This is a genomic window from Actinacidiphila alni (assembly GCF_900112845.1).
In the GTDB taxonomy this organism is placed as follows: Bacteria; Actinomycetota; Actinomycetes; order Streptomycetales; family Streptomycetaceae; genus Actinacidiphila; species Actinacidiphila alni.
Map to the genome: position 1 here is coordinate 168,506 of NZ_FONG01000014.1, position 54,204 is coordinate 222,709.

The following is a 54,204-nucleotide window of genomic DNA, read 5'->3' on the forward strand; positions in this document are numbered from 1 at the left end:
GGCCGTCGGCGACGGTCAGGGCGGCCACCTCCTCCACCAGGCGGGTCTTGCCCAGGCCCGCCTCGCCGGTGACGAGCAGCAACTGCGGATGGCCCGCCGCGGCCCGGTCAAAGGCGTCCATGGCGATGCGTATCTCGACAGACCGGCCGACAAAGGGCGTTGTCGTCTCCATGAGCGCAGTGTGTGCAGCCGACAGCGGTGTGTCGACGGCCCGGCAACTTCCTGCCATCCGGAAACGGAACGATTCCGGCCCACTTCCATCGCGCCTGGTGAGCGCGTCCGGAAAAGGCGATGTGAAGGTTTGGCACCTGATGGCGGACCGTGTCCGCTGAACGGACGCCACCGGATTCCGCGGATTTCCCCGCGCCGCCCGTCTCGTATCGATCGCGTACGAAGAATTCGCCGACAGCGGGTTCGTACACGGACGTACGCAGAAAAGAGGTCGGGCACCGGTCGTGGACGAGTACACGTAGTCAATTCCCCCCGCGCGCGTACGTCATGTTGTCGAGGTGCGCGGACGCTTTCCGCCCGCATAGTTGGCCGGGTTCGACCGCGGCGGCCCGCCGCGGCCGGCGCCGACCGAGGCCACCGGGAGGAGGGAAACCATGAAGAAGATGTCTGTCCGCAAGGCCGGCACCATCCGGCTGACCAGCTCCGCGTACTACTGCTGCTCGGCGCTCTAGCAGCACCGCCGGGGCCCGGTTCCGCGGCTCGTGCGGAACCCGGCCCCGGTGTCCGGCACCGGCGTCCGGACCCCGGACCCCCACAGCCCCACGGGCCTTAAGGACCCTCCGGCCCCACGGACCCTCGCGAGAGAGGCGCTTCCCGCATGACCGTGACCTCGGCCTCAGCCTCCTCGGCCTCCTCGGCGTCACCCGCGCCCTCCGCGACCTCGTCGTCCGCCGCGGGCCCGATCCGGCTGCACCGGCTCACCATGGTCCCCGAGGACGACGGCGTGATGATCGGCCGCCCGGACACCGCCTCGTACGCCGTCTTCCCCGAGGAGGGCGCGGAAGTCCTGCGGATGCTGGCGGCCGGGGCGACGCTCGCCGAGGCCGCGGCCTGGTACGCGGAGGCCGCCGGCGAGACGCTGGACGTCGACGACTTCCTGGAGATCCTCGCGGACCTCGGCTTCCTGCGCGACGCGGACGACCCCGGCGGCCCGGACGACACCCCGGCCGGGGGCGGACGGGTGCGCTGGCAGCGGCTCGGCGCCTGGACCTTCTCCTGGCCGGCCTGGCTGGTCTACGCCGGGTTGATCGTGGCCGCCGCCGTCGAGATGATCCGCGACTCCGCGCTGCGCCCCTCGTACCACGACGTGTTCTTCACCGACCATCTCGCCCTGATCCCGATCACGCTGACGGTCGTTCAGATTCCGTGCATCCTCGTCCACGAGGGCTATCACGCGCTGTCCGGGCGGCGGCTCGGACTGCCGTCGACGCTGACGATCAGCCGCCGGCTGTACTACCTCGTCGCCGAGACCCGGCTCGACTCCCTGTTCAGCGTCCCGCGCAGGCGGCGCTATCTGCCGTTCCTGGCGGGCATGCTGGCCGACGCCGTGCTGATCTCGGGCCTGACGCTGCTGGCGGTGGCCCTGCGCGGGCACGGTCCCGCCTGGGTGGCCGCCCTGATGCTGGCGATCTCCTTCACCTGCGTGATGCGCCTGCTGTGGCAGTTCATGTTCTACCTGGAGACCGACCTCTATTACGTCGTCACCAACGCCCTGCGCTGCTCCGACCTGCAGAACGCGGCCCGCTTCCAGGTCCGTACGGCCGTCCGCCGCTGGACCCACCGGCCGCCGCCGGAGGCCGACCCGGACGCCGAGTGGTCCGAGCGCGACCGGCGGATGGCGCGGTGGTACGCCCCGCTGCTGGTGGTGGGCTACGGATTCTCGCTCGGCAGCCTGCTGTGGGCGGGGATACCGACCACCGTGCACTTCTGGTCGCAGATCGAGAACCGTTTCAGCGATTCGGGAACGGCGACCGGCGGGATTCTCGACGCGGCCAGTTTCGTCGGCCTCACCGCCCTCCAGATCGGGCTGCTGGTTTACGTGACGGTGCGCGACAAGCGGGCGGCCCGGAAACAGGGCGGGGTGACGGAGGCGGGAACGGGCGAGGGATCGGACGGGGGATCGGGCGATACGTCGAGCGCCGAATCGGGCGTCGTCTCCGAATCGGCTGCCACGCCCGCCGCGGACATCGCATAAGCCTCGGCAACACCAGGAATTCTCCCGGAACTCCACGCGCCCAGGGAACCCACGGCAATCACGGAAGTCACAGAAATCACGGGAATCACGTTACTCAAGGAGCACGCCATGACCTCGTCCCCGCCTCCGCCCCGGCACATCAGGACCGGCACCGGCACCGGCACCGGCACTGGCACCGCGACCGCCGGGCACGGCGACCTGCCGGCCGCGCCACCGGCCGACTACGACGTGCGCTGTCACCGCCGGCTGCGCGGACCGTACACCGGAGGCAGTGCCCTGCTCCGTGCCGTGATTCCCGAACTCGCGGGCGCGCACGACGAGTTGATCGCCGCGCGGGCGACCGAGGTGATCTCGTTGACGCCCGACCAGGCGCCGCTGGTGCCGATCGCGCCGCAGACGCTGACCGCGCTGGCCAGCCGCGCCGAGCGCACCCGTTTCTACTCCGTCGCCCGGACGCTGCGCGTCTCGCACGGCGTCGCCGAACTGCTGATGGACTGGGCGCGCGCCCTGCACCCGGGTGGCGCCGTGATCCGCTTCCGGGAGGTGGACGACGCCGACCCCACCGACCGCGAGCTGGTCGCGGTCCTGCTGCGGCGCTGCGACCCGGCCGTACTGCGGCTGGTCGTGGAGTCCGACAGTCTCGCCGACGACGAGCTGGGCAAGGCGCTGCACACGTACACCGACCGGGCGGCCGACCCCGTTCCGCCCTTTCAGGACCGGCCGCAGGACGCCGACCTCGCGCAGGCGTGGATCGACGCCGACGGCACCTCCACGGATCCCGAACTCCTCGCCGCCTACCAGGCGTTGCCCGCGCCGGAGCGGGCCGCGCGGCACAGCGCCCGCGCCGCGCTGCTGGCCGGGAAGGACGAGCCGGGCAGTGCGCTGGGCGCGCAGCTCTTCCACCTGGAGCACGGCACGGACCCGGCCGCGGCGGCCGGCACCGCCTTCCTCGAAGCCTGCGAATCCTGCTTCGACAGCGGCTTCTACGAGGCGGCGCTCGACATGGCCCAGCGCGGCCGGGCGCTGTTCGGCGACACGCGCCCCAAGCCGTACTGGAACCTCACCAACAAGATCGGCGCGTGCCTGTCGTACCTGCGGCGCGGCGAGAAGGGCTTCTCGTACTTCGCCGAACTGCGGTCCGGCAGCACCGAACCCGAGATCCACATGAACAGCTGCTACATGATGGCGATGCTCTACACCCGCCACCTGCCCAAGGGCATGCACGACGAGATGCGGGCGCTGGAATGGGTCAACACCGCGATCGCCATCGCGGACTGGAATCCGGACCCGCACCGCCGGATCTTCGTCGGCGCGTTCATGCGCAACGCCAAGGCGCTGGTCGAGCTGCACCGTGCCGACCTGGACGCGGCGCTCGCGCTGGTCAACGAGGCCATCGCGATGACCGACGCCGACCTCGGCCCGGACGAACAGCTGCTGCACCGCTCGGTGCTGCGCTACAACCGGGCGCAGATCCTGGCCGCGATGGGCGACCACGACGGCTCGCTGGCCGACTACGACCTGGTGATCAGCCGCGACCCGGACTACGGCGACTACTACTTCGAGCGGGCCGGGGGGCGGCGCGCCAACGGGCAGTTCGAGGCCGCGCTCGCCGACTACGCCGAGGCCATCCGGCTCAGCCCGCCCTTCCACGAGGCGCACTTCAACCGGGCCGATCTGCTGCGGGAGTTGGGCGACGAGGAGGGCGCGCTGCGCGACCTGGACTACGCGGCGATCCTCGACCCGTACCACGTCGACACCCTCGTCAACCGGGCCGATCTGCTGATGGCGCTCGGCGACACCGAGCGGGCCGCGGCCGATGTGGCGGCGGGCCTCGTGCTCGACCCCAAGAACGCCAATCTGCTGTGCGCGCAGGGCACGTTGCTGGCCGACGCCGAGCAGACGGAGGCGGCGCTCTCCAGTTTCACCGCCGCGCTGGAGGCCGATCCGTCGTTCGTGGCGGCCTGGGTGAACCGGGCGGTGCTCGCGTACACCGCGGGGCGGCCCGCCGACGCCGTCGACGACCTCGACCACGCGATCGGGCTGGCGGACGACCCGGTGCTGCGCGGCAACCGGGCGCTGGCGCTGTACGACATCGGCGCGCACGAACGGGCGCTGGCCGATCTCGACGTCGCCGTACCGGAGTTGGCCGAGGAGGACCCGGACCTGCTCTTCCGGCGCGGCGCCGTACGCCTGGCGCTCGGCGACCGCGAGGGCGCGCGGGCCGACTGGCGCGACCACCTGGCCGCGTACGCGGCGGCCGGCGAACCGTCGCCGCACGCCGAGGAGATCGCGGCGGCGGGCGCCGCGGAGAGCGCGGCGTGACCGCCGCCGCCGCGGCACCGCACGTGCCCGCGCCCGTGCCCGCCGCGGGCCCGGACTCCGTCGAGTCAACTCCCGTCGTAACGACGGCCGGTACGGCAGGCGGGACGGCGGCCGGTGCGACGGGCGGGACAGCGGCCGGGACGACAGGCAGCACGGCAGCCGGGACGTCAGCCACGGCGGCGGCCGGTACGGGCACCGGGATCGGCGCCGGGCTCTACCGGTCGGTGATGCGGCAGCACGCCAAGGGCGTCGCCGTCATCACCGCGGGCGAGGACACCGCTCCCCCGCACGGCTTCTGTGCCACCTCACTCACCTCGGTCTCGCTCGACCCGCCGCTGGTGTCCTTCACCGTCGGTCTGCACGCGGCTTCCTGGCCTGCGGTGGAGGCCGCGCGCCATGTCGCGGTCCACCTGCTCACCGACGCCCAGGAGGACACCGCGCGGCGGTTCGCCCACGGCGGCCCGGCCAAATTCGGCCGGGCCACCCGCTGGCACCGCGGCGCGCACGGCCTGCCCGTCCTGGACGACGCTCTCGCCTCACTGATCGTCTCGGTCGTCCAGGTCATGCCGGTCGGGGACCACGCGCTGGTCATCGGCCGCGTCGTCGAGGCCGCCCTCACCCCGGCCCCGGCCCGCCCGCTCATCCATCACGACGGAGCCTTCGCCCACCTGGCGTTCCCGTCCGACGGGCCCTGATCCGACGGCCCCTGATCCGCCGCGTGCCCGGTCAGCCGGGCACGGGGGCCGCGCGCACGCCGAGCCACTGCTCGGCGTCCCACGCGTGGAAACGCTCCACCTCCGTGAAACCGAGCCGCGCCGCGAGGCGCATGGAGGCGGTGTTGGCGGTCTGGGTGGCGAGCACGACCGGCTCGCCCGGGCAGGCGGCGGCGAGCCAGGTCAGGGCCGCGGCGCAGGACTCGGCGGCGTAGCCGTGGCCCCAGGCGCGCGGCAGGAAGAGATATCCGAGGTCGGGTCTGCCTGCGGCGGCCGGGCGGTGCGTCGGCGCCGCCCGGCGCAGCAGGATGTGGCCGATCATCGCGCCGTCGTGTTCGACGACGAAGCTGCCGGGCCACGGTTCGGGCACCTCGGGCAGCTCGCGCTCCACCTCACCGCGGGGGCGCGGGCCGCCGAGGTACGTGTGCACGTCGGCCGAGGCGAGCAGGTCGACGAAGGCCGGTCGGTCGCGGGCCTCGGGTGCCCGCAGGACGAGCCGGGCGGTGGTCAGGGGCGCGGGCGGCCACGGCACATCGAGCGTCTCGGGCATCCGGGAACCCTAACAGCGGGCCGGTTCGGGCTGTCCACCGATCGGTGGACGGGGAAGTGTCCGTACGGTCGTATCCCGGGCGGGCGCGACGCGGGACCGTGGGCGCATGACGCAGAACGCGGCGGTACGGGTGCGGGGGCTTCGCAAGCGGTACGGCGGGGTCGCCGCGGTGGACGGGGTGGATCTGGACATCGCGCGGGGCGAGGTGTTCGGGATCCTGGGGCCCAACGGGGCCGGCAAGAGCACGACGGTGGAGATCCTCCAGGGCTACCGGACGCGGGACGGCGGCGAGGTGGCCGTGCTCGGGGAGGACCCGGCGGCGGGCGGGCGGGAGTGGCAGGCGAAGGTGGGGATCGTCTGGCAGGACGGCGGCGCGGCGCAGGAGTTGACGGTCGCGGAGACCGTACGGCACTTCGCGCGCTACTACCCGCGGCCTCGGGACGCAGAAGAGGTGATCGCGCTGGTGGGCCTGGAGGAGAAGGCGGGCAGCCGGACGAAGGCGCTGTCGGGCGGCCAACGGCGGCGGCTGGACGTGGCGTTGGGGGTGATCGGCGGGCCCGAGCTGCTGCTCCTCGACGAGCCGACGACCGGCTTCGACCCGGTCGCGCGGCGGCAGTTCTGGGAGCTGATCCGCAGCCTCGCGGAGGAGGGCACCACGATCATCCTCACCACGCACTATCTGGAGGAGGCCGAGGCGCTCACCGACCGGCTGGCGGTGATCAGCGCGGGCCGCGTCGTCGCGGAGGGCGCCGCGGACACGCTGGCCGGGCGGGCCCGGGCGCGGGCCACGGTGCGGTGGACGGAGCCGGACGGCACGCGGCGCACGGAGGAGACGGACACCCCGACGCGTACGGTCGCGGAGCTGGCCGCGCGTTTCGGCGGCGGCGAGGTCCCCGAACTCCGGGTCACCCGGCCGACGTTGGAGGACGTGTACCTCCGGCTGATCGGGGAGCGGGACGGTCAGGGGGTGGCGTCATGACCGCCGTCGGGAGCGGGACGCCGTCCCGTACGGTGCCGGTGGCGGGCGAAAGGCTGCCCGGCGCCTGGCGGTTGGGGCTCGCACGCGGCGCGATGGAGCTGAAGCTCTTCTTCCGCCAGCGCGAACAGGTCGTGTTCACCTTCGCCTTCCCCATCGTCTTCCTCTTCCTCTTCGCCTCGATCTTCGGCGACGACATGGAGAACACCGGCTCGACGGCGTCGCAGTACTACGTGGCGTCGATGATCGCGGCGGGCATCATGTCGACCAGCTTCCAGTCGCTGGGCGTCTCGATCGCCATCGAGCGCGACGAGCACGTGCTGCGCCGCCTGCGCGGCACACCGATGCCGCCGGCCGCGTACTTCCTCGGGAAGATCTGGCTGGTGCTGGTGACGGGGGTGCTGGAGACGGCGGCGCTGCTGGTGTTCGGCACGACGCTGTACGACGTCGACCTGCCGTCCGACATCACCGGCTGGCTCACCTTCGGGTGGCTGTTCCTGCTCGGCATCACCTCGTGCGCGCTGCTGGGCATCGCGATCAGCAGTGTGCCCAAGTCGGGGCGGAGCGCGACCTCGGTGGTCGTCCTGCCCTTCCTGGTCCTCCAGTTCATCTCGGGCGTCTACATCCTGATCGACACGGTGCCGAACTGGATGCTGACCATCGGCTCGTTCTTCCCCCTGAAGTGGCTCTGCCAGGGCCTGCGCGGCGTGTTCCTCCCCCAGGCCGCCGCTTCCCTGGAGCCGGCGGGCAGTTGGGAGTACGGGCGGGCGGCCCTGGTGCTGGGGGCGTGGTGCGTCGGAGGATTGGTGCTGTGTCTGCTGACCTTCCGGTGGAAGAACCGGAAGGAGGGCTGAGCGTGGCCTCCGGCCCGGTTGCCCAAGGTGTCGCGGGGGCGCGGTCCCCCGATGTGTGGGAGCGGTCGTTCGCGCCGTGGGACTGCTACTTCGCGGTCGTGTGGGTCGCGACCGTGCTGTTCGCGCTGGCCGCCGAGAGCCCGGGGACGGGCGTGCGGGCGGCGGCCGCAGGGCTCTTCGCGCTGCTGGTGCCGTGGTACGTGGCCGCCGGGCGCCCGTTGCTGTGCGCGCAGGCGTACGGGGAGCGGGCGTCGGTGCGCTATCTGGTGGTGCTGGTGGGGCTGTTCCTGCCGCCCGCGGTGCTGGTGGGCGAGACCCGGCTGGCAACCTTCGCGCTGGTGCCGCAGTGCTTCATGCTGCTGCCGGTACGGCACGCGCTGACGGCCGTCACGGTGATCAACATCGTGCCCGTGGCGGGCTGGGCGGCGCTGTGGCGGCCGGACGCGCACGACGTCTACTACAACAGCGTGTTCGCGGCGGTGACCCTGGTCTTCTCCGCGGTCGTCGGCAGCTGGATCATCCGGATCATCGAACAGAGCGCGGGACGCGCGGAGTTGGTCGCCGAACTGGACGCCAGCCGCGAGGCGGTCTCCCGGCTGTCGGCCGAACGCGGCGCGCTCGCCGAGCGGGAGCGCTTCGCGCGGGAGATCCACGACACCCTCGCGCAGGGCTTCACGAGCCTGCTGATGCTCGCCCAGGTGGTGGAGACCGAGATCGGCACGGACGACGAACGGGCGCGCGGCCACTGCGCGTTGATGGCACGCACCGCCCGGGAGAATCTGGCGGAGGCGCGCGCCCTGGTGGCCGGCGGCGCCCCCGCCGACCTGCACGACAGCTCGCTGCCCGACGCCGTACGGCGGCTCGCGGCCCGGCACGCGGAACAGACCGGCGCGGGCGCGGCCGTCGAGGTGACCGGCACCGTACGGGGGCTGCCGGCCGCCGTCGAGGTGGTGGTGCTGCGGACCTGCCAGGAAGCGCTGGCCAATGCGCGGCGACACGCGGGCCCGGCCGCCGACGTGGCGCTCGGCCTCGACTACGGGACCGGCCTGCTGTGGCTGCGGGTCCGCGACACCGGGCGCGGCTTCGACCCGGAGCGGCCCGCCACCGGGTACGGGCTCGCCGGACTGCGGGCGCGGGCCGCCGAGATGGGCGGCGAGGCGCGCGTGGAGTCCGCGCCGGGCCTGGGCACCACCGTCACCGTACGGCTGCCGCTGGAGGCCGCGCGATGACCGGGGCGGACGCAATGAAGGTGCCGGGCCGGCCGATCCGGGTGCTGCTCGCCGACGACCACCCCGTCGTCCGGGAGGGCCTGGCCGCGATGCTCGGCGCGGAACCCGACCTCGACGTGGTCGGCCAGGCCGACAGCGGGCCGCGCGCGGAGGCGCTCTGCGCCGAACTGCTGCCGGACATCGTGCTGATGGACCTGCGGATGCCGGGCGGCGGCGTGGTCGAGTCGATCGGCCGGATGACGGCGGCCGGGCTGCCCTGCCGGGTCGTCGTGCTGACGACGTACGAGACGGACGGCGACATCCTGCGGGCCGTGGAGGCGGGCGCCGCGGGCTATCTGCTCAAGGACGTGGCACGCGCCGAACTGGCCGGCGCCGTACGGGCGGCGGCGCGCGGCGAGACCGTGCTCGCCCCGTCCGTCGCCGCCCGCCTCGTCGACTCGCTGCGGGCGCGGCCGGAACGCCCCCGGCTGTCCGAGCGCGAGACGGCGGTGCTGCGGCTGGTCGCCGAGGGCTGCACCAATGCCGAGATCGGCCGCCGTCTGTTCATCGGCGAGTCCACCGTGAAGACCCATCTGCTGCGGGCCTTCGCGAAGCTGGACGTCACCGACCGGACGGCGGCCGTCACCAGCGCGATGCGGTACGGGATCCTGTGAATCCCGTACCGCACCCGTGATGTTGACGAAGTGTCAGCTCTTCGTCACCGGCGCCATCTTGTCGGCGACGCCCGGATTCTTGTCCAGCCACTTCTTCACACCGTCGGCCGTTTTGCCCTGGCCCGCGGCCTGGATGTCCGCCTCCAGGGAGCTGAGCTGCTCCTCGGAGAGGTGGAAGTTCTTCATCCAGGCGGTGACCTGCGGGTCGTCGGCCGCGCTCTTCTTGTTGGCGATGTTGTGGATGGAGTCGGCGGCGCCCCACAGGCCGTTGGGGTCGGCGAGCTTGGTCAGGTCGTACGTGCTGTACGCCCAGTGCGGCGACCACAGCACGACGGCGACCGGCTTGTGCGCCGCGTAGTCCCGCTTCAGCTCGGCGAGCATCGCGGAGGTGGAACTGGCGACGACTTTGTACTCCTTGTCGAGGCCGTAGCCGGGCAGCACTTTGGAGTTGAGCAGCTTCATCTCACCGGCGCCCGGCTCGATGCCGATGATCTTGCCGCCGAACTGGCCGCCCTTGCCCTTGAGGTCCGCCATGGTCTTGACGCCCTTGACGTAGGACGGGACGGAGACCTCCAGCGTGGTCTTGTCGTACCACTTGCCGAGGTCGGCGTAGTCCTTGCCGTACTGCTTCAGGTACGAGGCGTGGGTGGTCGGCAGCCAGGCGTCGGTCAGGTAGTCCAGGTCGCCGTTGGCCAGGCCGGTGAAGGCGGCGCCCGGGTCGTACGTGCTGACCTTCGTCTTGAAGCCGCGGCTGTCGAGGACCTGCTTCCACAGGTTCGCCGAGGCGATCGACTCGTCCCAGTTGAAGGCGCCGATGGTGACGGCCTTGCCCTTGCCGACGTTCGAACCGGCCTGCGTCGTACCGCCGTTGTCGTCGTCGGAGCCGAAGACGCCGGTGCCGCAGGCGATCAGCGCCAGGACGACCACGGCGGACAGGCCGACGGCCGGGCGCGGGCGGTAGCGGAGCACACCGAAGCCGTGCAGCGACACCTTCGCGCGGGCCAGCGCGAGCGCGCGGCGGCCCAGCGGCGAGACCTGGTCGCCCAGCGCGCCGGTGATCCGGTCCAGGTAGATGGCCAGGATCACCACCGCGACACCGCCCTCGAAGCCGAGGCCGATGTTCACCTGGCTGATCGCGCCGAAGACGGTGGAGCCCAGGCCCTCCGCGCCGACCATGCCGCCGATGACGACCATGGACAGCGCCAGCATGATCACCTGGTTGACGCCCGCCATGATCGTCGGCAGCGCCAGCGGCAGCTGCACCCGCAGCAGGGTGCGGCCCGGCGACGTACCGAACGCGTCGGCGGCCTCGACCAGTTCGGCGTCGACCTGCCGGATGCCCAGCTCGGTCATGCGGACACCGACCGGCATCGCGAAGACGATCGTGGCGATGACCGCCGGGACCGTACCGAGGCTGAAGAAGATGATCGCCGGGATCAGGTACACGAAGGCGGGCAGCGTCTGCATGACGTCCAGGACCGGCCGGACCACCATGCTCGCGCCGCGGCTGCGCGCCGCCCAGATGCCCAGCGGCACGGCGAGCAGCAGCGCCACCACGCCCGAGACGACCACCAGCGACAGCGACTGCATCGCCTCGTCCCACTGCGCGATCGAGTCGATCAGCGCGAAGCCGAGGAAGGCCAGCACACCGGCGGGCAGGCCGCGCATCCACAGCGCGATCACCGCGAGGATGCCCGCCATGAGCAGCGGCGGCGGGCCGCCGAGCACCCATTCCACGCCGTCGTAGAGGTGGTTGACGACGCTGCTGATCGCGTCGAAGAGCCAGGAGAGGTGGTCGGTCAGCCAATTGACCACGTCCTCGGCCCAGTTGCCGAGATGGATCCTAGGCACTGGCCGCCTCCCTTCCGTGGCCGGCCGGGTCTTCGTCGGCCGCGCCCTCGCCCAGGTGGTGGCCGTCCGTGGGCTGACCGTCCGCGTGGTCGCCGTCCGCGTGGTCGCCGAGCGCGGCGAGCAGCGCGACGCGCGGGATGACGCCCTTGAGGCGGCCGTCGCCGTCCACCACGGCCAGCGGCATCGTGGTGCGCGAGGCCGGGGTGAGCAGCCCGGACAGCGGGGTGTCGGCGCGGGTGGTCACGCAGTCGGTGTCCATGAGGTCGCGCACGGTGTCGCCCTCGTCGGCGGACGGGTTCGGGGTCTTGTGGAGCGCGGCGCCCGGCTGTTCCAGCGACTGCGGGCGCTGCTGCTCGTCCAGGGCGCGTTCGACCCGTTCCTCGGTGACCGTGCCGAGCAGCTTGCGGCCGCCCTCCACGACGAAGGCCGCCGAGGCGTGGTCGGTGCGCAGTACGCGCATCGCGGCGCGCGGGGCGTCGTCCGGGCCGACCAGCGCGCGCGGCTCCTCCATGATCGAGGCCGCGGTGAGCACCCGGGAACGGTCCACGTCCTGCACGAAGCTGGCCACGTAGTCGTCGGCGGGCTCGGTGAGGATGTCCTGCGCGGTGCCGATCTGGACGATCCGGCCGTCGCGCATCACCGCGATCCGGTCGCCGAGCCGCATCGCCTCGTTGAGGTCGTGGGTGATGAACACGATCGTCTTGTGCAGACGGCGCTGGAGGTCGATCAGCTGGTCCTGCATGTCGCGGCGGATCAGCGGGTCGAGCGCCGAGAAGGACTCGTCCATCAGCAGCAGTTCGGCGTCGGTGGCCAGCGCGCGGGCCAGCCCGACGCGCTGCTGCATACCGCCGGACAGCTCGTCGGGCCAGGACTTCTCCCAGCCGCCGAGCCCGACCAGCTCCAGCGCCTCCGCCGCCTTCTTCTCCCGCTCGGCGCGCGGCAGACCCTGCACCTCGAGGCCGTACGCGGCGTTCTCCAGCACACTGCGGTGCGGGAACAGCGCGAAGTGCTGGAAGACCATGCTGATCCTGCGGGAGCGCAGGTCGCGCAGGGCCTTCGCCGGCAGGGCCGTGAGGTCCCGCCCGTCGAACAGCACCCTGCCCGAGGTGGGCTCCAGCAGTCCGTTCAGCATGCGCAGCAGCGTGGACTTGCCCGATCCGGACAGGCCCATGACGACGAAGATCTCGCCCTGCTCCACGGTGAAGGAGGCGTCGACGACCGCGGCGGTCGTCCCTTCCTCCCTCAGTTGCTCACGGTCGGCGCCTTCCTGGAGGCGTCGTACTCCTTCCTTCGGCTTTCTGCCGAAGACCTTGCTCACGTGCTCGACGACAAGCTGTGTCACGGTTGCCTTTCGGGGTAGTCGGGCCAGTGGAGCCGTGCCCTCCGACTCCGCGTCGCCGCCTACCCGGGACCGTGCACACTGCAAACAAATACGGCCTAAACCTTTCCGGTTTCTACCGTTTCGTCCTGGTTCGGTCCGGCGGTCGTTCCGGTGACCGGCGCATTGTGCGACGCCTCGCCCGGGGCGAGGGTGCCCGCGGCCACGCTCGCGATGACGCAGAAGGCGATCGGCAGGACGAAGGCGGCGTTCAGCGGCATGAAGTGGGTCAGCGGGCCGATCACCGCGGGGCCCGCGAGCATGCCGAGGTAGCCGAGGCCCGCCACCCGCGAGACGTTCGCGCCGGCCGCCGACCGGTCCGCGTGCCCCGCGGCGCTGAAGAGCTGCGGGACACAGCCGGACAGGCCGATCCCGAAGACCGTCCAGCCGGCCAGCGCGAGCGGCACCACATGCGTCAGCGAGGCCGTGGCCAGGCCGACGGCGGCGATCGCCGAGCCGTAGCGGAGCACCGCGACCGTGCCGATACGGGCGGCGACCGGGTCGGTCACGAAGCGTCCTACGGTCATCGCCGTCGCGAAGGCGCCGTAGGCGAGGGCGGCGGTGGCGGCCGGGGCGTCCAGCACGTCCTTGAGGTGCAGCACGCTCCAGTCGTTCGCGACGCCCTCGCTGAGCATCAGCATCAGGGCGAGCGCGGCCAGCACCCAGATCCGGCGCGGCGTCCTCGGCCTGCGCTTCGCACCCGGGTCCAGGGCGCCGGCCGGTGCGGCGTCGTCCTCGTGCGGGGGCTCGGTGGGCAGCAGCGCGGGCGTGGCCAGCAGCGACGCGGCGATGGCGACGACCGCCGCCGCGCCCAGCGTGACCACCGGGCTCCAGCCGAGCTTGAGGGTGAGCGCGCCGAGCAGCGAGGCGACGACACCGCCGACGGAGAAGACGGCGTGGAACGCCGACATGATCGGCCGCCCGTAACCGCGCTCGACCTGGACGGCGTGCGTGTTCATGCTGACGTCCAGGCAGCCGTTGCCGAAGCCCAGCACGAGCAGGGCCGCGCCCAGCGCCCACGGGTTGGTCGCCAGGCCCGGCAGCACCACGGCCGCCGAGCACAGCACGGCACTGGCCGGTACGACCTTGCGCGCGCCGATACGGTCCGACAGCGGGCCCGCGAGCTGCATACCGGCGAAACCGCCGCCGCCGAGCAGCAGGAGCAGCCAGCCCAGCACCGCGTGGCTGATGCCGACACGGTGCTCCACGGCCGGGATGTGCACGATCCACATGCCCAGGACGAAGCCGTTCAGGGCGAAGAAGCCGAAGGTGGCCAGCCGGCCGGCGCGCAGGGATCTCTCCATACCGCGAACGTAACGAACAGATTCTCTGTTTGTAAAGTTGCAATACGAACATTGCGGGTGTTCGATGACGGTATGACGAGCACGATGTCCGGGCCCGCGGCCGAGCGGCTGCGGAAGATCGCCGAGGCCGTACGGGAGGCCGGGCGGCTCAGCGTCGCCGAGCTGGCCGAGCTGACCGAGACCTCCGAGATGACGATCCGGCGTGATCTTGAAGTGCTTGCCGAGCAGGGCGTCATCGAGCGGTACCGCGGCGGGGCCCGCAGCCTGCTGCTGCGCGGCGAGGAGCCGCCGTTCGCGCTGCGCGCGCAGGACGGGACCGAGGCGAAGCGGCGGATCGCCGCGGCGGTTTCCGCTCTCCTCGCCGACGGGGAGTCCGTCGTCCTGGACAGCGGGACCACCTGCCTGGAGGTCGCCCGCGCCGTCGAGCACCGGCGGCTCACCGTCATGCCGCTCTCGCTGCACGCCGCGAATTCCCTCGCCGGGGCGGCGGAGGTACGGCTGCTGCTGCCCGGGGGCGAGCCGCGGCCCGGCGAGCTGGCCCTCACCGGGCCGCTCACCGAGGCTTCTCTCGCCTCGCTGCGGTTCGACACGGCTGTCATCGGGTGCTGTGGCCTGACCTCGGCCGACGGTCTCACGGCGTATGACCTGGCCGACGCCGCCGTCAAGCGGGCCGCCGTCCGGGCCGCCCGGCGGGTCGTCGCCGTCGCCGACGCCGCCAAATTCTCGCGCACCGCCCTGGCTTTTGTGGCCGCCGCCGGCTCGCTCGACGTCATCGTCACCGACGGGTCGGCTCCCGCCGAGGAGATCGCCGCTTTTCGCTCCGCGGGAGTGACGGTAACCACCGTCTGACGGTGCCCCTCCTCCCGCGGAGGGCGGTGCCTTCTCGCCTGGCGGCGAGCGAGGTCTTTTTCTGCGCTGGCGGAGGACGGTCACCCTCAGGGGCGCGGGGAACTGCGCGCCCAGCCCGCGCGGGCCTTCGGACAAAAAGCCGCCCCCAGCGGGGCAGACGCTGTTGTTTTGCGACCACCGGCCCGGTGGTGGGTTGCTCGCGCAGTTCCCCGCGCCCCTAAAGGGGCACCCTCCCTCCGTAGGAGGGGGCCGCACTCCGCGGGGGGACCGGACTCCGGAGTCAGGGGCGGCCCAGGGCGCGGTAGTCCCAGCCGGCCGTTCTCCATTGGACGGAGTCCAAGGCGTGGCGGCCGTCGACGATACGGCGGTGGGCGACGACGTCACCCATGACGTGGGGATCGATCTCACGGAACTGAGCCCACTCGGTGAGCAGGACAACGACGTCGGAGCCCGCGGCAGCGGCCAAAGCATCGGTGGCGTAGGTGAGTTCGGGGTACGCGCGGCGCGCGTTGGGCACGGCGGCGGGGTCCACGACAGTGACGACAGCCCCGGCGGCGTGCAGGGTGCGGGCGACATCGAGCGCGGGCGCGTCCCGGATGTCGTCGGAGTTGGGCTTGAAGGCGGCGCCGAGCGCCGTGATCCGGCGCCCGGCGAGCGCGCCGCCGGCGAGCTCGCGGACGAGGTCGACGGTGCGGGCGCGCCGCCGCTGGTTGATGCCGTCGACCTCGCGGAGGAAGGCGACGGCCTGCCCGACGCCGAGTTCCTCGGCGCGGTGGGTGAAGGCACGGATGTCCTTGGGCAGGCAGCCGCCGCCGAAGCCGAGCCCGGGCTTGAGGAAGCGCCCGCCGATCCGGTCGTCGTAGGAGAGGGCGGTGGCGAGCCCGGTGACATCGGCACCGGTCGCCTCGCAGACCTCGGCCATCGCGTTGATGTACGAGATCTTCGTGGCGAGGAAGGAGTTGGCGGCGACCTTGACCAGTTCGGCGGTCGGCAGGTCGGTGACGACGACGGGCGTGCCCTGGGCGATGACGGGCGCGAAGGCGGCGCGCAGCCGCTCCTCGGCCCAGGCCGAGGTGGTGCCGAAGACGAGCCGGTCGGGGCGGAGGGTGTCGTCCACGGCGTAGCCCTCGCGCAGGAACTCGGGGTTCCAGGCGAGTTGGGCGTCGGCGCCGGCGGGCGCGGTCTTGTGGAGGAGTTCGGTGAGCCGGGCCGCGGTGCCCACCGGCACGGTGGACTTGCCGACGACGAGCGCGGGTCCGCGTATGTGCCGGGCGAGTTCGGTGACGGCGGCGTCCACATAGGTGAGGTCGGCGGCGTACGACCCCTTCTGCTGCGGGGTGCCGACGCAGATGAAGTGGACGTCGCCGAACGCGCCGGCCTCGGCGAAGCTCGTGGTGAAGCGCAGTCGGCCGGAGTCCAGGGCCTTGGCGAGGAGTTCGGGCAGTCCCGGCTCGAAGAAGGGCACTTCGCCGGAGGCGAGCCGCTCGATCTTGTCGGGGTCGACGTCCACGCCGAGGACGTCGTAGCCGAGGACGGCCATGCAGATGGCGTGGGTGGCACCGAGATAGCCGGTGCCGATGACGGTGAGCCGGGGCGCGGGACCGGTCTCGTTCCCGGGCCCGTTCTCGGTGGCGGTCGCAGAAATGGTCATGCTGGTCTCCGGAGAAGTCGCACACGTGTGGTGGGAAATGGCCTCGACAGGCGTGACAGGGAACGGGGTTCAGGACGCGCAGGCCACGTTGGCCAGGCCCTTCGCCGCGTCGGACACCTTGTTGTCGCAGGCCACGGTGTTGCCGTCGGAGGTGAGGTGGAAGCCCCAGCCGGGCCCGTCCACCCGGGCGACATTGCCCTTGAAGGTGTTGCCGGTGCCCCAGCCCTTGAGGATCTCGTGGGTCTGGAAGCCGTCCTCCGTGGAGTGGGTGCCGGTGTTGTTCTCGATCAGCCAGCCGTTGCCCTTGACGTCCACCCAGGAGTCGTTGTTGGAGCCGCTGAGCCGGGCGCCGTCGAAGGTGTTGCCGCTGAGGACACCGCCGGTGGTGCCCTCCTTGATGTCCACGGCCTCGGCGGTGGTGGCGCTGATCCGGTTGCCGATCACCGCGTTGCGGTCGCTCGCGTCGGGCTCGCAGTCGCTGTTGGTGCACCAGTTGGACTTGGCGGAGCCGATGTAGACGCCCTCGCCGAATTTGTCCCGACGCCGACCGGTGTCGCTGATGGTGTTGTCGCGTACGACGTTGTCGGAGCTGAAGTCCCGCAGGTGGATGGCCTCGTCACCGATGTGACGGACTGTCAGTCCCTGGATGACGGAGCCGCGCACCTTGTCGGCGACCACGCCCTTCTGCCCGTTGGTCACGGTGAAGCCGACCAGCCGCCAGTAGCTGGCGCCGTCCAGGTGGAAGCCGTAACCGCCCTTGATGCCGCCCGCGTCGAGCACCGCGCCGGGGCCGCCGCACAGGAACACCGGCCGGTCCGCGGTGCCGGGGGTCTTCGCGGTGAAACGGCCGTCGTAGGTGCCGTCGGCCAGCTTGATGCTGGTGCCGGGCGCGGCCCGCGCGAGCGCGGACTTCAGCGAGGCGGCGTCGCCGACCGTCACCGTCGCGGCGGGGCAGTCGACGCGCGCGGAGGAGACCGGCGGCACCGCCGTACCGGTGGGGTCGGCGGATTCCGTCGCGGTGGACGAGGGCGAGGGCGGCCGCGGGACCGAACTCGCCGCGCCCGCCGTCTCCTTGTCCTTGCCGTGGTGGTGCCCGGCCCCCTTGGAGCCGTGGTCGGAACCCCCGCCGCCGCAGCCCGCGAGCGCGCCCGCGAGGAGGACGGCCGCGACGAGCGAGGTGCCCGCGTACGTACTCCGGGATGTCCTCCGGGCCGTCATTCGGTTCGTCATTCGGTCATCACCGGCACCCGGTGCCGCCCGTTGCCCGTCGCCGACGGCGCGGTGACCTCGTGGGCCGCGCCCGCCAGCGGCGCCTTGTCGGCGTAGGGGTGGGTGCCGAGCACCCGGTTGCCGCGGCGGCTGCTGCGCCGGGCGCCGAGCAGCGCGGAGAACAGGATGATCAGCAGAAGCGTCGTCCACAGCAGCGTCATCGGGCTGGCGTAGTGCCGGAATTTGATCCAGAAGGCGCTGGTGTCGTGCCAGGCGAAGGTCTGGTTCTTCTTGATCGTGGTGCGGCCGTGCGCCCGGCTGGTGTCCACCGCGCTCGGGCCGACGCCCGCCACCACGTTGTACGACACCGTGGACTTGGCGATGTCGCCGACGAGCGAGATGCCGTGGTCGGTGACGTCCTGGACGGTGTTGCCGCGCACCTCGGCCTGCGAGTCGCGGACGTAGATGCCGGTGTCGGCGCCCTCCACGACATTGCCGGTCACGGTCGCGTCCGAGACGCCGTCGCGGACCGAAATCCCCTGCCGCTTCTGGCCGGTGAGGTGATTGCCGGTGATCGAGACCTTCGTCGCGTCGGTGCGGGCGACGATGCCCATGTCGCCGCCGTCGACCTGGTTGTTCTGCACGCCGACGTCGGCGCCGCCGTAGATCTCGATGCCGTAGCGGCCGTTGCCCTTGGCGGTGCTGTCGGAGACCGAGTTGGAGCCGTAGCTGCTGATCGGCTCACCGGACGCGGACGGTCCGGAGGCGAGCGGACGGCCGCTGAGCGTGAAGCCGTTGCCGCCGTTGTCCAGGGACGTGGAGCCGGTGACGCGGACCTGTTCCGTGGCGCGGGAGAGCACGAAGCCGTCACCGCCGTTGTCCCGCGAGACCGTACGGTCGAGCACCGCGTTGGTGACGCCGCGGTGCATCACGACGCCGTCCTCGATGCTGTCGTGCACCTGGGTCTTGCTGACGTTGACGCCGTTGGCGCCGGAGACGAACAACCCGTACAGATTCCCGGAGATGGTGGAGTCGCTGATCTCGGCGGACACGTAGGACAGCGTAGGCACCGAGAAGCGGCTGTCGGGCGTGGTGAGCGGGCCCGCGGGTTCGGCGATGACGCCACCGCTGGACGGCGAGGTCGCGTCGGCGCCGGACGGCGAGGTCGCGGCGGCGTCCGGGCCCTCGATGTTGCTGGTGTCGGGCCGGTCGGTGCCGGTGAGGCTGAGGCCGCCGGTCCGCCCGCTCCAGAAACCGAGGTCGGACACCTGCGCGTACGTCATCGAGAACTGCCCGCCGACCGCCCGGATGTACGCGCGGCCGTCGCGTACGTCGGTGTCGGTCCTGTTGGTGCGGGTGTCCAGGCTGCTGATCCGCATCGGCGCCTGCGGGGTGCCGGCCAGCGTCAGCCGGCCGCCGAAGGACACGATCGACACAAATCCCTTGTTGTTGCTGGCCATTCGGAGGGTGAGGCCGCCGGGGCTGGACAGATTGAGCTTGGCGCCGGCGTCCACGTAGATGTTCTCGGTCAGCAGGTACGAGCCGTCGTGCTTGCGGACGAAGGTCTGCGGCGCCAGCTTGATCAGGTCGGCGACGCCGTACGGCTTGCTGCGCTGGGTCAGCACGAGCGTGTAGCCGCTGCCGGTGTCCAGGCGGTACGGCTCGGTCCAGCGCTTGCCCTTGAGGGCGGCGACGGAGGCGACCGCGCGGACCTGGTCGAGCCGGTGGTCCTCGGCGGCGACCAGTGCCGCCTCGTTCTCGGAGTCCTCGGCGGTGATCTGCTGGTCGTCCTTGCCCTTGCCGTCGGCGGGCGCGGCGGTGGCGGTGCCGGCGGTCGCCGCCGTCACGGCGGTCAACGCGAGGGCGAGCAGCGGGAGTACGGCCGCGGCGCGCGTCAGCCGGGCCCGTGCGGGACGGTTGCGTATCGGGCGGTTGTTCACAGTGCCCCCGCCCGGTCGGCGGCGGCAGCGGCGGCGCGGGTGCTGTCGGCGAGCGAGGGGCCGGTGCCGGTGAGCGAGGCCGCGTTCTGGCCCTCGCCGCCGACGCTGTCGCTGGTGCGGGTCAGCCAGCCCTGCTTGTTCATGGTCAGGAAGGCGTAGAGCTTGATCGGCAGCGAGATCATGATCACCACGAGGGCGAGCAGCGGCAGCAGCAGGATCTCCTGCGGGTGCCTGCGCAGGTGCGAGTAGCCGCGGATGCCGCGGCCGACCAGCAGCCAGATCAGCACCAACGCGATGCCCCGGCCGGTGTGTTCGAGCCGGGAGAAGAGCAGATAGCTCAGCGCCATGCCCATCGTCACCGGGGTGACCAGGATCTGCAGCACGGTGATCTTGGTGACCAGCGGCACCCGCCAGATCCAGCCCTTGTAGACCGCCGTCAGATAGCAGCGGTACGAATTGCGGCTCCAGCGCACCCGCTGCTTGACGAAGGCGCGGAAGGAGGACGGGAACATCGACAGCGCGCGGGCCGACGACTGGTGCACCGTCTTGTAGCCGGACGCCAGCACCAGCCAGGTGAGCCGTCCGTCGTCGCCGGCCACGCAGCGGCGGCCGAGGAAGAATTCGTTCTCCAGATTGTCGAGCACCGGCACGATCGCGGCCCTGCGGTAGGCGGCGGTCCGCCCCGACAGGCACGCGACGGCGCCGGCCCGGCCCATGGCGGGCACGTAGTCGTAGTAGCGCAGGTTCACCAGCCAGTCCGCGACGCGTCGCCAGACGCTGGTCCTGCGCTGGTAGACGTTCTGCTGGGTGCCGACGCCGCCGACCTCCGGGTCGATGAACGGCATCTGCACGGCGGCCAGCAGGCCCGGCTCCCAGCGGGTGTCGGAGTCCACCAGGACGACGACCTCGCCGGTCGCGGCGCGGATGCCGACGCCGAGCGCGGACCGCTTGCCGCGGTGCTCGAAGGCCAGCACCCGCACCCGCGGGTCCTCCACGAGCGACAGCCGGCGGATGACCTCGGTGTCCTCGACGTCCGGGACGATCACGATCTCGTCGGGGTCCTGCGCGAGCCAGGTCTCCAGGCAGTCCAGCAGGATGTCCGGGTCCTCGCGGTAGGCGGGCACCACGACGGAGACGGAGGTGCGGAAGTCGTTGACGACGGGTCTCGCGAAGCGGGAGAGGACGGCGCGGTAGGCCCACAGCGCCCACACGAACAGACCCGCGATGCCCAGCGGCATCACCTCACGCCATGAGGTCTCCGCTGTCGCGGTGACTATCCATGACCAGACTTGGTCGAAAAATCCTGACACGTGCCCTGAACCCCCACCCACGTGGTATTGCGCGCTTTGCCCCGATAAGCGCGTGATGCCTCTCTGTATCCGCGAATGTAGTGGCAAAATCCGCGCCTCAGCACACAAGAAATACAAAATTCACTCACCCTTCCCGCACGAATGACAGATGTTCTTCCGGTTGCGGCTGCGGGAGAAGTGACGGGCGTCGCGCGGGAGACGCGTGGAGCGCCCCGCGAGGGGCTTCGGGGGTCTTGCGGTCGCCATTGGTCCAGGCCATCGTGGGCGGAACGGCTGGTGCGGACGCGTCGGAGGAGGAGCGATGGGTGAACGGGACACGCGGGGTCCAGGGCGCCGGGCCGTGCTCGCGGCCGGTGTCGGCGGGGTCGTCGCGGCCGTGACCGCGGGCGTCGCCGCCGCGGCGGCCGGCGGCGGGGACGGCGGCGCCGCCGGGAGCCGTACGCCGGAGGCGGCCGCGCCGCAGCCGTCCACGACCGCGACGCCGAGCCCCGCCGACGGGCCGCGCCCGCTCTATCTGGGCACGTACACCACGAGCGCGGCGCAGGGCATCGGGCTGGCTGCATACGATCCGGCGACCGGCGCGATCACCGGCGGCGGGACGCTGGCCGGGGTGGCGAACCCGTCCTGGCTCGCGGTCTCCGGCAACCGCCTCTACGCGGTGGACGAGCAGTCCGACGGCGCGGTGACCGCGATCGCGCTGCCGGCCGGCGACGGCGCGCCGACCGTCCTGGGGACGCAGCCCACGGGCGGCTCGGGCCCGTGCCATCTGTCGGTGACGCCCGACGGCGGCCATGTGCTGAGCGCCAACTACGACTCCGGCAGCGTCGCGGTGCACCCGGTCGGCGCGGACGGCGGACTGCTGCCGCGCACCGACCTCGTCCAGCACACCGGCTCGGGGCCCGACCCCGACCGGCAGGGCGGCCCGCACGCCCACATGGTGCTGAGCGATCCTGCGGGCCGGTACGTGCTCGCCGTCGACCTCGGCACCGACTCCGTCTACACCTACCGGCTGGACACGGCGACCGGAAAACTCGCCGCCGTCTCCCGGGCCGCGGTCACGCCCGGCTCCGGGCCGCGCCATCTCGCCTTCCACCCGTCGGGCCGATTCGCCTACCTCGCCAACGAGTTGGGCGACTCCGTCATCGTCTGCGGCTACGACCAGGACAGCGGTACGGTCACGCCGGGCGCGCCGCAGCCGACGGTGCCTTCCGGCTCCACGCCGGGTGAGCGCAACTACCCGGCCGAGGTCGTCGTCTCGCCCGACGGCGCTTTCGTGTACGTCTCCAACCGCGGGCACAACAGCGTCGCCCGCTTCGGCGTCTCCGACGACGGGGGCACTCTGACCCTGGTCGACGCGGTGGCCACCGGCGGTGCCTATCCCCGCGACATCGCCTTCGGCGCGGACGGGGCACTGCTCTTCGCCGCCAACCAGAACGGCGGTTCCGTCACGGTCTTCCACCGCGACGCCTCCACCGGCGCCCTCGCCCCTACCGGGGCCCCCTTCTCGGCCCCCACCCCGGTCTGCGTCCTCCCGACCTGACTCCTGCGGAGTGCGGTGCCCCTCCGGGGGGGGCGGCGCGTGATGCCTCCTGCGGAGGACGGTAACCCTCAGGGGCGCGGGGACGCGGCGCTGCGCTGACGGAAGTGGGTGCCCGATAGGGGCGCGGGGAACTGCGCGCCCAGCCGCAGCGCGCCTTCAGACAAAAAAACCGCCCCCAGCGGGGCAGACGCTGTTTGTCTCGCGACCACCGGCCCGGTGGTGGGTTGCTCGCGCAGTTCCCCGCGCCCCTAAAAACATGACTCCCGCACTCCGCAGGAGACATCAGCCACCGCCCCCGAAGGGGAAACCGCACTCCGCGGGAGGGGTCAGGTGCGGGCCGCCAGGAGGGCGATGTCGTCGTCGGGGGACGCCGGGGGGACGGTGGCCAGGACATGGTCGAGGAGATCGTCGAGGGACTCCTCGGACAGGCCCCGGCGGAGCCGGGTGAGCCGGGCCAGCGACGTGTCGATGTCCTCGCCGCGCCGCTCGACGAGCCCGTCGGTGTAGAGCAGCAGCACCTGACCGGGGTCGAGGCGGTGCACGACCGCCCGGTAGTCGCCGAGCCCGGTCCCGAGCGGCGGCCCGGTCGGCACGTCCAGCGGCCGGGCGGGCCCGGCCGGCCCGAGCAGGGCCGGCGGCAGGTGCCCGGCCGCGGCCAGCGTGACCCGGTGCCGTACGGGATCGACGAGCGCGAGCAGGCACGTCGCGGGACGCGTCGCGTCGCTGAGGGCGGTGACACGGTCGAGCTGCCGCAGTATCCGGTGCGGCGGCAGCTCGGTCCCGGCGACGTACCGCAGCATCGAGCGGTACGCGTTCATGTCGACGGCCGCGTCCAGGCCGTGGCCCATCACGTCGCCGATGACGAGCAGCGTCCGCCCGAAGGACAGCCTGATCGCCTCGAACCAGTCGCCGCCGACCATCGCGGACGAGCCCAACGGCAGGTAGCGGGAGGCGAGTTCGAGATTGGCGTGCGGGCTGCCCGGCTCGGCGAGCAGCGCCCGCTGCAATTCCATCGTGAGGTCCCGCGCGAGCGCGTGCCGCCGCGCGTTGTCGATGCCGCGGGACGCCCGGTCCGCGACCGCCTGCACGAGGGCGGTGTCGGCGGCCGTGAAGGGGCCGTGCTCGGCCGAACGGTGCAGGGACAGCGCGCCGATCAGCTGCCCCCGGGCCCGCAGCGGCACCACCAGCCGCGGCGCGCCGCCGCCCTCGCACGGCCAGTCCGCGGCGGCCCGGGTGTCCGTGACGGCCCGGCCGCCGGTGAGGCAGCGGCCGGTCGGGCAGCCCGGCAGGTGCCGTATCCACGCTCCGTCCGGCACATGGCCGTTGTCGTCGTCGGCGCCGTCGTACGGCGCGGGGTCCGCCCGTACGGCCACGCGCCGCGTCCGCGGCGGTCCCGCGCCCAGTGTGAGGCCCGCCGGTACCGCATCGGACGGCAGGATCTCCACCGCCGCCCGGCCGGCGAATCGCGGCACGACGAAGCGGGCCAACTCCCCGCAGGTGGTGGCCGGATCGAGGGTGGTGCCGATGCGTTCTGTCGCCTCGTCGAGGAGCGCGAGCCGGGCATGGTCGGCCCGCAGGCCGGGCGACGCGGGCGCGGCGGCAAGCAGCACTTCGACTTCGCCGGGGCCCGTGCCCGCGCTGTCGGAACCCACCCGTGCCTCCCTGGCCAGTTCCCTGCCCGAATTCCCTGCACGAAAATCCTGTCATCAGGCTACGTGGCCCCGCGCCGCCTTTGGCCGGTTCCCCGCCGAGGGGCGCCCCTTCAGGGGCGCGGAGCCGCGGAAGTGTGGGCAGGGGCCGCAGCCCGGTGTGAAGCCGCCGCCTCCACACCGGACGTGGACGCGCTTCCGGACCCCCGGGGACCGTCCCGTCACACAAGGGAAGAACAAGCCTCGGCGGCGAGGGCGTCCAGGTCGGGGGCGGCGGCACCGGAACCGGTGTCCGCCGCCCAGGCCGCGTAGCCGTCCGGGCGGACGAGTACGGCGCCGAGGCCGGGCAGCCCCGGCACCGGCGCCGCGCGCGTGGCGCCGAGGCCGGCCGGGAGGATGCCCGCGAGGTCGGCCAGTACGGCCCTGCCGGTCGCGAAGAGCGCCGGGTCGAGACCGGCGACCCGCCGCCCGACCAGCGGGTGCGCGCCGGGCGCGGTGCCGGCGCCGGTGTAGGAGTGCGCGAGGCCCGACATCAGGCCCGCCATACGGCGGTTGGCGTCCGGCTGCCGCAGCAGGTCCGTGACGACCTCGCGCAGTTCGAGCACGTCGGGCGTGGGTCTGGGGTCGGCGAGGACGCGCTGCGCCTGTGTGATGTGCAGGACCCACGCCCCGGCCGGGTGCCGCTCGGCGTGATACGTGTCCAGCAGCGCCTCCGGTGCCTTGCCGCGCAGCACGGCGGCGAGTTTCCAGCCGAGGTTGAAGGCGTCCTGCATGCCGAGGTTGAGGCCCTGGCCGCCGAAGGGCGGGTGGATGTGGGCGGCGTCGCCCGCGAGGAAGACCCGGCCGATCCGATACTGCTCGACCTGGCGGGTGGCGTCGCCGAATCGGGAGGCGTGGTCCACGGCGGCCAGGACGGTCTGCTCGCCGTAGACGGCGCGCAGCGGGCCCGCGATCTCCTCGAAGGTGACGGGCGCGTCCTTTTCCTGGAGCGCTTCCGGGTGCGCGACGCCGCCGGTGAAGCGGTAGCGGTCGCCGCCGACCGGCACCAGCATCACCCAGTGGTCGCCGGCCTCGCGGGTGAGGGTGCTGATGTGGCCGATCGCGCGGGGCACCAGGTCCGACACGGACGACAGCCGTACGTCGGCGAGCACCGCCGTGTACGTCCCGGCCCGGCCGGGGAAGGCGGCGCCGAGCAGCTTCCTGACCGTGCTGTGCCCGCCGTCGCAGGCCACGAGGTGGCGGGCGGTGATCCGGCGGCCGTCCGCCGTCGTCACCGTCACGCCGTCCGCGTCCTGCTCGACCGCCGTCACGGCGGCGCCGCGCAGCAGGGTGACGCCGAGCGCGAGCGCCCGCTCCTCCAGCACCGCCTCGATCTCGCCCTGCGCGACCGCCAGCGGACAGGGGTGGGCGGTGTCCCAGGCCGTGCCGTCCAGCGGCACCGGCAGCATCGCGAAGTGCCCGCCGTCCGGGGTGCGGGCCAGTGAGCGGGCCCGCATGGGCGCCAACAGGCCGCGCGCTTCGAGGAGTTCCTGCGTACGCGGCTGGAGTGTGCCGCCCTTGGTCTGCTCGACCCGCTCCGGCAGCCGCTCCACCACCAGGGTGCCGATCCCGGCGAGCGCCAGCTCGCACGCCAGCGTCAGCCCGGTGGGCCCGGCGCCCACGACGATCACCTCGGTCATCGTTCCTCCCCTTCTTCGTCCTCATCACGTCCACAGTTTCTCGACCGAGTGCAAATCTACACCGAGTGCAGAAATATTCCGAGTGCGGTGTTGGTACGGTGACGGCATGGCAGGGCTGCGGGAGCGCAAGAAGGCACGGACGCACGCCGCCATCTCGGACGCGGCCATCGCGCTCTTCCTGGAGCACGGCTTCGACCAGGTGTCGGTGGCGCAGGTCGCGGAGGCCGCCGAGGTGTCCAAGCGGACCGTCTTCGCGTACTTCCCCGCCAAGGAGGACCTGGTCGTCCACCGCTTCGCCGACCACGAGAGCGAACCGGCCCGCGTCGTACGCTCCCGCCCCCCGGGCGTCCGGCCGCTCGCCGCGCTGCGCGACCACTTCCTGGCCGGGCTGCGCGACCGCGACCCGGTCACCGGCCTCAACGACCTGCCGCAGATCCTCGCGCTGACCCGCATGATCATGGAGACGCCCGCGCTGCGCACCCGCGCCGTCACCTTCCAGGACGGCGCCGAGCAGGCCCTCGCGGCGGCGCTCCACGAGACCGCCGACGTCCCCGAGCTGACCGCCAGGCTCGCCGCCGCCCATGTGGTCCGCACCCACTGGCTGCTGGCGATGGACAACTTCGACGCCCTGCTCGGCGGGCGCGCCGCCGCCGACCGCCACCCGGCCGCCGTCGCCGACGCGGAACACGCCTTCGCGCTGCTGGCCGACGGCCTCGGCACGTACGTATAGCCGTCCGCGCGTCCGGGGCTTGAACCTCACGTTGCGTGAGGTGCCACAGTGACGGCATGACGGGGACGAGCACAGGACGAAAGGTGGGCGAGGTCGCCGCGGCGACCGGTCTCACCGTGCGGGCACTGCACCACTACGACGAGATCGGGCTGGTCAGGCCGTCCGGGCGGACCACGGGCGGACACCGGCTGTACACGGAGGCCGACCTCGTACGGCTGTACCAGGTGACGGCCGTGCGCCGGCTCGGACTCTCGCTGGAGCAGACCGCGACGCTGCTCGACGGACACGCCGGGGTCCGCGAGGTGATCGAGGAGCAACTCGCCCAGGTGGACCGGCAGATCAAGGCGGCGGTGCGGCTGCGCCGCCAGTTGCTCACCGCGCGCGAGCGGGCCGCGGACGGCGACGGCTTCCTGGAGATCATCCGGCTGACGCAGGACACGCAGGAGCTGCGGGACCACCTGCCGGCGGCCCGGATCGAGGAGCTGCGGCGGCGGATGACCGACCTCGGCGTCGTCGCCGAGCACGCGGTGGCGGTCGAGATGCCCGCCCTCTACGCGGAGGCGCAGGACGAGATGCGCGGCGGCACGCCCGTCACCGACCCGGCGGTGCGCCGCATCGTGGACCGCCTCGACGAACTCGGCGCCCTGCTGCGCGGCCAGGACGCGGAAGCGGCCGGCGCCGCCCGCTCGATGTGGCTGGCGCGCGGCCGCGAACACGCCCACGAGTGGGACAGCGCCGACTGGCCGGACCTGGTCGCGTACCTGGACCGGGCACGCGCGGCGCGCCGGCCGCACGACACGGGCGACGGGGGCCCGGAATGACACCGGCGGAGGTGGCCCCGGTCACGGCCGGTGCGCCGGGTCCGGCGAACCCGGGCGGCGCTCCGGAGGACGGCGCCGACGACTTGGGCGGCGCGAGCGGACTCAACGGCACCGGCGGCGCGGTCGGCGCGGTCGGCGCCGACGGCTCGGGCAGCGCGGGTGATCCGGGCTGCGCTGACGGCTCGGGCGGCGCTGACGGCGCGGGCGGCACGGGTGACCCTGGCGGTGCCGGCGGGCCGCGGGCGCGGCAGCTCGTCGGGCTGCTCGTGGGGGACCTGGTCGCGCCGGTCGCGGTGTACGGCGCCGCGCACGCCGTCGGGGCCGGCACGATGACCGCCGCGCTGCTGGCCGGTGCGGGCTGCCTGCCCCGGCAGGCGGTACGGCTGGCCGGCCGCCGACGGCTCGACGGGCTCGGCGCGGCGGTGCTCGCCGCCTTCGTCGTCGGCGCGCTGCTGACCCTGATCAGCGGCGACCCGCGCGTGATGGCGCTCAAGGACGTGGTCTGGCCGCTGGCCGCCGGGCTGGTCACGGCCGTCTCCTGCCGCTGGGGCAGGCCCGTCACCTTCTACCTCTTCCGGCCGCTGCTCACCCAGGGCCGCCCCGAGAACCGGCCGCTGTGGGACCGGGTCTGGGCGGCCGGCGGGCCCTTCCGCCGCTGCCTGCGCACCCTGGCCGCGCTGTGGGCGGCGGTGCTGCTCGCCACGGCCGGCGCCGAGCTGGCGCTCTGCCTGTGGCTGCCGGCCGACCGGGCCGCCGCCGTCCCCGGCGTCGTCCCGCTCGTCGCCGTACCCCTGCTGCTGGGCGCGACCGCGCTGTACGGGGCGCGGACCGGTCTCGGCGTACGGGCGTCGCTGGCGCTGCTGGACGAGGTTCCGGGAACGTAGGACTCAGCGGGGCCGCGGGAGGCCGTCAATCATCAGGCCGAGGGTGAAGTCGAACCGGTCGTGCAGGGTGCCCGCGGTCAGCTCGGCGGCGTAGCGCTTGGACTGCGGGAAGGAGTCCGGGAGCGCGGCGAAACGGCGCAGCAACTCCTCGCGGCTGACCACCCAGTCGTCGCCGCCGGTACGGCCGAGGCGGGTGTCGGCGACCGACAGTTCCAGGGTGTAGGCGTTGACGTACAGCGCGAGGGAGTCGATCGCCCAGGCGGCGGCCTGCGGTTCGATGCCGCCCGCGAGCAGGATGGCGAGCATGCCCTCGCCGACCCGCAGCGTGTCCAGGTTGGAGGAGGCGGCGGCGAAGGCGGCCCGGGAGATGCCCGGGTAGCGCAGGTACTGGTCGCGCAGTTGCGCGCAGACGCCGACGATCTGCTCCCGCCAGCGCTCCGGGTCCGGCTCGGGCAGCTCGATCCCGGCGCACAGCCGGCCGATCAGCAGCTCGTCCAGATCCTCCTTGTTGACCACGTGCGCGTAGAGCGAGGACGGCCCGGTCTCCAGGGCCGTCGCGACGCGCCGCATCGTCAGTGCCTCGTAGCCCTCCGCCTCGACGATGCCGAAGGCCGCGGTGATGATCGCGTCGACCGTGATCGGCTTCTTGCGCCCGCCGGACGGGCCGCGGCGGGCCGGGGGCGCGTCGCCCTGGCCGGTGCCGAGCCGGTGCCGGGCTGCGCGCCGCTGCTGCGGGGTCGGTGACATGGGACCAGTCTAGCGACAGCGACGAACGGTGTTCCATGTCACTGCGAACAGCGTTCGTCTTGCGCCGAACAGTGTTCCTGAGTAGAACGGTGTTCGTGACTACAGAACATCTTTCGTCCGCAGATTCCCCCGCTCCCCGGGCGCCCGACCCGACCCCCGTCCCCGGCCAGGCCCCCGAGTCCGTCCCCGTCCCCGTCCCTGAGACCGTCGCCGCCCCCGACGCCAAGCCGACCCGCGCCGCCTGGCTGCTGCTGGTCGTCGTCGTGCTGGCCGACCTCATGGACCTGATCGACTCCAGCATCGCCAACCTGGCGGGCCCCTCCATCCGCGCCGACCTCGGCGGCGGCCAGAGCACCGTGCAGTGGGTGCTCAGCGCCTACACCGCCGCCTTCGCGATCGGCCTGGTCACCTCCGGCCGGCTCGGCGACCTGCTCGGCCGCCGCCGGCTCTTCCTGCTCGGCATGACCGGCTTCACCCTGGCCTCACTGGCCTGCGGCCTGGCCCCGAACGCCGCCTTCCTGATCGTCTCGCGCACCCTTCAGGGCCTGTGCGGGTCGGTGATGATCCCGCAGGGCCTGGCCCTGGTGAAGGTCGTCTTCCCGCCCAAGCACCTGCGCAAGGCGCTGGCCCCGGTCGGCCCGCTGATGGGCCTGACCATGGTCGCCGGGCCGATCCTGGCCGGCTGGCTGCTCCACCTCGACCTGTTCGGCAGCCAGTGGCGCTCGATCTTCCTGATCAATGTGCCGCTCGGCGTCGGCGCCGCCCTGCTCGGCCTGCGCGTCCTGCCGCACCACGGCGGCGAGGACCGTACCGCCCGCCTGGACGTCCTCGGCGTCGCCCTGCTCACCGCGGCGTCCGCGCTGCTCGTCGTCCCGCTCATCCAGGGCCGCGACCTCGGCTGGCCCGCGTGGACGTACGCGATGATGGCCGGCGCCGCCGTCCTGCTCGCCCTCTTCGTCGTCTCGCAGCGGCGCAGCGCCCACCCGGTGATCGCGCCGACGCTCTTCCGCAAGCGCAGCTTCGTCGTCGGCCTGGTGATCGTCGCCGGTTTCTACGCCTCGCTCAGCGCCTTCGTGCTCACCATCAACCTGCTGCTCCAGCAGGGCATGCACTGGTCGCCGCTGCGCACCGGCCTCACCCTCATCCCCTGGGCGCTGGGCACCGCCGTCGCCGTCCTGCTGGCCGGCGCCGTGCTCGCCGACAGACTCGGCCGCGCCACCCTGCACATCGGCCTGTCCCTCGCCGTCGTCGGCCTGCTCGGCCTGTGGTGGACCGTCGACCACTACGACGCCGGCCTGACCGTATGGAAGCTCGCTCCCGCCCTGCTCCTCACCGGCTTCGGCTCCGGCCTGGTCTTCGTCCCGCTGGTCGACTTCATCATCGGCGACGCCACCCCCGAGGAGGTCGGCACCGGCGCCGGACTCCTCAACGCCGTCCAGCAGTTCGCCGGCGCGATCGGTGTCGCGGCCCTCGGCACGGTCTTCTTCGCCCGCGCCGGCCACCACCCGTCCCTCCCCACCTACCTGTCCGCGACCACCCTCGTCATCGCCGTCGCCGCCGCGATCAATCTCCTCACCCTCCTCCTGGTCGGCCTGCTCCCCAAGCACGCCCAGAACGCCCACGGCTGACGATCCGTCAGCACACGCGGCGGCAGCACGGCGGGACGGTCACGGCGGGGCGGTCACGGCGCGGCCGTCACGGCGGGGCGTCGCCGTCGCGCCGGTCCCGCTCGGCCAGCAGCTCACCGAGGTCCTTCAGCCGGTCCAGGCCCTGGACGGCGCGCGCCGTACGGTGGTTGGCGGCCAGCCGGTCGCGGTGCCGGTGGAGGAAGGCCCAGTAGCCGGCGGTGTAGGGGCAGGCGCGCTCGCCGGTGCGGTCGGTCGGCCGGTACGCGCACGGCCCGCAGAGGTCGCTCATCCGGTGGATGTACGCGCCGCCCGACGTGTACGGCTTGGTGGTCATCCGGCCGCCGTCCGCGTACTGCGACATCCCGACGACGTTGGGCAGCATCACCCAGTCGTAGCCGTCCACGAAGCAGCGGTGGAACCAGTCGGTGACCGCCGCAGGGTCCCAGCCGTCCTGCAACGCGCGGCTGCCCAGCACCATCAGCCGCGGGATGTGGTGCGTCCAGCCGGTGTCCCGGACCTGGGCGAGGACGGTCGACAGGCAGTTGGCGGTGACCGCGTCGGCGTCCAGGTCGAGGAACCAGCCGGGGAGCGGGGCGCGGTGCCGCAGCGCGTTGCGGTGCCGGTAGTCCTCGCCGAAGTGCCAGTACAGCTGCCACACGTACTCGCGCCAGCCGGCGATCTGCCGGACGAAGCCCTCGACGCTGTTGAGCGGCGCCTCGCCGGCGCGGTACGCGGCCTCCGCGCGTTCGACGCACTCGGCCGGGTGCAGCAGCCCGAGATTGAGCGGCGCCGACAGGAGGCTGTGGCTCAGCACCGGGTCGGCGGCCAGCATCGCGTCCTCGTAGCGCCCGAAGTCCCCGAGCCGGTACGTGACGAAGCGGCGCAGCGCCGACAGCGCCTCGCGGCGGGTCGCGGGGAACAGGCGCGGGCCGTCCCGGCCGACGAAGGAGACCTGTCCGTCGCGCTCCCAGCGGTCCAGGTCGTGCCGGACCTCGGCGTCGATGTCGTCCTCCGCCGGCCGCCAGGGCTCGGGCGCGCCGAGGGTGTCCCGGCCGCGCGGCGGCGGCTCGCGGTTGTCGTGGTCCAGATTCCACCGCCCGCCGGCCGGCTCGTCGCCGTCCATCAGCAGCTCGTGCCGGACCCGCACCCAGCGGTAGAAGTCCTCAAGGCGCAGCGTCCGGCCGCCGCCCGCCCACCGCGCGAAGTCGTCGTGCGGCACCAGGAAGCCGCCGGCCGGCAGCACCTCGACGCCGGGCCGCGCCCGTACGAACTCCAGCGCGGCGCGGGAGGTGGGGTGACGCACCGTCAATTCCTGTGCGCTCCCCCGCCCGAGCGCCTTCGCGAGCCCGTCCGCGTACGTCCCGGCCCGTACGTATGTGACCCGGTCGCCCAACTCGGCGGCGCGGTGCCGCATCGCCGACAGCACCAGATGGGCCTTGGCCCGGTGGAAGCGCCGCCTGGCCAGCACCGAGCGGGCCTCGACCATCACCACCGGCGCGTCCGCGTCCGGGCCGCCGTGCCGGGGGTCGAGGAAGTGCGGGCCCAACTGGTCGCCGAACAGCCAGTGCGGGCGGGGAGCCGCCATCGATCGACCTCTTCTCACCCGGCGTCGTCCGCCCGATGCTGCCAGCCGGCGGGGCGCCGGGCGCCCCGCCTCGCCGTACGGGTCACCCGCGACCACCGGCGATTCGGCCACCGCGCGGACAGCGGGGATACGGGACGGGCCGCAGGGGTGCGGGAGTTCGCGCAGCGCATGCCGTCCATGCGTCCTGCGGGTGGGAGATGACGTAGCGGCCGAAAGACATGTGTTCGAAAGGCGGGGGCGGTCGTTGACAGGGAGGGGACCGGTCGAGGGGCCGGTCGGGGGGAGGAGACCGTGCGGAAGTTCTTCGGGCCGGTACGGATGGCGGAGCCGCGGGTGTCGGACGCCGAACAGGAGCTGTTCGGGGGGCCGTTGCGGTACGACATGGGCTGGTCGCACCACGAGCACGCGGGGCTCGACCTGACGATGATGTCGGCGCTGCGGTCGATGCCGTCACTGGTCGGGGCCACGCTGCGGATCGCGTGGCTGGCCGACCGGCGGGCGCTGATCGCGGTGGCGGTCAGCGAGGTCGGGCAGGGGGTGGCCGCCGCGGTCGGGCTGCTGGCGGTCAACGCCGTGATGCACGCGCTGCTCGCCGGCACCGGCAGCGCCTCCGACCGGCTGCACGGGCTGCTGCCGGGTCTGCTGGCCGCCGCCGGCATCGGCGTCGTCAACTCCGCGCTGGCCGCCTGGTCCACCTCGCGCGCGGGCCGCCTGGAGCCCAAGGTCGAGCGGATCGCGACCACGCAGTATCTGGCCGCGGCGGCCGGCGTCGAACTGGAGGCGATCGACGACCCCGACTTCCGCCGGCTGGTGGACGTCGCCCAGTACGGCCCGGCCTCCGCCCGCCGCATGATCGGCGCCTGCGTCGCCGCGCTCAACGGCCTGATCTCGCTGGTCACCACGGCGAGCGTGCTGGCCGTCCTGCACCCGCTCCTGCTGCCGATGCTGATCCTGATCGCGGCGCCGCGCGGCTGGGGCGCGATGCGGGTGGCGCAGGAACGGTACGTGTCGGTGATGAGCTGGATCGAGCACGTACGGGCCGCCCGGCTCATCGGCAATCTGCTCACCGAGCGCAGCGCCGCCCAGGAGATCCGGCTGCACGCCGTCGGCCCGTTCCTGCTCAGCCGCTACCGGCTGATGGCCGAGAGCGCCGAGACCGAACAGGAACGCCTGGCCTCCAGCAAGGCCCTCACCGAATGGGTCGCGTCCGCGCTGTCCGGGCTGGCGACGGCCGCGACGTACGGGGCGATGTTCTGGCTGATCCTGGCCGGGCACATGAGCCTGGCCGTCGCCGGTACGGCGGTGATCGCGGTCCGCACCGGCTCCGCGAGCCTGGGCGCGCTGGTGATGAACGTCAACCAGCTGCACGAGGAGTCGCTGTACGTCCGCGACCACGGCCGCTTCCTGGAACGGGCGGCGCACCGCACCATCCCGGCCGGCGGCGACCCCGTGCCCGAGCGGATCGCGGAGATCGTCCTGGACCGGGTCACCTACCGCTACCCGGACCGGGACACCGCCGCCCTGGAAGAGGTGTCGCTGACGCTGCCGATGGGGTCGGTCACCGCCGTCGTCGGCGAGAACGGCTCTGGCAAGAGCACCCTGATGAAGATCCTGTCGGGCATGCTGCGACCGCAGTCCGGCGCCCTGCGCTTCGGCGCCGCCGACGTCACCGGCCTGGACCGCGCCCAGGTCTTCGCGCGGGTCTCGCTGCTCGCCCAGGACTTCCAGCGGTGGCCGGTGACCGCCGCCATGAACATCCGCCTCGGCCGGCCCGACCGCCCCGCCGCCGTCCCCGACGACCTCCAGCCGTCCGTCGACTACGCGGGCGCCGGCCCGGTCGTCGGCAAACTCCCCGACGGGCTGCGGACGTTGCTGGCCCGGGTGTTCCGCGGCGCCATCGAACTGTCCGGCGGCGAATGGCAGAAGCTCGGCCTGGCCCGTACGCACTGGCGCAGCACGACCGCGACGGCCGACAGCGTCCTCATCGTCGACGAGCCCACCTCGGCACTCGACCCGGAGGCGGAGATCGAGGCGTTCGACCGCATCCGGGGCCTGGCCGCCCCGAACCGGGCGGTCGTCCTGGTCACCCACCGCATGTCCGGCGTCCGCCACGCCGACCACATCTACGTCCTCACCCACGGCCGCCTCGCCGAACACGGCACGCACGACGCGCTCATGGCCGCCGGCGGCCGTTACGCGGCGATGTTCACCGCCCAGGCCGCCCAGTACGCGCCGACCTCCGCGCCCGACCCGACCCCGACCGTCCCCGGCCCCGCGGCACCGGCCGCCCCCGACCCGGTGTGAGCCGCGCCCGTCAGCGTGCCGTCAGGTCCAGGGCGACGTCGACGATCATGTCCTCCTGGCCGCCGACCAGCCGGCGCCTGCCGCACTCCATGAGGATGGCGCGGACCTCCACGTCGTAGCGGGCGGCGGCGGCCTCGGCGTGGCGGAGGAAGGAGGAGTAGACACCGGCGTAGCCGAGGGTGAGGGTCTCGCGGTCGACGCGCACCGGGCGGTCCTGGAGCGGGCGGACGATGTCGTCGGCGGCGTCCTGGAGCCGGAAGAGGTCGCAACCGTGCTCGTAGCCGGAGACGTTCGCGACCGCGACGAAGGCTTCGATCGGGCAGTTGCCCGCCCCGGCGCCGTGGCCCGCCAGCGAGGCGTCGACGCGGCGGACGCCGTTCTCCACCGCGACAACGGAGTTGGCGACCGACAGCGAGAGATTCTCGTGCGCGTGGATGCCGATCTCGGTGCCGTCGTCGAGGACGTCACGGTACGCCCGGACGCGGGCGGCGACGTCGGCCATCGTGAGCCGGCCGCCGGAGTCGGTGACGTACACGCAGTGCGCGCCGTAGGACTCCATCAACTTGGCCTGGCCCGCGAGGACTTCGGGCGGCGCCAGGTGCGAGAGCATCAGGAAGCCCGCGACGTCCATGCTCGTCCCGCGTTGCCGAATTCGGAGATTCCGTAGACCAGTGCCGCGAGCCCCGGCGGCAGCAGCGCAAGACCGACGAGATCCAGTTTCCGCGGCATTCCGCGATCACCCCGGTCGAGAATGACCCATGCCATGGCGATGCCGATGAGTCCCAGCGGCAGATTGACGAAGAAGATCCACCGCCAGGACAACCGGGAAAGGATCAGTCCGCCGAAGATCGGCCCCAGCAGCGGCCCGAGCATGGACGGAATCCCCACCACCGCCATGACGCGCCCGAGCCGCCCGGGGCCCGCCTCCCGGGCCAGGATCGTCTGCCCGGTCGACAGCAGCATGCCGCCGCCGATCCCCTGGACGGCGCGGGCGACGACGAGCAGCGCCATCGAATTCGCGAGGCCGCACAGCAGCGAGCCGAGAATCGTGACGGACGCGACCAGCGTCATACGCCGGTCGAACACCTTTTTCCGGCCGCCGCGCTCCGGCGGATTCACCGCACTCAACACATTCAACGGATTCAACGGGTTCAACGGATCTCCGATAGCACCGCGCGCACGCATTGCGCGTCCCGCGGCCCGCGTCGTCCGAAAGGGCGCGGCCGCACCGCCCCGGCAGAGTCTCCGCTTTCCGGTCCGTTTTCGGTGCTGTGTCGTTCCGTCAGGCAGAATCCGTCCGCCGGCGGTGGGGCGGCCGCGGATCAGTGCCGTCAGGTCGCGAGGTGGGCGCGCGCCCAGTCGGCGAAGGAGGTCACCGGGATGCCGAGGGCGCGGGCGAACTCCGGCCGGGCCGGCTGGACGACGGCATTGGTCCACTGGTGTCCCGCGCCCCACCCGGGCATCCCGGCCGCGAGCGCCTCCTCCAGATCCATCGACGGCGCGACCACGGGCACCCCCCACAGCTCGGAGAGCGTCCGCGCGACCCCCGCCATCGTGAGCAGGTCACTGGCCAGCTCCAGCTCGACCTCGTGGAAGCGGTCCGGGTCCGCGACGGCCCGCGCGGCGGCGGCGCCGATGTCCTCGGTGGCCACCAGGGCCAGCGCGGTGTCGGGCCGGAGCACGGTCGCCAGCGGGCCGCCGGGCCCTTGGGGCAGCAGCGCGATCAGGTTGTCCATGAAGAACGCGGGCTTGAGCAGCGTCCAGCGCGCGAACCCGGCGCCGCGCACCCCGTCGATGATGGCCTGCTTGGTGGTGAAGTAGCCCTCCATCGCGGCCCAGCGTCCTTCGGCCCAGCCGGGCGCCTGGGTGTGCCGCCCCACCCCGCTGGTCGAGGACTGCACGAAGTGCCGTACGCCGGCCGCCCGCGCGGCGGTCAACAGGTTGGTTGCCTGGGCGAGTTCACCGGCGAAGTCCACGCTCGTCTCCGTCATCGGCGGCATCTGCACCGAGAAGACGGCGCGGACGCCGTCGACAGCCGGTTCCAGGGACGCCGGGTCGGTGAGGTCACCCTTGACCAGTTCGGCGCCCAACTCCCGTACGGCCTTGGCCGCTTCCGCGTCCGGGTCGCGCACCAGGGCGCGGACCGCGACGCCGTCCGCCAGCAGGGCCCGGGCGGTGGCACCGCCCTGCCGGCCGGTGGCGCCGGTGACCAGGACGGGGGCGGTATCGGTGATGTCATTCATGACGCAGGCTCCTTGAGCACATCGCACAACACGAAACGGCGGGGCCCGCCGTTTACCGTCGGCTACGATATGGCGGGGCCCGCCGTTTAGCAACGAGGAGACCATGAGCACCCAGCGATCCGACGCCCGCCGCAACTACCAGCGCATCCTCGAGGTCGCCGAGGCCGAGGTCGCCGCACACGGCGCCGACGCCTCCCTCGAACAGATCGCCCGTACCGCCGGCGTCGGCTCCGCCACCGTGCGCCGCCACTTCCCCACCCGCCAGGCCCTGCTCACGGCCGTCTTCCGGGAACGCATCGAGCACCTCATCGCGTACGCCGACGGCCTGCGCACCGCCGACGACAGCCGCGCCGCCCTCCTCGACTGGCTCCGCACCCTCCTCGACTACGCCGTCTCCGCCCGCGGCCTCGCCGACGCCCTCACCTACGAGCCCCCCACCGACCGCCCCGCCCCCCACTCCTGCGGCACCACCCTCGAATCAGCCGGCGCCCCCCTCCTCGCCCGCGCCGTCCACGACAAAACCGTCAACCCCGACGTCACCCCCCACGACCTCATCACCCTCACGGTCGGCATCGCCCTGGCCACCGAACACCACGCCTCCCCCACCACCGAAGCCACGCACCTCCTCCACCTCCTCACCACGGGCCTCATCCCGGCCCCGGGGGCATAGCCGAGCCGCCTGCGGGATTCGTTCCGCCGGTGGGATTCGTTCGGCCCGCGGGACGGGCAGCGGGACCAGACGGGCCGGGCGCGTGCGCGCCACCGGTCCGGCCACGACGGCTCACCGAATAGGCCGCCTTGCGGGCGCGCATCAGCTCGCCGAGGGGCCGATGCTCCGGCACCGCGGTCCACGGGTCGAAGCTGCTCTTCTCAACGGCCTCGGCCAAGGCCGTGTCCACCGCCTGCGACGGCACACGCAAACGCGCCACGGTGAGCCACGGCGCCTCCCAGCGGACCGCCGGGTTCTCGATGGGGGTGCGATCCTCGTCCTCGAAGAACTGGGCCTGGACGATGAACTCAAGATCGCCTTCGGCAAGCCGCCCGTAGACGTCCGCGGCCCAATCGTTACTGGCCTCGGTATTGATCACCGTCGAGGCCGCACACAGCCTCAACCGGGCCGCGTATCCACCGAAAGCAATAGGCATGATGCTGAAGAAATCCTGCGTCGCGAATCCGGTGAACGGCCTCTTCATGTCCCGGAAATTGGCGACGGCACTGAGGGCCACGCCTGGTTTTCTTACGACCTTGCGCAGGGCCGCCCCAGGCGCGCTGGTGGCGACATCAACGATTCCGACAAATTCCGCACTGTTCTTGACCCGCAGGATTTCCTGATTGATCATCGTAAAATTCTGCTCGGCCCCGGCGGTCGACACGCTCGAAACCCCGAATACCTTGATCGCGAACCCGCGGACGCCCGGGGCCCAGTCGGCGGACACGTCGAACCCTCCGTTGGACAGCCTCACATGGGCTTCGTAGAGAGAAGGCGCCGCGAATATCCCCTGGGCCGCGTATCCCGGAAGGTCCTCCTCAACCGCGAAACTCGCTCTCAGGCCCGCCACTTGCTTACGGTGGAGCGCGCGACCGGTTCCGTATTTCTCGGAGCGTTTACGCTGCATCTCCATGAAAACGCGCGCCTGTTCCTCGTGCTGTGCGTTCTCGTCGGGCAGGAGCGCTTCGTGCCACTGGTCGCTGGGCATCGTCGATGACCTCCTCGATTTGTGCTGTCCCGGCCGAAGACACCGGTGGCCGGCCGCCCGGACCGGGGCGCCCGGCCACCGGCCCTGCTAGCGCAGTGAGTCGGCGGCGGCGACGATGGCGCGGTTGACCGCGTGCGGCGCGATCGCGGGCACGTCATGCCCCGACCGCACATAGCTGATACGAGCGCCGGCGCGGTCGGCCTCGAATTTCTGGGCCCGCGTCGGCACAGCGTGGTCGTCGGTCGCGATGACCGCCCATTTCGGTGTGCCCTTGGGAGGATTCACCGTCGCCTTGTCGGTCAGCGCCGAGAAGGCGATCGGCTCCTGGGTCACGGACGCCGTGCGAATGCCCGCCTTCGGCAGCCCGTTCCCATAGGCCGTCCCGAACTTGTCGGCCTTGATGTAGACGTCCGTGGCACCGTCCGGCAGAGGAACAGTGCGCAGGTTCTCGGGTGTGAGTTCCGACCCCGGAAACTGCCCGATCAGGGAGTTGGCGCTGTCACCCACCTGAGGGATGAGAGCGGCGACGTACACCAGGGCCTTGACGTTCGGCGTCTCGGCGGCGACCTGGCTGATCACCTCACCGGCATACGAGTGGCCGACCAGCACCACAGGGCCGTCGATCGTCTTGAGCTGCGCCTCGACATAGGCGCTGTCGTAGGCCACGCCCCTGAGCGGCGTGTCGATCGCGTAGACGGGGTAGTCGTGCCGACGCAGGTAGCTGATCTCGCTGTTCCAGCTGGACGAGTCCGCGAACGCCCCGTGGAGCAGGACAACCGTCGGCTTGTGCGCGTCGCTCGCCCGCGCAGGGGCGATCCGCTGGGCGGCACTGACGGTGGCGGCGCCCGCGTCGGTCGCGACAAGCGAAGCCGCGACCGCGCCGCACACCAATGCGGCAGCCCCCAGCACCTTGAATCGAACAGTGGACTTCATGCGGGGTAATTCCTCTCGGTTCATTCAGCCGGATCGGCATGAATAAAGGCGCGCTCCACGCGGACAGGAAATCCCGTACCTGTCGCGTTCCGCAGCGCCTCGCAAGAACGACTATGCCCACCGCGTCATTTCCGCGCCAATGCCGAATCCGTTGTCCTTCATGCCGACCCGGCATGAAGGACCAGCGTCCTGGTCCCGCACCGCGGGACGGCCCCACCGGCGGCACACATTTTCGGCCGCGGATCAGTCCGCAGCGGGGCCGAGCATGCGACGGGAGATCTCGGCGAACCGGTGGAGCTCGGGCATGGTCCGGTGCTTGCTGTACGCGAGGGCGACCATCCGGGGAGCCACATCTTCCAGCGTCAGATAAGTGACGTCGTCCCGGCGGTAGAAGCCGGCCATACCGGCGGCCATGACGTAGCACCCCGCCCCCGACGCGACGGCCTCCAGGCACTCCTCGATCGTCACGGGGAAACGCCCGGAATCCGCGGGCGAGGCCACCGAGACGCGGCCACGCCACTCCGGGACGTCCCCGAGGTCCTGCAGAAGGGCCAGGTCACGCAGCTCGTGAAGGCTTACCGCCTTCCGCTCGGCAAGAGGGTGTCCACTCGACAGCGCCGCCACGCGGGGCTCAGGAAAAAGCGGTATGACCTCGAACATCCCACTGGGCAGGGGCATCCGCACGAAGCACACGTCGACCCGCCCGTCCAACAGGTAGTCGACCTGGTCGGTGACCGAGGTGTGCAGGACCTCGACCCGAACGTCCGGAGCCGTCCGGGAGAATTCCCGCAGGATGGGGGTGACGGCGACGCCGGGCATGAAGCCCACAGTGAAGTTGTTGTCCTCACGGCCCGCGGCTCGCACACGCTGCTGCGCGGCCAGCGAAGTCGCAAGCAACGGCCGCGCGTCCTCCAGGAACTGGCGCCCGGCCCGCGTCAACAGCGTTCCCTGCCGGTCCCGGAGGAACAGGGCCACGCCGAGGTCTTCCTCCAGCGCACGGATCTGACGGCTGAGGGCCGGCTGCGTCATGTACAGACGGCTGGCCGCCCGCACAAAGCTGCACTCCTCGGCCACAGCCACGAAGTAGCGAACCCTGCGCAGGTCGAGGTCCATGACGCTCATCGTAACCACCCCTCCACCGCCGCCCACGCCCACCAGACGCCCCCGGAAAAGGAAGAACCCCAGGTCACAGTAAGTGAATCCTGGGGTTTCGCCGAGCCGCCTTCGGGATTCGAACCCGAGACCTACGCATTACGAGACCGTGAGCACTCGTGTTGCGCGGTGCTCTGTCGTGCTGCTTGATGCTGTCCTGCCTGATCAGAGCACGTGCGGCTTGTTTGCCTGTGACGCCACGTGTTATAGCGTCCAAAGGCATCCGGCCACCGGCCGGCCACCGGAGGCGCCGGAGTCCTCGCTCATCGAGATTGTCGTACTCCGACAACCGACGGCCATGCCCGTGCGCCCTGCACGATGTATTCGCTACGAGTGCTGGGGCATCTGATCGAGTTTGGCGATCTGGGACTTGACCACGTCCACCGGTACGTCGGTGGTGCCGTGCCCACCGGGCGGGGTCATGGTGTAGAACGACACGATCGTCGCCCCGGAACGCACGACGACGAAATGGAAGGGGACGTCGACCGGCTGGCCACCGTCCGGATCGCCGTTGCTGTCAACGCTGGGGACAACCTGCGTGAGGCGGTACGCAATCGCTTCATCGCCGACCTTGGGATCGGCGAGCACCTGCGGATGGGTGTACTCGTATCCCCCACGCGGCTGGGAGAAGTCGGAGCATGTACGTATCGACGTCCGCAGATCGGCGATGACCTTGGGGGCCTCCGCGGGCCGGTACGAGGTCAGCGCCATTTCCGTGATCGGACCGTCCCCGGAAACGGGGCTGACCTTCTGTTCCACCACGGCAAAGTACTGGTAGCCGCTGCCCAGCGAGGTCATACGGTCCAGCGGTTGGCACGCGGCCGGTGACGTACGCGGCCACTTGGAGACATCAAGGATGCGAGGGGCGACCTCGACGCCGTCCCCACCCCGACCGGCCACGGTCTCGGTCATCCATCCCGGTATGTCCTTCGCCCCCACAACGCCCTGCTGCAGCTCGTCCTGGCTCAACATCCCCGCCGACCCAGCCGAGTGCACCGAGCGCGTCCCCGACGTACCTGCGCTGCCCGAGGCCTGCGCCCCGACATGCTGCGCCCCACCCCCACCGCACGCGCTCACGGCGCCCGCCAACGCTGCCGCACAGACCGCGAACGCGGCCCGCGATGCCCCAGTACCCACTGTCTCCCCACCCTTGCTCTTGCACCTGAACGGATCCAATTCCAGCAGACCCGCATCACACCCGGCCAGTGCCTATCACTTCGGCTGAGCACCACCCGCACCATCTTGTGAGACTCTCTCGCCACATCCCCATGCACCCGGCCAGCTCAGGGAAAGAGAATTCGCTCCTGGCAGACGAAAACACTCCCGGTGGGGTGCGTCCGATAAGCAGCAGGTCTGACCATCGACTTCGTAAGGGCGATCTCCTTAGCCTTGGCCGAGAAGACGATCACTACGTCGATGCGGAAACCACTACGACCCGCCGCACTTGCGGTGGACCAGCCGGGGCGAGCTCACCATGTTACCCAAGGTCGGGGCCTCACCCCTACACGATGCGCCCAAACGCTGAAGTCCCACCACAAAAACAGCAAAAAAGCGAGCTTCGGCAGCAGGAGCCACGTGGCAGAACAGCACCCTCGCAACATACAGAGAAACTGGCGAGGCTCTCGGATGGAGCCTCACTTGTTCCCCGAAAACACGAGGGGCTAATTACCTCCCGCCCTCAGCAGCACCTGAACCCTTGACGGAAATTGTGGATCATCCACCATCACCGAACAAATCACACAGTCACGGAATCCCGTGAATTGCAATCGGGCATGTTCGTTCGGATCATGCAATACGAGCCAGCCGGACGGGCATGGAAGTGGCACCTCAAAGAGGTTTACGGGAAGTACCACCGGCGGAGCCGATTTCCATACTTCGCATTCGACGGGGCCGTCCACACTGGCCTGAACGCCAAAGATGAGTGAACTGCCCTCACGATACCATCCGCTGGACACCGGGTCCCAGTCGCTGACGTCGTCTTCGCTTCCCGCATCCCGCAAGATCAGGCATCCGTGTTCGATTTTTGCCAGGAATGAAACCACAGGACCATTAGCTACCATTCCTTATTGCTCTTTCCTTGTGAAAGTTGTGAGACTACCCCGCCTTGCCGCCTCGCGCAGGGCAGACAGTGAGGATACGCTGTCTGAGGAGACCCGGGATCAACGAGACTAGACGGGGGCTGGTGGTCTGGAATCCAATCCCCGTTCTTGGTTCCCGGAGTTCTGGCATTACACGTGTGGCAGCCGTGCGCATTCCCGGATTCATTGATCAGATCTCGAACACCATCTGCCTCGATGTCACCATTCTCCAGACCCACTCCCTCTCGGGCATTCGGACCGGCGCCCAATGTTAGATCGCACTTCTGACCCGGCGTTGCGTTGTGAACGAGTACCGCAGCCTGCCCCGCCAGCACATAGTACGTGTGCAGCTTCTCGACAGTGAGGTTGTACGTCGTCTCGCTGTGGTGGTAATTGCGGACCGCCGCGACCGTGAGCAGAGTGCCGTCGGGCCGGCGGAGTTTGTCACCGGGGTGGAGGTCGGCGGCGTTCTTCCACTGGTGGGCGGTGGCGTCCCAGTACGGGTGGTGCTGGGTCGAGGTGATGGTGTGGGGGCCGTCGCCGGTTCGGACCGTGAGGTCGGTGAAATCCTTGTCCGTTGTGGTGACGATGACGTCGGTGACGGTCTCGGCCTGCGTGGTACCCGTGACCGGGTCCGTCGCGAGGACTTCGTCGCCGACCTTGACCGCCGCTATCGGGACGGTTTCACCGTCGGCCTCGAGGACCTTCGTGTCCGCGGTGAAGCTGTTCCGCGTACAAGCACGCACCTTGCTCTCGCCGGCTTCGGGAAGCTCGGGGACATCGAAGATGAGCAGCGGCAGCTGAGCTTCGGCCTCGATCGTCCAGTCCCACATCTGGGCGTCGTGCTGGCACTCGGACATGTGGTCGATGCAATAGGTGGCGGCGATCTCCTTCGCGCCGGCGACGTCCTTCGGGTGGTGCAGCAGGTAGTTGTAGGCCATGGTGCAGCCGGTGCGGCCGTAGCAGACGGCATGGCCCTTGTACGCCGGGTGCCAGTACCCGCCGCCGCCGGACCCGGTCTTGTTCTTGCCCCCGCCGTAGAGCTGCGACCCGACCGTGCCCGAGTCGTTCGAGGTCGGCGAGTTGTCGGTAATTTCCTGCGTACCACTGTCGCCTAGGTCCCCGCCGCCCTGGCTGCCGTCGGGGTTCCGGTTGGCACCATGGGGGCCGCTCGGTCCGTGTGGCTGACCGTCAACGCTGCAGAAGGGCGGGCATTCGGATGCGGGAGGCGAATAGTCCGTCGAGCCGCCGCCGGAGTCCCTGTTCGAGAGGCCGCTGGGGTCGCTCTGAGTGACGGGGCTGTCGCCCGCGTAGGTGTAACCGCCGATCTGGTTGGGGTCGGTGGCCTCGAAGAGAGGGTCGGCGGAGGTGAAACGACCGAGGACCGGATCGTAGTCACGGGCGCCGAGGCGGGTGAGGCCGGTCGTCGGGTCCTGTGTGCCTCCCACGAAACCCTTGCTGCCGGGCCAGTCGGCCGGCTGTGTGCCGCGCGGGTTGCCGTACGGATCGAGGAGTCGGAACGTCGGCGTGTGGTCGGTGGCGGTCAGCTGGGTGGTGCCGGTCGCCTGGTCGTTGGAGGCGATGTAGCTGTAGGCGTCGCCGGGACCGGTACGGGTGCAGGTGACGTCGCCGGGAAGGGCGACGTACCGGGTCGCGGTGACGGCGCCGGTGCCGGACACCGACGGGTCGTACTCCACGTCCTGGTCGGAGAGGAAGAGCGTGGTCCTGCCGTCGGGGTCGGTCCGCAGTAGCTGATTGCCGTCGGCGTCGTAGGTGTAGCTGGTGGGTTTGTCCTGGCCGGTGGTCTTGAAGCTCGCGAGTTGTCCCTCGTCGTTCCAGACCAGCGTGTCCGTGCCGGGTGTCGTGGTGCGAGTGGTGGTGTTACCGGTCGCGTCGTAGGTGTAGCTGCCGCCGGTGACAGTGCCGTCGGGAGCGGTGGTCTGTGTTCCCGTGAGGGTGTCGGGCTGCGTCGCCGGAGCGCCCGGCTTCCCGTAGGTGTACGTCGTGGTGGTGTCCGCGCTGATGCCCGACGTGCCGTGATTCACCTGGGTCTTGCGGTTGCCGTCGACGTCGAAGGTCCAGGACGTCCAGTACGTGGTGGACGGATCAGCGCCGCCGACGGTGGGGTTGGCGCCCGCGACCGTGGGCGCGCCTGCGCAGTTGTCGGTCGCGGTCCATGCGTCGGTGAGGCGTTCGAGCCCGTTGTAGGCGAAGCACTGGGTGTCGGTGGCCGAGCCGAGCCGACTGTCGGTGATCTTGGTGATGTTGCCTGCGAGGTCACGCGTGTACGTCGTGTCCTGGAGGTTCTCCGGCGCGGTGGACCGGCTGATGTTCGCGTTGTTCAGCGCGCCGGTGTGTTCGTCGTACGTGTTGGTGAACACCGCGCTGTTGGTGGCCGACGCGCCGTCGACGACTTGGACCACGCGCGAGAAGGCATCGAAGGTCGTGTCGCGGGCGTACGTGGACAGGCCGCCCACGGAGTCCACCATGTCCATGGAGTTGTAGCCGTACGAGACCTTCTCCGACGGAAGATTGCCCACGGCCGGGTAGGTCGTGGACAACGGCAGCCCCAGGTTGGGTGTGTATGCGTAGAGGTAGCTGTAGGAGCCGGCCAGACCGGTGACATTGCTCGGAACCGTGGTCGTGATCTTGGTCGGGTTGCCCTGGATGTTGTAGCCGTTGACGGCCTGGATATAGGCGTTGCCGGCGGAGTCGTAGCGTGTCGATGCCGTCATCCGGCCGAGGCTGTGCGGTACCGCGGGATTGTCGTACGTCCAGTCGGCGAGCTTGGGGGACGCCGAGTCGGGACCGTCGTACTGGGCGCTCTTGCGGCCCAACGCGTCATAGGTGACGGAGATCGTCTTGCCTCGGGCGTCCGTGGTGGACGTCAGGTGCCCGTCGGCGTCGTACCCCATGGTGCTGGTGCCGGTGTCCGGGTCGGTCTGCGAGACCTTCTCGCCGAGCAGGTTGTAGGCGTAGCTGCGCTGGTTGGAACCGGGGTCGGTGATGGCCGAGTTCTGACCGTGACTGCCGGCCGCGTCGAAGGTGAACTTCGTCGCGGCCGGGCTGCCGCCGATGATCTGGTCCCCGGTCACGGTGGGCGTCGACTGATAGGCGTCGGTCTCCGTGGTGCGTCCGCGGGCGTCGGTGACCGTGCTTGTCGCGGTACCGCCGGTCAGCGGAATGGTGGTGACGCGGTCGCCGCCGTAGACGGTCCGGATCCTCTCCTTGACCGTTCCCCTGTCCTGGGACTCGGTGAGCACCGGCCGGGCAAGGCTGTCGTACGTGGTCAGGATCTGGTCGGTGACCTGCGGGTCCGTGGTCCCGACCAGCGTGGTGCCGGGGGTGCTGGAGCCGTCCCAGTACGCGTTGTTCGCCTTCCAGACCAGACCGCGACTGTCGTAGAAGGTGTCGGTCAGCAGACGTCCGCCCTGAGGCGTCTGGCTCTGGGTCTGACGCGAGCGCAGCATCCCGTCGTAGATCTCGACAGACGTGGTGTAACTGCCGCCCTCGGTGAGCTCCTTCGTCGTCACGGCAGGCGGTGAGGTCTGCGAAGGCGCGTACGTGTAGGTGTAGTCGGCTGTCTGCGTGGCCTTGGACCGGCCGGGAAGCCAGACCGCTGTTGTGCGGCCCAGCGCGTCGTAGGCGGTTTCGGTGATCGCGCTGTTGGGGTCGACGACCTTGGTGGCAAGACCTCGGCTCGGGTCGAGAGTGGTGATCGTCTCCTGGTCGAGCGGATTGGTGACAGTGAAACCCGTCGTCTGACCGTTGGTGGTGACGTAGTCGGTCTTCGTCAGATTGCCCAGAGCGTCCCATCCCCTGCTGACTCGACCGTAGGAGTCGTAAAAGGCCGCGGACTTCACCTGGTAGTCGAATGCTCCGCCGGCCCAGTTCTGTGCCTGGGCGACGAGCGTCGGCTCGCCCAGGGTCGGTGTCGCCTGCGACGCGGGAAGGGCGGGCGGCCAGGACGTCGGGGCGGGGGTGTCGTAGTACGTACGGGTGTCGGAAACGACATCGGCGGGACGGTTGACCCCTGTGGGCGCGCCGTGGCCGTCGGAGGTGGTGGACTCGCCCGTGCCACAGCTGCCCTGGACCGTCTCCACCTCGCTGACCAGGCCGACCAGATTGAGGTCCGCATTGACCGGTGCGTACGAGGTGGTGGCACACGTCTCCTGCGCCGACTTCGCGATGTCGCCCTGGTCGTCGGTGTAGCGCAGCAGGCCCGTGCTCTTGTCGTAGGCGTACGACACGCGATCGGTGCGCCAGGACGTCTGCGGAGCGGAAGTCACCGCAGTGGAGTTGGTGATGGCCGCGTTGCGGACCATCTTGGCTTCCAAAGCCGGCAGTCCGGTGCGGGAGCGGGTCGCCTTCGCAGCGCTGACCCAGTAGTCGTCCACGACAGCGGTCGCCGCCGGCCCGCCCACGCCCCGGTACGTCACGGTCTCGCGGACGTTGCCGGCCAATTCGTCGGCGTCGGCGACCGACGTCGCCTCACCGGGCACGCTGACATCGGCCGACAGGCTGACGTTCGCGGAGCGGGTGGTGCCGCCGGGCAGGGTGTCGCCGTTCATCCCCTGGTAGTAGCGGGTCTCGGAAACGGTCTGCCCTTCGGTGGCCTCGCCGACGAGCGTCCTGACCGCGCTGTATCCGCGCCATTGTCCGTACGTACGGTACTTGGCCTTGACCACCTCGTTGTCGTCGTAATGCCAAGCGGCCTTGCCGACGCTGTAGTCGTAGGAGGTGACCGTGCTTTCCGGTGACGCCTTCGTGTTGTCGTTCTGAGTGACGGACGACACGACGTACTTGTTGAACCAGTCGAGGAACGGCGTGGCGAGACCGTCCGGTGTCCAGTACATCGGGAAGCACGCCGTCGTGTTCGTCGAAGGATTGGTCGCCGTGCTGCACCCGGTCGGCGCCTTGTAGTTGATGCTGATCGATTCGCCGGACTCCGTCGTGATACCGGCGATGCGCATCTTGAAGAGGTCCGCGTAGCCGTCGCGGACGTTGAACCGGTTGGCCAGTCGAATGTACGAGAACTTCACCGGCGGCAGGGGCAGAGTTCCCGCATCGGCGGTGTGGGTGATCGAGTCGAGCCACAGCGCCGGCTTCTGGTTGCCGTCGTTGGGGTTCGGGAAGCTCTGTGCCAGCGAGTACTCGTCGACGTCCTTGTACTTCTTCGTCGTCGAGTCGTAGATCTGTGTCGCGATCGACTTCAGACGGAAGGTCGCGAAGAACGCAGGCGAGTGAATGGCACAGGAGGCACCACTGTTGCAGTTGAGATCCCACGGGACGTCCGGCCAGTTCGCGGTGTTGGAACCGATCGGGTCGCACGTGCCGGCGACGCAGCGGTCCCCCACGGTGAACTGCACGCGCTGGGGGGCGGTGGTGCTGCCGTTGCCGAGTCCGTAGTCGATGTGGTCCAGCCAGCCCTCGCGGGTGTACTTCACGCCCGTGGTGGCACCGTTGGCGCCGTAGTAGTTCGTGTGCTGGTTGTAGTAGTAGACCATCGCATTGCCATGGGCGTCGATGACCTCGTCGAGGTTCCACTGCCACGCCTGCTGGCACGAAGAGGTGGCGAACGTCGACTTGTGGCACGGGTCGCCGTCGTGTGCGCCGTACACCGGCACGGTCCAGGCGGAATGCGTGGTCCCGTAACTGGGAATGGAATTGCGGCCGTAGTAGTACGTCTTGCCGCCGTCGGTGATCTTCCAGTAGTCGCCGTCATAGGTGTCGTTCTGCGTGGTCGTGCCCATCGTCTTCAGCTCGACCTTCGCCGTGGGGTCGGCGGAGAGGCTGTAGTTCGTGGGCGTCGAGGCGTCGTAGACGATGTCCTGGGAGCGACCGTTGAAGACGATGTGCAGGATCTCCCCGGCCCAACAGTTGTCCGAGGTCTTGGGCGCGGTGCCCGCGGGGTCGTCCTTGCACGGTACGTACGACCGGGTGACGGCTCCCGGCGAGTAGTCCCACCCCTCGCCGATCCAGCTCGGCTGGTTGTCGGTGGAAGGAAGTCGGCCGTCCACCGATTGCGAGGAGTAGCTCAATTCCACATTGGGCGTCAGATCACCGGGCGTGGGCGGTACGGAGATCGGATACGAGTACGTGAAGTCGCCGCTGTTGCCGCCCGCCGACCAAGAGCCCGAGGGCGACAGAGGAGTGGCCGAGAAGTCGCCGCCGCCGCTCGAATTGCCGGACGTCGCGCCGAGCAGGATCATGCCGGAGCTCGCCGGGGCGGAGGCGATCCGAACCGTGCCGGTGATCCGCGAGCCGGTCGCGTCGTTGGTGCTGTCCTCGACCGGAGTCTGCTTCTGGCACTCCGGCTCGGAGGGGGTTGTCAGCGCGCACGGCGGAAGTTGCACGAGGTGGAGCCGGGACGACCAGTCGCCGCCGTACGCGTCCTTGAAGCCCGAGTAGTCCACCGCCACGGAGACCGGCCCGCCGTCCGACCCGGCGGGAACGCTCGCGGTGAACAGCAGGCCGTTGACCCCGGCTTTGGTCGCCGCGCCGTGATCGCGTACCTGGACCGTGACACGGGCCGGAGCGGCGGCGGCCGATGCGGCCGACTTTGACGTCTTCGACGGTGTTCGGGGCTTCACGAGCACGGGGAGGGTGCCTGCTCGTGTCCACGGGACGGCGTCGGCGACCTTGGCATCCGTCTTTGCTTTCGCCGACGCGCCCTGACGGCCGGGCGTCTCGATGTCCGCCGTACCGGAAGCAGCGGCCGGCCAGCGTACGGCCTTGGGTCGCCACGATGCCGCGGGGGACGGCGTTGTCGTTCCGTGCGGCAGGGCGTGCACGGACACGGATTTGGTCAAGGGCGCGTCCGGAAGGTTCGGTTGAGCGGCGGACGCGACAGCCGGAATTCCGAGAAGCGACACCATCAGGCCCAGAACCGCGGTCTGCGCCACTCTCGCCGACCGTCTTCCGACCCGTCGCCGAGCACCTGCGGTGCGGCCGACGGACCGGACCCCCCAAGACGCAGACATAGAACCCCTCCCCAGAGATCGCCAAGCTTGCGAACCGTACGAGTCGTCCCAGGTCAGAGGGAAGGGCGCAAAGGATTCTTGACCATTGCGTGAATGTTTCTTGAACAATTCTGAGTGAAGATGCAGAAGTTGACAGCCGACTCACCCTGCCCATCTCTCTCCGGAGGGGACCGAGCGAAGAGCGGCACGGAGGCGCTGTCGCACCAAGATCACCGGGCGGCCGAACGCGCCGCCAGGAACAAGGGGGGGCTCATGCCCATAGGTAGGCGCCGTGGTGCGCGAAATCGTCGTGGCAACCGGTGGGTTCGCCCTCCGCGCGTCATGCTCAGCGCGGCCATCCTCGTTTCAGGACTGACGATCCCGCTGGGCACGGCCACGCTCGCGCACGCCGATGCCAAGGCGCCGTCCGCGTCGGCAGACGTAGGTACGACAGCGGCCGAAGCCGTCGCGCAGGCAAAGAGCTCCGGAGCTCCCGTCGACATACCGTCCCTGACGACGGCCACGGAGACCGTGACCGCCAATCCGTCGGGCACGCTCAGCGCCACGGAGTCCGTCTACCCGACCCGGGTACGGCGTGCGAGCACCTGGATTCCGATCGACACCACCCTGCACACAGCCGCGGACGGCACCCTTCAGCCAAAGGCCGTACCTTCGGGCATCTCCCTCTCCGGCGGCGGCTCGACGCCTTTGGCGACCATGACATCCGTGGGCCGTCGGCTGGCTCTGTCCTGGCCCGCTCCCTTGCCGGTGCCAACGGTTTCCGGTTCGACCGCCACGTACGCCGATGTACTTCCAGGAGTCGATCTCCAGGCGACCGTGAGCCCACTCGGCGGTTTCACCGAAGTCCTGATCGTCAAGGACGCCGCTGCTGCGGCGAACCCCGCGCTCTCCACACTTGTGCTGAACGCCGACGCACCCGATCTGACGGTCAACGGCGACGCCAGCGGCAGCGTTGTCGTCGCCGACCGCGACGGCGTTCCGGTCTTCACCTCTCCCACGGCGGCCATGTGGGATTCCAGCACGCAGGCCGCTACGAGCGGTACCGCAGCTTCGCGACGTGCGGCGGCAGCGGACCAGGAACCGTCGGCATCGGCCTCTGCCTCGTCCTCCTCAACGGCGCCCGGCTACGGAGCCAAGACCGGCACGGTCACGACACACGTCACCGATGGGCAGCTCACCCTCACACCCGACACCACGGTCCTGCGCGGCGCCGACACGCACTACCCGGTGTACATCGACCCGGACTTCAACCCGATGCCGGGCAACGACCCTCAGACCGCGTACGACGAGATCCAGCAGGGCTGCCCCGACAAGAACGCCCTCAACTCGTCCACCGCCCCGTACGACACGCCTGGTGTCGGGCTCAACGACTTCAGCGGCTGTGAGGGGGTCGAACGAGCCCTCTACCAGTTCAAGACCGACACACACCTGTGGAACGCAGGAGCGCGGATCCTCAATGCCACGCTCAAGGCGAAAGAGGTCTACTCGGCGTCGTGTTCCACGACGTCCGACGTCAACGCCTGGTACTTCAAAGGCACTTTGAGCAAATCCACCACCTGGACCACGCGACCGCTCGACATCACCCTCCAGGACACCCAGTCCTACGGCAACGCCTGCAGCTCCGCACCCTCCAAGGGCTTCGACGTGAAGGACGCCTTCACCCGGGCACACAACGGCAAACTGCCCTCGGTCGGACTGATGCTGAGTGCGACACCGGACGATGAGCAAAGTGGACTGAACTTCCGGCGTTTCGCCAACAACCCCACGGTCACGGTCGAGTACAACACCATCCCGACGGTGACATCGGCCACCACCAGCCCTTCCGCGAGCACCATCGGGCACACAACGGTCTTCCTCAACGCCGGCGTCTACGACGCGGATGCCGGAGCCCCGGTACAGGCGAAATTCACACTCACGGGCAAGGACAGCAGTGGCAAGACCGTCTACCCGGTAGCCGGATCACCGGCGCAGCCGGTGGAGCTCAGCACCACCGTCACCCAGCAGGGAACGATCAGCTGGCGCCCCGGATACCTTCCCACCGGCACCTACACATGGACCGCCCAGGCCGACGACGGGGACAAGGCACACCCTGCGTCCGTCGTCACCAAGACCTTCAAAGTCGACGCCACAGCACCGGGTGCGCCGAGCATCACGTCTCCGGACATCTACCCGGCGGGTGACGACGCCCCGCCGCTGACTCCTCCGGCACGGACGCAGCTCGAATTCGACATCACCCCTCCGTCCGGCGTCACCGATATCGCGTACTACGCCTACAACTGGGGCAGCGCGCCGCCGACGGTCAACCCGCCGCTCACCGTCAAGCCCGACACCGGAAAACAGAGTGCGACGCTGCGCATCGTTCCGATGGGATTCGTCCGCGACCAATTGTTCGTCTACGCGGTGGACAAGGCGGGGAACGAATCGCCTGCGAACAATTTCAGCTTCAACACCGCTCCCCCGACGACTCCGGACGCAACGGGGGACCTGACCGCCGACGGCAAGCCCGACCTCGTCATGCCGGGAGCCGACGGAAATCTCCGGGTTTACCCGGGAACCGCGAACGGCGGCTTGGCAACTCCGGCAAATCTCTGGCACACGGACGAATATCATCCGGCGGTGGACTTCACCGGCGCAAAGACAGCGGTCGGCGCATTTGGGGGAAACATGGAGCAGGACATCTTCGTCCTCAGCTCCGACAAGCAGGCGTACATCTACGAAGGGAACGGCGACGGCGAGCCGGTGCCGTGTTCCACGAGCCCGGACAGCTGTGCGGATCTGAAGCAGACCGCCGTTCTTTCGCCGATGCTCGACGACACGGGCGAGGCCCATCCGGTCCTTGACTGGTCGCAAGTGGCGCAGATCGCCGTGGACAACTCTCAGCACGCGACAGGCAGCATGCCTGGCCTGTGGCTGGTCACCGACGACGGAAAGCTCTACTCGGCCGCGGGAACGACGACCTACGGGACGTTCGACACCCCCATACTCATTGGCGACGACTTCCAGAACACCGACATCACCGACGCGGGGGTCGTGAACGGGTACGCGGCCTTGTGGGCGCGGAACACCGCCACCGGGTCGCTCACCCTTTACGAGGGCACAGCCGACTCGATCGCGGGCTCCGATCCCAGCACCAAAATCGTCACAGCGACGTCGGGCTGGGGCTCAAACGCCGTGAGCAGCTTTGCCTCGGCCGGTGCCGGCAACGCGGGCACGGCTTCCCCGGACCTGTGGACGACCGACGCGCAAGCCGTCCACAACATCTCCTACTACGCCGCCACCGGCACGCCCGGGTCCCTGGCGGCCCGCAAATACGTCCAGACGATGACACCGCCCGACGACTTCACCGGCGACGGCCGGGCGGACATCATCGCCGGCTGGAACAACGGAACTCTGCACCTCTACACCGGTGAAGGATCGAACCAGCTCAGCAGCGGAAAACAGATCTGGGACTCGGGATGGAGCACTGTCCGGCTCATGGTCGCGGGGGACTTCAACGGTGACGGCAAGAGCGACATCGTCGCCGTCTGGAACGACAAGACCCTGCACCGCTACGACGGCACCGGCACCGGCGGCCTGAAGGGCAACGTCCCTCTCTTCCCGGGCTCTGACAACTGGGACATTGTCAGGGAGATGACTGCCGGGGACTTCAACGGTGACGGTCTGACAGACCTGGTCGCCGTCTGGAACGACGGCACACTCCACCTCTACACCAACAAGGGTGACGGCACCCTCAACGGTCCCGTCGACTTCTGGGGCGACAACTCCTGGAGCGGAATGCGACTGCTCTCCGGCGGGGACTACAACGGGGACGGCAAGAGCGACCTCCTGGCCGTCCATGCTTCCGACGGAGTTCTCCGGCTGTACAAGGGTGACGGCAATGGTCACCTTGCCGCCGCGGTGGAGTCAGGGGCACTGAACTGGTCCACCATCAGCGACATCATTCCCGGCGACTTCAGCGGGGACGGAAAGGCCGACCTGGCCGCCATTTGGGGCGACGGCAGCCTGCACCTCTACGCAGGAACAGGCAGCGGCACCTTCAACCATATCGGCCCGATGTGGCCCGACAATTCGTGGACGACGGTACGCATCGCCACCTGACGTATTCCGGGGTGCCCCGACGTCAGGGGCACCCCGGCCTCACCTTCTTCCACCCAACGCCCCTCCGAAAGGGAACACGTTGCGTATTCGCCTTCGCCGTTCTCGTCGCGTTGCGCTGGCCGCCGCGGTTCTGGCTCCGCTGATCGGCCTCGTGCCCGTCGCGTCCGCGCGTGCGGACGGTGCCGATGCCCCGGTCGTGCCGTCGGTGACGGTCAGCCACAGTCAGAGCATCGACATGTACGGGGCTGCCGGGGATATCGATCTGACGGTGGCCGCGCCGCCGAGCACGGACGCGTTCCTGCGGCTCGTCCTGTACGCGGGCACCTCCAACATCCGGGTGACCGACGACGCCGGGAACGTCCTGCCGGTCGTGGACCGCTCGCCGTCCCCGGACATGGTCGAGATCGGCGCGGCCGACAGCGACGGCAACGGCGTCAAGGGCGCGCCCATGGCAGCCG

General features: G+C 70.7%; 38 protein-coding genes and 1 pseudogene (1 of these 39 running past the window's edge). 18 read left to right on the forward strand and 21 right to left on the reverse strand.

Going from position 1 to position 54,204, the window contains the following annotated elements:
* A protein-coding gene (locus tag BM076_RS36175; RefSeq protein ID WP_177246565.1) for a helix-turn-helix transcriptional regulator crosses the window boundary here: on the reverse strand, positions 1–172 show its start. 3,098 nt of this gene lie to the left of the window's left edge; only the first 172 of its 3,270 coding nucleotides appear in the window; the start codon lies at positions 170–172; its stop codon lies off the left edge, out of view.
* Positions 173–536: 364 nt separating this feature from the next.
* Between BM076_RS36175 and BM076_RS36760 the strand changes: the two genes are divergently transcribed.
* From BM076_RS36760 to BM076_RS23160, 4 genes are all read left to right on the forward strand, one after another.
* Complete coding sequence (locus BM076_RS36760) at positions 537–683, forward strand: hypothetical protein (RefSeq protein WP_177246566.1); 147 nt, start codon at positions 537–539, stop codon at positions 681–683.
* A gap of 146 nt (positions 684–829) precedes the next feature.
* Positions 830–2,206, forward strand: coding sequence for a hypothetical protein (locus tag BM076_RS23150; RefSeq protein ID WP_093715588.1), 1,377 nt, complete (start codon positions 830–832; stop codon positions 2,204–2,206).
* A gap of 108 nt (positions 2,207–2,314) precedes the next feature.
* Positions 2,315–4,528, forward strand: coding sequence for a tetratricopeptide repeat protein (locus BM076_RS23155; RefSeq protein WP_093715589.1), 2,214 nt, complete (start codon positions 2,315–2,317; stop codon positions 4,526–4,528).
* Positions 4,525–5,223, forward strand: a complete 699-nt coding sequence (locus BM076_RS23160; protein ID WP_245796236.1) for a flavin reductase family protein — start codon at positions 4,525–4,527, stop codon at positions 5,221–5,223. The genes BM076_RS23155 and BM076_RS23160 overlap by 4 nt, the downstream gene beginning before the upstream one ends.
* Positions 5,224–5,254: 31 nt before the next feature.
* Here BM076_RS23160 and BM076_RS23165 read toward each other — a convergent pair whose 3' ends face one another.
* The gene (locus tag BM076_RS23165) at positions 5,255–5,791 is read right to left on the reverse strand and encodes a GNAT family N-acetyltransferase (protein ID WP_093715590.1); all 537 of its coding nucleotides are present in this window, start codon (positions 5,789–5,791) and stop codon (positions 5,255–5,257) included.
* 106 nt (positions 5,792–5,897) lie between these two features.
* On the opposite strand from BM076_RS23165, the gene BM076_RS23170 reads away from it, so the two are divergent.
* From BM076_RS23170 to BM076_RS23185, 4 genes are read left to right on the forward strand one after another with little or no spacing between them, the layout of a single operon-like run.
* Positions 5,898–6,770 (forward strand): ABC transporter ATP-binding protein, encoded by an 873-nt coding sequence (locus BM076_RS23170; RefSeq protein WP_093715591.1) that lies wholly within the window; start codon positions 5,898–5,900, stop codon positions 6,768–6,770.
* Positions 6,767–7,621, forward strand: a complete 855-nt coding sequence (locus BM076_RS23175; protein ID WP_093715592.1) for an ABC transporter permease — start codon at positions 6,767–6,769, stop codon at positions 7,619–7,621. The genes BM076_RS23170 and BM076_RS23175 overlap by 4 nt, the downstream gene beginning before the upstream one ends.
* Before the next feature lie 2 nt (positions 7,622–7,623).
* On the forward strand, positions 7,624–8,850 hold the full coding sequence (locus BM076_RS23180) for a sensor histidine kinase (protein ID WP_245796237.1): 1,227 nt from the start codon (positions 7,624–7,626) through the stop codon (positions 8,848–8,850).
* Complete coding sequence (locus BM076_RS23185) at positions 8,847–9,503, forward strand: response regulator (protein WP_245796238.1); 657 nt, start codon at positions 8,847–8,849, stop codon at positions 9,501–9,503. Before BM076_RS23180 ends, BM076_RS23185 begins: the two co-directional genes overlap by 4 nt.
* Before the next feature lie 33 nt (positions 9,504–9,536).
* Here BM076_RS23185 and BM076_RS23190 read toward each other — a convergent pair whose 3' ends face one another.
* The 3 genes from BM076_RS23190 to BM076_RS23200 all read right to left on the reverse strand — a co-directional run bounded on the left by BM076_RS23190 (position 9,537) and on the right by BM076_RS23200 (position 14,036).
* Positions 9,537–11,354, reverse strand: coding sequence for an ABC transporter permease/substrate binding protein (locus tag BM076_RS23190; protein WP_093715595.1), 1,818 nt, complete (start codon positions 11,352–11,354; stop codon positions 9,537–9,539).
* Complete coding sequence (locus tag BM076_RS23195; protein ID WP_093715596.1) at positions 11,347–12,696, reverse strand: quaternary amine ABC transporter ATP-binding protein; 1,350 nt, start codon at positions 12,694–12,696, stop codon at positions 11,347–11,349. Before BM076_RS23195 ends, BM076_RS23190 begins: the two co-directional genes overlap by 8 nt.
* Positions 12,697–12,791: 95 nt before the next feature.
* Positions 12,792–14,036, reverse strand: a complete 1,245-nt coding sequence (locus tag BM076_RS23200; protein WP_093715597.1) for an MFS transporter — start codon at positions 14,034–14,036, stop codon at positions 12,792–12,794.
* A gap of 72 nt (positions 14,037–14,108) precedes the next feature.
* On the opposite strand from BM076_RS23200, the gene BM076_RS23205 reads away from it, so the two are divergent.
* Positions 14,109–14,885 carry a DeoR/GlpR family DNA-binding transcription regulator gene (locus BM076_RS23205; protein WP_407640696.1) on the forward strand — a complete coding sequence of 259 codons (777 nt, stop codon included), beginning with the start codon at positions 14,109–14,111 and terminating at the stop codon, positions 14,883–14,885.
* Positions 14,886–15,165: 280 nt separating this feature from the next.
* On the opposite strand, the gene BM076_RS23210 is transcribed toward BM076_RS23205, so the two are convergent.
* From BM076_RS23210 to BM076_RS23225, 4 genes are all read right to left on the reverse strand, one after another.
* Positions 15,166–16,536: a UDP-glucose dehydrogenase family protein gene (locus BM076_RS23210; protein WP_093715598.1), complete on the reverse strand. Its 1,371-nt coding sequence runs from the start codon at positions 16,534–16,536 to the stop codon at positions 15,166–15,168.
* Between the two features lie 69 nt (positions 16,537–16,605).
* Entirely contained in the window at positions 16,606–17,766 is a 1,161-nt protein-coding gene (locus BM076_RS23215) for a right-handed parallel beta-helix repeat-containing protein (RefSeq protein WP_093715599.1), read from the reverse strand.
* On the reverse strand, positions 17,763–19,685 hold the full coding sequence (locus tag BM076_RS23220; protein ID WP_245796239.1) for a right-handed parallel beta-helix repeat-containing protein: 1,923 nt from the start codon (positions 19,683–19,685) through the stop codon (positions 17,763–17,765). The genes BM076_RS23215 and BM076_RS23220 overlap by 4 nt, the downstream gene beginning before the upstream one ends.
* On the reverse strand, positions 19,682–20,923 hold the full coding sequence (locus BM076_RS23225) for a glycosyltransferase family 2 protein (protein WP_245796240.1): 1,242 nt from the start codon (positions 20,921–20,923) through the stop codon (positions 19,682–19,684). The genes BM076_RS23220 and BM076_RS23225 overlap by 4 nt, the downstream gene beginning before the upstream one ends.
* 373 nt (positions 20,924–21,296) lie before the next feature.
* On the opposite strand from BM076_RS23225, the gene BM076_RS23230 reads away from it, so the two are divergent.
* Positions 21,297–22,535 carry a lactonase family protein gene (locus BM076_RS23230; RefSeq protein WP_093715601.1) on the forward strand — a complete coding sequence of 413 codons (1,239 nt, stop codon included), beginning with the start codon at positions 21,297–21,299 and terminating at the stop codon, positions 22,533–22,535.
* Positions 22,536–22,861: 326 nt separating this feature from the next.
* Here BM076_RS23230 and BM076_RS23235 read toward each other — a convergent pair whose 3' ends face one another.
* A complete protein-coding gene (locus tag BM076_RS23235; RefSeq protein ID WP_245796241.1) occupies positions 22,862–24,187 on the reverse strand; it encodes a PP2C family protein-serine/threonine phosphatase in 1,326 nt (441 codons plus the stop codon).
* A gap of 218 nt (positions 24,188–24,405) precedes the next feature.
* On the reverse strand, positions 24,406–25,863 hold the full coding sequence (locus BM076_RS23240; RefSeq protein WP_093715602.1) for an FAD-dependent monooxygenase: 1,458 nt from the start codon (positions 25,861–25,863) through the stop codon (positions 24,406–24,408).
* A 106-nt stretch (positions 25,864–25,969) separates the two neighbouring features.
* Between BM076_RS23240 and BM076_RS23245 the strand changes: the two genes are divergently transcribed.
* From BM076_RS23245 to BM076_RS23255, 3 genes are read left to right on the forward strand one after another with little or no spacing between them, the layout of a single operon-like run.
* The gene (locus BM076_RS23245) at positions 25,970–26,593 is read left to right on the forward strand and encodes a TetR family transcriptional regulator (RefSeq protein ID WP_093715603.1); all 624 of its coding nucleotides are present in this window, start codon (positions 25,970–25,972) and stop codon (positions 26,591–26,593) included.
* Between the two features lie 56 nt (positions 26,594–26,649).
* Positions 26,650–27,414, forward strand: a complete 765-nt coding sequence (locus BM076_RS36765; RefSeq protein ID WP_093715604.1) for a MerR family transcriptional regulator — start codon at positions 26,650–26,652, stop codon at positions 27,412–27,414.
* Complete coding sequence (locus BM076_RS23255) at positions 27,411–28,298, forward strand: VC0807 family protein (RefSeq protein ID WP_093715605.1); 888 nt, start codon at positions 27,411–27,413, stop codon at positions 28,296–28,298. The genes BM076_RS36765 and BM076_RS23255 overlap by 4 nt, the downstream gene beginning before the upstream one ends.
* Before the next feature lie 3 nt (positions 28,299–28,301).
* Here BM076_RS23255 and BM076_RS23260 read toward each other — a convergent pair whose 3' ends face one another.
* Entirely contained in the window at positions 28,302–29,045 is a 744-nt protein-coding gene (locus BM076_RS23260; RefSeq protein ID WP_093715606.1) for a TetR/AcrR family transcriptional regulator, read from the reverse strand.
* A 95-nt stretch (positions 29,046–29,140) separates the two neighbouring features.
* Between BM076_RS23260 and BM076_RS23270 the strand changes: the two genes are divergently transcribed.
* Positions 29,141–30,673, forward strand: coding sequence for a DHA2 family efflux MFS transporter permease subunit (locus BM076_RS23270; RefSeq protein ID WP_245796242.1), 1,533 nt, complete (start codon positions 29,141–29,143; stop codon positions 30,671–30,673).
* Positions 30,674–30,740: 67 nt separating this feature from the next.
* Here BM076_RS23270 and BM076_RS23275 read toward each other — a convergent pair whose 3' ends face one another.
* Complete coding sequence (locus BM076_RS23275) at positions 30,741–32,258, reverse strand: cryptochrome/photolyase family protein (protein ID WP_093715607.1); 1,518 nt, start codon at positions 32,256–32,258, stop codon at positions 30,741–30,743.
* Positions 32,259–32,576: 318 nt separating this feature from the next.
* Here BM076_RS23275 and BM076_RS23280 point away from each other — a divergent pair, with 318 nt between their 5' ends.
* The gene (locus BM076_RS23280) at positions 32,577–34,562 is read left to right on the forward strand and encodes an ATP-binding cassette domain-containing protein (RefSeq protein ID WP_177246573.1); all 1,986 of its coding nucleotides are present in this window, start codon (positions 32,577–32,579) and stop codon (positions 34,560–34,562) included.
* Between the two features lie 10 nt (positions 34,563–34,572).
* On the opposite strand, the pseudogene dmpG reads toward BM076_RS23280, so the two are convergent.
* The 3 genes and pseudogenes from dmpG to BM076_RS23295 all read right to left on the reverse strand — a co-directional run.
* A pseudogene (gene dmpG, locus BM076_RS23285) lies at positions 34,573–35,205 on the reverse strand (4-hydroxy-2-oxovalerate aldolase); the annotation flags it as partial.
* Positions 35,172–35,747 carry an MFS transporter gene (locus BM076_RS23290; RefSeq protein ID WP_093715609.1) on the reverse strand — a complete coding sequence of 192 codons (576 nt, stop codon included), beginning with the start codon at positions 35,745–35,747 and terminating at the stop codon, positions 35,172–35,174. The pseudogene dmpG and the gene BM076_RS23290, both read right to left, overlap by 34 nt.
* Positions 35,748–35,893: 146 nt before the next feature.
* A complete protein-coding gene (locus BM076_RS23295) occupies positions 35,894–36,805 on the reverse strand; it encodes an NmrA family NAD(P)-binding protein (protein WP_093715610.1) in 912 nt (303 codons plus the stop codon).
* 103 nt (positions 36,806–36,908) lie between these two features.
* Between BM076_RS23295 and BM076_RS23300 the strand changes: the two genes are divergently transcribed.
* Complete coding sequence (locus BM076_RS23300; RefSeq protein WP_093715611.1) at positions 36,909–37,475, forward strand: TetR/AcrR family transcriptional regulator; 567 nt, start codon at positions 36,909–36,911, stop codon at positions 37,473–37,475.
* Here BM076_RS23300 and BM076_RS23305 read toward each other — a convergent pair.
* From BM076_RS23305 to BM076_RS23325, 5 genes are all read right to left on the reverse strand, one after another.
* On the reverse strand, positions 37,453–38,502 hold the full coding sequence (locus tag BM076_RS23305) for a catalase family protein (protein WP_177246568.1): 1,050 nt from the start codon (positions 38,500–38,502) through the stop codon (positions 37,453–37,455). The two genes, BM076_RS23300 and BM076_RS23305, sit on opposite strands and share 23 nt — an antisense overlap.
* Before the next feature lie 87 nt (positions 38,503–38,589).
* Positions 38,590–39,435 (reverse strand): alpha/beta fold hydrolase, encoded by an 846-nt coding sequence (locus BM076_RS23310; RefSeq protein ID WP_177246569.1) that lies wholly within the window; start codon positions 39,433–39,435, stop codon positions 38,590–38,592.
* 243 nt (positions 39,436–39,678) lie between these two features.
* Complete coding sequence (locus BM076_RS23315) at positions 39,679–40,548, reverse strand: LysR family transcriptional regulator (RefSeq protein ID WP_093715642.1); 870 nt, start codon at positions 40,546–40,548, stop codon at positions 39,679–39,681.
* Between the two features lie 366 nt (positions 40,549–40,914).
* Positions 40,915–41,499 (reverse strand): hypothetical protein, encoded by a 585-nt coding sequence (locus tag BM076_RS23320; RefSeq protein WP_143120619.1) that lies wholly within the window; start codon positions 41,497–41,499, stop codon positions 40,915–40,917.
* Positions 41,500–42,640: 1,141 nt separating this feature from the next.
* Complete coding sequence (locus BM076_RS23325) at positions 42,641–49,477, reverse strand: polymorphic toxin-type HINT domain-containing protein (RefSeq protein ID WP_177246570.1); 6,837 nt, start codon at positions 49,475–49,477, stop codon at positions 42,641–42,643.
* Positions 49,478–49,969: 492 nt separating this feature from the next.
* Here BM076_RS23325 and BM076_RS23330 point away from each other — a divergent pair, with 492 nt between their 5' ends.
* Both BM076_RS23330 and BM076_RS23335 read left to right on the forward strand, forming a co-directional pair.
* A complete protein-coding gene (locus BM076_RS23330) occupies positions 49,970–53,746 on the forward strand; it encodes an FG-GAP-like repeat-containing protein (protein WP_177246571.1) in 3,777 nt (1,258 codons plus the stop codon).
* Between the two features lie 151 nt (positions 53,747–53,897).
* Positions 53,898–54,204 (forward strand): hypothetical protein (locus BM076_RS23335; RefSeq protein WP_143120620.1); only part of this gene is annotated, 307 nt, incomplete at its 3' end.

Bases quoted from the DNA above. Each gene is read 5' to 3' on its own strand.
- BM076_RS23240 (WP_093715602.1), bottom strand. From the start codon at position 25,863: ATGACCGAGGTGATCGTCGTGGGCGCCGGGCCCACCGGGCTGACGCTG.
- BM076_RS23290 (WP_093715609.1), bottom strand. From the start codon at position 35,747: ATGCGTGCGCGCGGTGCTATCGGAGATCCGTTGAACCCGTTGAATCCG.
- BM076_RS23205 (WP_407640696.1), top strand. From the start codon at position 14,109: ATGACGAGCACGATGTCCGGGCCCGCGGCCGAGCGGCTGCGGAAGATC.
- BM076_RS23315 (WP_093715642.1), bottom strand. From the start codon at position 40,548: ATGGACCTCGACCTGCGCAGGGTTCGCTACTTCGTGGCTGTGGCCGAG.
- BM076_RS36765 (WP_093715604.1), top strand. From the start codon at position 26,650: ATGACGGGGACGAGCACAGGACGAAAGGTGGGCGAGGTCGCCGCGGCG.
- BM076_RS23320 (WP_143120619.1), bottom strand. From the start codon at position 41,499: ATGACCGAGACCGTGGCCGGTCGGGGTGGGGACGGCGTCGAGGTCGCC.
- BM076_RS23330 (WP_177246571.1), top strand. From the start codon at position 49,970: ATGCTCAGCGCGGCCATCCTCGTTTCAGGACTGACGATCCCGCTGGGC.
- BM076_RS23170 (WP_093715591.1), top strand. From the start codon at position 5,898: ATGACGCAGAACGCGGCGGTACGGGTGCGGGGGCTTCGCAAGCGGTAC.
- BM076_RS23200 (WP_093715597.1), bottom strand. From the start codon at position 14,036: ATGGAGAGATCCCTGCGCGCCGGCCGGCTGGCCACCTTCGGCTTCTTC.
- BM076_RS23225 (WP_245796240.1), bottom strand. From the start codon at position 20,923: ATGCCGCTGGGCATCGCGGGTCTGTTCGTGTGGGCGCTGTGGGCCTAC.
- BM076_RS23185 (WP_245796238.1), top strand. From the start codon at position 8,847: ATGACCGGGGCGGACGCAATGAAGGTGCCGGGCCGGCCGATCCGGGTG.
- BM076_RS23305 (WP_177246568.1), bottom strand. From the start codon at position 38,502: ATGCCCAGCGACCAGTGGCACGAAGCGCTCCTGCCCGACGAGAACGCA.
- BM076_RS23255 (WP_093715605.1), top strand. From the start codon at position 27,411: ATGACACCGGCGGAGGTGGCCCCGGTCACGGCCGGTGCGCCGGGTCCG.
- BM076_RS23215 (WP_093715599.1), bottom strand. From the start codon at position 17,766: ATGACGAACCGAATGACGGCCCGGAGGACATCCCGGAGTACGTACGCG.
- BM076_RS23275 (WP_093715607.1), bottom strand. From the start codon at position 32,258: ATGGCGGCTCCCCGCCCGCACTGGCTGTTCGGCGACCAGTTGGGCCCG.
- BM076_RS23230 (WP_093715601.1), top strand. From the start codon at position 21,297: ATGGGTGAACGGGACACGCGGGGTCCAGGGCGCCGGGCCGTGCTCGCG.
- BM076_RS23155 (WP_093715589.1), top strand. From the start codon at position 2,315: ATGACCTCGTCCCCGCCTCCGCCCCGGCACATCAGGACCGGCACCGGC.
- BM076_RS23260 (WP_093715606.1), bottom strand. From the start codon at position 29,045: ATGTCACCGACCCCGCAGCAGCGGCGCGCAGCCCGGCACCGGCTCGGC.
- BM076_RS23165 (WP_093715590.1), bottom strand. From the start codon at position 5,791: ATGCCCGAGACGCTCGATGTGCCGTGGCCGCCCGCGCCCCTGACCACC.
- BM076_RS23300 (WP_093715611.1), top strand. From the start codon at position 36,909: ATGAGCACCCAGCGATCCGACGCCCGCCGCAACTACCAGCGCATCCTC.
- BM076_RS23245 (WP_093715603.1), top strand. From the start codon at position 25,970: ATGGCAGGGCTGCGGGAGCGCAAGAAGGCACGGACGCACGCCGCCATC.
- BM076_RS23150 (WP_093715588.1), top strand. From the start codon at position 830: ATGACCGTGACCTCGGCCTCAGCCTCCTCGGCCTCCTCGGCGTCACCC.
- BM076_RS23210 (WP_093715598.1), bottom strand. From the start codon at position 16,536: ATGACCATTTCTGCGACCGCCACCGAGAACGGGCCCGGGAACGAGACC.
- BM076_RS23175 (WP_093715592.1), top strand. From the start codon at position 6,767: ATGACCGCCGTCGGGAGCGGGACGCCGTCCCGTACGGTGCCGGTGGCG.
- BM076_RS23295 (WP_093715610.1), bottom strand. From the start codon at position 36,805: ATGAATGACATCACCGATACCGCCCCCGTCCTGGTCACCGGCGCCACC.
- BM076_RS23280 (WP_177246573.1), top strand. From the start codon at position 32,577: ATGGCGGAGCCGCGGGTGTCGGACGCCGAACAGGAGCTGTTCGGGGGG.
- BM076_RS23310 (WP_177246569.1), bottom strand. From the start codon at position 39,435: ATGAAGTCCACTGTTCGATTCAAGGTGCTGGGGGCTGCCGCATTGGTG.